This is a genomic window from uncultured Lacinutrix sp., assembly GCF_947500325.1.
Lineage (GTDB): Bacteria > Bacteroidota > Bacteroidia > Flavobacteriales > Flavobacteriaceae > Lacinutrix.
Window position 1 is genome coordinate 115,344 of record NZ_CANMRQ010000001.1, and the last position, 57,671, is coordinate 173,014.

Annotated in this window: 45 protein-coding genes, 1 tRNA gene and 2 pseudogenes (2 of these 48 cut by a window edge); 31 read left to right on the plus strand and 17 right to left on the minus strand. The window is 30.3% G+C overall.

Annotated features, from left to right (window positions below):
• From rpmF to pdxA, 3 genes are all read right to left on the minus strand, one after another.
• Positions 1-73, minus strand: partial view of a 50S ribosomal protein L32 gene (rpmF, locus tag Q0997_RS00625; RefSeq protein WP_013869593.1) — the 5' portion only. Its footprint begins 131 nt before the window's first position; 73 of the gene's 204 nt are visible here — the first part of the coding sequence; the start codon lies at positions 71-73; its stop codon lies beyond the left edge, outside the window.
• A gap of 9 nt (positions 74-82) precedes the next feature.
• Positions 83-622: a DUF177 domain-containing protein gene (locus tag Q0997_RS00630; RefSeq protein WP_299883422.1), complete on the minus strand. Its 540-nt coding sequence runs from the start codon at positions 620-622 to the stop codon at positions 83-85.
• Positions 623-711: 89 nt separating this feature from the next.
• Positions 712-1,773 carry a 4-hydroxythreonine-4-phosphate dehydrogenase PdxA gene (pdxA, locus tag Q0997_RS00635; protein WP_299883423.1) on the minus strand — a complete coding sequence of 354 codons (1,062 nt, stop codon included), beginning with the start codon at positions 1,771-1,773 and terminating at the stop codon, positions 712-714.
• 66 nt (positions 1,774-1,839) lie between these two features.
• On the opposite strand from pdxA, the gene Q0997_RS00640 reads away from it, so the two are divergent.
• Positions 1,840-2,430, plus strand: a complete 591-nt coding sequence (locus tag Q0997_RS00640) for a riboflavin synthase (protein ID WP_299883424.1) — start codon at positions 1,840-1,842, stop codon at positions 2,428-2,430.
• Here Q0997_RS00640 and Q0997_RS00645 read toward each other — a convergent pair.
• Positions 2,427-2,627 carry a PID-CTERM protein-sorting domain-containing protein gene (locus Q0997_RS00645; RefSeq protein WP_299883425.1) on the minus strand — a complete coding sequence of 67 codons (201 nt, stop codon included), beginning with the start codon at positions 2,625-2,627 and terminating at the stop codon, positions 2,427-2,429. The genes Q0997_RS00640 and Q0997_RS00645 overlap by 4 nt on opposite strands.
• Before the next feature lie 341 nt (positions 2,628-2,968).
• Here Q0997_RS00645 and glpK point away from each other — a divergent pair, with 341 nt between their 5' ends.
• The 20 genes from glpK (at position 2,969) to Q0997_RS00745 (ending at position 36,848) form a co-directional block, all read left to right on the plus strand.
• A complete protein-coding gene (gene glpK, locus Q0997_RS00650) occupies positions 2,969-6,139 on the plus strand; it encodes a glycerol kinase GlpK (protein ID WP_299883426.1) in 3,171 nt (1,056 codons plus the stop codon).
• A 270-nt stretch (positions 6,140-6,409) separates the two neighbouring features.
• Positions 6,410-7,525, plus strand: coding sequence for a hypothetical protein (locus Q0997_RS00655; protein WP_299883427.1), 1,116 nt, complete (start codon positions 6,410-6,412; stop codon positions 7,523-7,525).
• Positions 7,503-7,859, plus strand: a complete 357-nt coding sequence (locus Q0997_RS00660) for a hypothetical protein (RefSeq protein ID WP_299883428.1) — start codon at positions 7,503-7,505, stop codon at positions 7,857-7,859. Before Q0997_RS00655 ends, Q0997_RS00660 begins: the two co-directional genes overlap by 23 nt.
• Positions 7,846-8,322, plus strand: a complete 477-nt coding sequence (locus tag Q0997_RS00665; RefSeq protein WP_299883429.1) for a hypothetical protein — start codon at positions 7,846-7,848, stop codon at positions 8,320-8,322. Before Q0997_RS00660 ends, Q0997_RS00665 begins: the two co-directional genes overlap by 14 nt.
• On the plus strand, positions 8,312-9,439 hold the full coding sequence (locus Q0997_RS00670; RefSeq protein WP_299883430.1) for a type II secretion system F family protein: 1,128 nt from the start codon (positions 8,312-8,314) through the stop codon (positions 9,437-9,439). Before Q0997_RS00665 ends, Q0997_RS00670 begins: the two co-directional genes overlap by 11 nt.
• Positions 9,440-9,501: 62 nt before the next feature.
• Positions 9,502-9,918, plus strand: coding sequence for a type II secretion system protein (locus Q0997_RS00675; RefSeq protein ID WP_299883431.1), 417 nt, complete (start codon positions 9,502-9,504; stop codon positions 9,916-9,918).
• Between the two features lie 34 nt (positions 9,919-9,952).
• Positions 9,953-10,420 carry a hypothetical protein gene (locus tag Q0997_RS00680; protein WP_299883432.1) on the plus strand — a complete coding sequence of 156 codons (468 nt, stop codon included), beginning with the start codon at positions 9,953-9,955 and terminating at the stop codon, positions 10,418-10,420.
• Positions 10,413-11,822, plus strand: a complete 1,410-nt coding sequence (locus tag Q0997_RS00685) for a GspE/PulE family protein (protein WP_299883433.1) — start codon at positions 10,413-10,415, stop codon at positions 11,820-11,822. The genes Q0997_RS00680 and Q0997_RS00685 overlap by 8 nt, the downstream gene beginning before the upstream one ends.
• Before the next feature lie 6 nt (positions 11,823-11,828).
• The gene (locus Q0997_RS00690; RefSeq protein WP_299883434.1) at positions 11,829-13,757 is read left to right on the plus strand and encodes a type II secretion system protein GspD; all 1,929 of its coding nucleotides are present in this window, start codon (positions 11,829-11,831) and stop codon (positions 13,755-13,757) included.
• Positions 13,757-14,938, plus strand: coding sequence for a hypothetical protein (locus Q0997_RS00695; RefSeq protein ID WP_299883435.1), 1,182 nt, complete (start codon positions 13,757-13,759; stop codon positions 14,936-14,938). Before Q0997_RS00690 ends, Q0997_RS00695 begins: the two co-directional genes overlap by 1 nt.
• Positions 14,938-15,459 carry a hypothetical protein gene (locus tag Q0997_RS00700; protein WP_299883436.1) on the plus strand — a complete coding sequence of 174 codons (522 nt, stop codon included), beginning with the start codon at positions 14,938-14,940 and terminating at the stop codon, positions 15,457-15,459. Before Q0997_RS00695 ends, Q0997_RS00700 begins: the two co-directional genes overlap by 1 nt.
• A complete protein-coding gene (locus Q0997_RS00705) occupies positions 15,443-16,402 on the plus strand; it encodes a hypothetical protein (protein ID WP_299883437.1) in 960 nt (319 codons plus the stop codon). Before Q0997_RS00700 ends, Q0997_RS00705 begins: the two co-directional genes overlap by 17 nt.
• A gap of 2 nt (positions 16,403-16,404) precedes the next feature.
• A complete protein-coding gene (locus tag Q0997_RS00710) occupies positions 16,405-16,887 on the plus strand; it encodes a hypothetical protein (protein WP_299883438.1) in 483 nt (160 codons plus the stop codon).
• On the plus strand, positions 16,887-17,396 hold the full coding sequence (locus Q0997_RS00715; protein ID WP_299883439.1) for an OmpH family outer membrane protein: 510 nt from the start codon (positions 16,887-16,889) through the stop codon (positions 17,394-17,396). The genes Q0997_RS00710 and Q0997_RS00715 overlap by 1 nt, the downstream gene beginning before the upstream one ends.
• A gap of 203 nt (positions 17,397-17,599) precedes the next feature.
• Entirely contained in the window at positions 17,600-18,178 is a 579-nt protein-coding gene (locus Q0997_RS00720) for a hypothetical protein (RefSeq protein ID WP_299883441.1), read from the plus strand.
• Positions 18,179-18,185: 7 nt separating this feature from the next.
• Positions 18,186-19,946: a hypothetical protein gene (locus Q0997_RS00725; protein WP_299883443.1), complete on the plus strand. Its 1,761-nt coding sequence runs from the start codon at positions 18,186-18,188 to the stop codon at positions 19,944-19,946.
• 43 nt (positions 19,947-19,989) lie between these two features.
• On the plus strand, positions 19,990-26,193 hold the full coding sequence (locus tag Q0997_RS00730; RefSeq protein ID WP_299883445.1) for a hypothetical protein: 6,204 nt from the start codon (positions 19,990-19,992) through the stop codon (positions 26,191-26,193).
• 4 nt (positions 26,194-26,197) lie between these two features.
• Positions 26,198-26,896, plus strand: a complete 699-nt coding sequence (locus Q0997_RS00735; protein ID WP_299883447.1) for a hypothetical protein — start codon at positions 26,198-26,200, stop codon at positions 26,894-26,896.
• Between the two features lie 24 nt (positions 26,897-26,920).
• Positions 26,921-36,475 carry an RHS repeat-associated core domain-containing protein gene (locus Q0997_RS00740; protein WP_299883450.1) on the plus strand — a complete coding sequence of 3,185 codons (9,555 nt, stop codon included), beginning with the start codon at positions 26,921-26,923 and terminating at the stop codon, positions 36,473-36,475.
• Complete coding sequence (locus Q0997_RS00745; RefSeq protein WP_299883452.1) at positions 36,450-36,848, plus strand: hypothetical protein; 399 nt, start codon at positions 36,450-36,452, stop codon at positions 36,846-36,848. Before Q0997_RS00740 ends, Q0997_RS00745 begins: the two co-directional genes overlap by 26 nt.
• A gap of 358 nt (positions 36,849-37,206) precedes the next feature.
• On the opposite strand, the pseudogene Q0997_RS00750 reads toward Q0997_RS00745, so the two are convergent.
• A pseudogene (locus Q0997_RS00750) lies at positions 37,207-37,461 on the minus strand (transposase); the annotation flags it as partial.
• Positions 37,462-37,665: 204 nt separating this feature from the next.
• Here Q0997_RS00750 and Q0997_RS00755 point away from each other — a divergent pair.
• Positions 37,666-37,908, plus strand: a complete 243-nt coding sequence (locus tag Q0997_RS00755) for a hypothetical protein (RefSeq protein ID WP_299883455.1) — start codon at positions 37,666-37,668, stop codon at positions 37,906-37,908.
• Positions 37,909-37,990: 82 nt separating this feature from the next.
• Here Q0997_RS00755 and Q0997_RS00760 read toward each other — a convergent pair whose 3' ends face one another.
• From Q0997_RS00760 to Q0997_RS00770, 3 genes and pseudogenes are all read right to left on the minus strand, one after another.
• On the minus strand, positions 37,991-38,548 hold the full coding sequence (locus Q0997_RS00760; RefSeq protein WP_299884215.1) for a transposase: 558 nt from the start codon (positions 38,546-38,548) through the stop codon (positions 37,991-37,993).
• A gap of 117 nt (positions 38,549-38,665) precedes the next feature.
• On the minus strand, positions 38,666-38,935 hold the full coding sequence (locus tag Q0997_RS00765; RefSeq protein WP_299883457.1) for a hypothetical protein: 270 nt from the start codon (positions 38,933-38,935) through the stop codon (positions 38,666-38,668).
• A 68-nt stretch (positions 38,936-39,003) separates the two neighbouring features.
• Positions 39,004-40,047 (minus strand): annotated as a pseudogene (locus Q0997_RS00770) (RHS repeat domain-containing protein); the annotation flags it as partial.
• Positions 40,048-40,187: 140 nt separating this feature from the next.
• Here Q0997_RS00770 and Q0997_RS00775 point away from each other — a divergent pair.
• Positions 40,188-41,222 (plus strand): tyrosine-type recombinase/integrase, encoded by a 1,035-nt coding sequence (locus Q0997_RS00775; protein ID WP_299883458.1) that lies wholly within the window; start codon positions 40,188-40,190, stop codon positions 41,220-41,222.
• Here Q0997_RS00775 and Q0997_RS00780 read toward each other — a convergent pair.
• From Q0997_RS00780 to mce, 3 genes are all read right to left on the minus strand, one after another.
• A complete protein-coding gene (locus Q0997_RS00780; RefSeq protein WP_299883460.1) occupies positions 41,219-41,926 on the minus strand; it encodes a hypothetical protein in 708 nt (235 codons plus the stop codon). The two genes, Q0997_RS00775 and Q0997_RS00780, sit on opposite strands and share 4 nt — an antisense overlap.
• Positions 41,927-42,066: 140 nt before the next feature.
• A tRNA-Ile gene (locus tag Q0997_RS00785) sits at positions 42,067-42,140 on the minus strand.
• A 47-nt stretch (positions 42,141-42,187) separates the two neighbouring features.
• On the minus strand, positions 42,188-42,604 hold the full coding sequence (gene mce / locus Q0997_RS00790) for a methylmalonyl-CoA epimerase (protein ID WP_299883462.1): 417 nt from the start codon (positions 42,602-42,604) through the stop codon (positions 42,188-42,190).
• Between the two features lie 163 nt (positions 42,605-42,767).
• Here mce and rbfA point away from each other — a divergent pair, with 163 nt between their 5' ends.
• Both rbfA and Q0997_RS00800 read left to right on the plus strand, forming a co-directional pair.
• On the plus strand, positions 42,768-43,169 hold the full coding sequence (gene rbfA, locus Q0997_RS00795) for a 30S ribosome-binding factor RbfA (RefSeq protein WP_299883464.1): 402 nt from the start codon (positions 42,768-42,770) through the stop codon (positions 43,167-43,169).
• 4 nt (positions 43,170-43,173) lie between these two features.
• Positions 43,174-44,388 carry an FtsX-like permease family protein gene (locus tag Q0997_RS00800; RefSeq protein WP_299883466.1) on the plus strand — a complete coding sequence of 405 codons (1,215 nt, stop codon included), beginning with the start codon at positions 43,174-43,176 and terminating at the stop codon, positions 44,386-44,388.
• Positions 44,389-44,390: 2 nt separating this feature from the next.
• Here the strand turns inward: Q0997_RS00800 and dusB are convergent, their stop codons facing one another.
• Positions 44,391-45,386, minus strand: coding sequence for a tRNA dihydrouridine synthase DusB (dusB, locus tag Q0997_RS00805; protein ID WP_299883468.1), 996 nt, complete (start codon positions 45,384-45,386; stop codon positions 44,391-44,393).
• Positions 45,387-45,537: 151 nt separating this feature from the next.
• On the opposite strand from dusB, the gene Q0997_RS00810 reads away from it, so the two are divergent.
• Genes Q0997_RS00810 through Q0997_RS00820 form a run of 3 tightly spaced genes read left to right on the plus strand, consistent with a single transcriptional unit; the run spans position 45,538 to position 48,146 of the window.
• Complete coding sequence (locus tag Q0997_RS00810) at positions 45,538-46,011, plus strand: hypothetical protein (RefSeq protein ID WP_299883470.1); 474 nt, start codon at positions 45,538-45,540, stop codon at positions 46,009-46,011.
• 7 nt (positions 46,012-46,018) lie between these two features.
• Complete coding sequence (locus tag Q0997_RS00815; protein ID WP_299883472.1) at positions 46,019-46,762, plus strand: prolipoprotein diacylglyceryl transferase; 744 nt, start codon at positions 46,019-46,021, stop codon at positions 46,760-46,762.
• Entirely contained in the window at positions 46,752-48,146 is a 1,395-nt protein-coding gene (locus tag Q0997_RS00820; protein ID WP_299883474.1) for a radical SAM protein, read from the plus strand. Before Q0997_RS00815 ends, Q0997_RS00820 begins: the two co-directional genes overlap by 11 nt.
• A gap of 372 nt (positions 48,147-48,518) precedes the next feature.
• Here Q0997_RS00820 and Q0997_RS00825 read toward each other — a convergent pair whose 3' ends face one another.
• Together Q0997_RS00825 and Q0997_RS00830 are read right to left on the minus strand one after the other, a co-directional pair.
• Positions 48,519-48,941 carry a DUF4345 domain-containing protein gene (locus tag Q0997_RS00825; RefSeq protein WP_299883475.1) on the minus strand — a complete coding sequence of 141 codons (423 nt, stop codon included), beginning with the start codon at positions 48,939-48,941 and terminating at the stop codon, positions 48,519-48,521.
• 8 nt (positions 48,942-48,949) lie between these two features.
• Positions 48,950-50,173: a M28 family peptidase gene (locus Q0997_RS00830; RefSeq protein WP_299883477.1), complete on the minus strand. Its 1,224-nt coding sequence runs from the start codon at positions 50,171-50,173 to the stop codon at positions 48,950-48,952.
• A 45-nt stretch (positions 50,174-50,218) separates the two neighbouring features.
• Between Q0997_RS00830 and Q0997_RS00835 the strand changes: the two genes are divergently transcribed.
• Both Q0997_RS00835 and Q0997_RS00840 read left to right on the plus strand, forming a co-directional pair.
• The gene (locus Q0997_RS00835; RefSeq protein WP_299883479.1) at positions 50,219-51,331 is read left to right on the plus strand and encodes a hypothetical protein; all 1,113 of its coding nucleotides are present in this window, start codon (positions 50,219-50,221) and stop codon (positions 51,329-51,331) included.
• A gap of 12 nt (positions 51,332-51,343) precedes the next feature.
• Positions 51,344-51,880, plus strand: a complete 537-nt coding sequence (locus Q0997_RS00840; RefSeq protein WP_299883481.1) for a GNAT family protein — start codon at positions 51,344-51,346, stop codon at positions 51,878-51,880.
• Here the strand turns inward: Q0997_RS00840 and Q0997_RS00845 are convergent.
• On the minus strand, positions 51,869-54,268 hold the full coding sequence (locus Q0997_RS00845) for a TonB-dependent receptor (RefSeq protein ID WP_299883483.1): 2,400 nt from the start codon (positions 54,266-54,268) through the stop codon (positions 51,869-51,871). The two genes, Q0997_RS00840 and Q0997_RS00845, sit on opposite strands and share 12 nt — an antisense overlap.
• Positions 54,269-54,428: 160 nt before the next feature.
• Here Q0997_RS00845 and lepA point away from each other — a divergent pair, with 160 nt between their 5' ends.
• Positions 54,429-56,225 carry a translation elongation factor 4 gene (gene lepA, locus Q0997_RS00850; protein ID WP_299883485.1) on the plus strand — a complete coding sequence of 599 codons (1,797 nt, stop codon included), beginning with the start codon at positions 54,429-54,431 and terminating at the stop codon, positions 56,223-56,225.
• 50 nt (positions 56,226-56,275) lie between these two features.
• Here the strand turns inward: lepA and Q0997_RS00855 are convergent, their stop codons facing one another.
• Complete coding sequence (locus tag Q0997_RS00855; protein ID WP_299883487.1) at positions 56,276-57,055, minus strand: LytTR family DNA-binding domain-containing protein; 780 nt, start codon at positions 57,053-57,055, stop codon at positions 56,276-56,278.
• A protein-coding gene (locus tag Q0997_RS00860) for a sensor histidine kinase (RefSeq protein ID WP_299883489.1) crosses the window boundary here: on the minus strand, positions 57,045-57,671 show its 3' portion. The gene runs 387 nt beyond the window's last position; the window shows 627 of its 1,014 coding nt (coding positions 388-1,014); its start codon lies beyond the right edge, outside the window; its stop codon occupies positions 57,045-57,047. The genes Q0997_RS00855 and Q0997_RS00860 overlap by 11 nt, the downstream gene beginning before the upstream one ends.

The window sequence follows — 57,671 nt, forward strand, 5'->3', positions numbered from 1 at the left end:
GCGCAGTTGCTTTATAATGAGTTCTTCTCTTATCTCTTCTTGTTTTAGAGATTTTTCTTTTAGGATGTGCCATTTTATTTTTTTATTTATCCGTTAATAGTTTCTTTAATGTATTCCATCGAGGATCTATTTCCTCTTGGTCTTCCTTTATATCCTTAATTTTAGGACTTAATTCTTCTAATTTTTTAAGTATTTCTGAATCTAATGTTCCGTCTTCAACACCTGGATGAATGCGTTTAGTTGGCATTGCTAATACAATTAATTCATAAACATATTGTTGTATATTAATCTCGTACTCACCATGAGGTATAATTAATATATCTATGTTTTCATCATTAAATTCTTCGCCAAATTTCACGACCAAATCAAATTCGTTTTCAATTGGTTGATTATATGGCTCATTAGTAACATCACAGTTAACATTAACTGTTCCAGAGACTTCAAAATGTAGTTCTAAAAGTGTTGCTTTTTTTTCTAATTCTACATCAACTTTTAAATTACTACTATTAAAGTCTTCATACTCAAAATATTCAAAGAACTTATTATCAATTTCGTAATCAAAATGATGTTTTCCTACTTTTAAACCTACAAATGGAATTGTAAACTCTTTCAATGGCTTCATTATCACATCTATTTTGAGCCTGCAAATATACAAATTTTTATTAATCTGGCAGACTTATCAACATTTTTTTGTTTACTTCTTTTTTAAATTTACTTTCTATCGTCAAAACGTTTTCTTTTACTAATAGCTAAAGGGTTTTTATTTAACTCTTCATACTCTTCTCTATTTCTAAAAATAGTAACAGCCGTAAATAACGCTTCTTTAAAAGAGCCAAGATCTGCAATTCCTTTACCAGCTATTTCGTATGCAGTACCATGATCTGGAGACGTTCTAATTCTATCTAAGCCAGCCGTATAATTAACACCTTGACCAAAAGACAATGTTTTAAATGGTATTAAACCTTGATCATGGTAAGAGGCAATAATTGCATCAAAGCTTTTATAATTGTTAGATCCAAAAAAACTGTCTGCTGCGTAAGGCCCAAAAACGAGTTTACCACTTTCCTTAATTTTTTTAAGGGTTGGTCTCATAACGGTATCGTCTTCTGTACCAATAACTCCATTATCTCCAGTATGTGGATTAATACCTAAGACTGCTATTTTTGGTTTATTAATTCTAAAATCCTTTTTTAATGAATTATATACTGTTTCAATTTTCTTATTTATTAAATCTGAAGAAATATGACTAGAAACGTCTTTCACAGGAACATGATCTGTTAACAAACCTACTCTTAAAGTATTTGTTACCATAAACATCAAACTTTCACCTTCCAACTCTTGAGCCAAATAATCTGTATGGCCAGGAAATTTAAATGCTTCAGATTGAATATTACTCTTATTAATTGGAGCTGTTAACAATACGTCTATTTGTTTTTCTTTTAATGCTTTTGTAGCTCTTGTTAAAGATTTTATTGCGTACTCTCCTATTTTAGAGTCTTCTTTTCCAAAATTGATAAATACATCTTCCTTCCAACAATTTAATATATTTACCTTCTTATCTGTAGCTTGATTTATATTTTGTATACCATTTAAACTCATGTTTAGTTTAAAATGGTTTTTAACAAAAGTCATTGTTTTCATTGAAGCAAATATTACTGGAGTACAAAACTCTAGCATTCTTTGGTCTTCAAAAATTTTTAATACGACTTCTGATCCTATTCCGTTTAAATCTCCTATAGAAATTCCAACTTTTATATTTTCTACTCTACTCATTAAAAATGATAACTATTGTTCGTAATTTTACGTCCACAAATTTAACGAAATAATACACTTTAAAGTATGTTTACTGGAATTATTGAAACAATAGGTATAGTTAAAGATTTAAAAAAAGAGTCAGAAAACATCCATATAACGATTGAAAGTTCAATTACTCACGAATTAAAAATTGATCAAAGTATCGCACATAATGGTGTTTGTTTAACTGTTGTAAAAATTGAAGACTCTCAATATGTAGTTACTGCAATAAAAGAGACCTTGAATAAAACCAATATAGGTAATCTTAAAATAAATGATTCTGTTAATTTAGAACGTGCAATGAAACTTGGAGACAGGCTTGATGGACATTTAGTTCAAGGTCATATAGATGAAACCGCTATTTGCCTTAAGGTTGAAGAAACTGCTGGTAGTTGGCTATACACCTTTGCATACAATAGTGATTCAAATAATATTACTATTGAAAAAGGATCTATTACTGTTAATGGTGTAAGCTTAACCGTTGTTAATTCTAAAAGAAATGAGTTTAGTGTCGCAATTATTCCTTACACTTTTGAGCATACAAACTTTAATAGTTTTGCAAAAAACACAATTGTAAATTTAGAATTTGATGTAATAGGTAAATATGTTAGCAAACTTAATCAAGTAAATACTTAAGCTACTCTTTTTCTTTTTTGATACATTTTATAAGCCCCATATAAAACTCCCAAAATAATAAGCATGACAATTCCGCCATCAATTGGTGTTCCCGGTGGTGTAGGAGGACCTGAAGGCGTAGGTGGATCTTGTGCTGAGCATACAAAACTTATTAATACAAATAAGATTGAGGCAAATGTTTTATTATTTTGTATCATAATCAGGGCGTAAATGTATAAAAAAAACTTTCTCCGCAAAACTTTTCAACACTTTTTTCTTTAAAAAAAACCCATGAACGGTAAATTTTATTCGACAAAATACCAAAAATCATTAAAAACTGACTCTTTTTAGTATTCGAATTATTCATAGAAAAAGCTCTCTTTTTTACATAGTTAGAACATAAATTATACCACAAACAAATAATATTCAATATTTTAAATAATTTAGATTAAAGCAAGAAAGACCATATATCATTAATTAAGTCATTTTTAAATTTTATTGCCTCATTTAGTTTTATGTCTCTACTTATTATTTAAATTACATATCCATTTAAAATAAAATGAAAGATATATATATAGTAGCATTTGATCAAGGTACAACCAGTACAAGAACCATTATTTTTAATCAAAAAGGCCAAATAAAAGCCCTTGCACAAAAAGAATTAACTCAACATTATCCTCAATCTGGTTGGGTAGAGCATAATCCTTTAGATATTTATAATGATCAATTAGAAACTTTTAATCAAGCTGTTTTAAAATCTGCAATAAATATTAAAGATATTACAGCTATAGGGATAACTAATCAACGAGAAACTACTGTTGTTTGGGATAGAGAAACTGGAGAACCTATATACAACGCTATTGTATGGCTAGATAAACGAACCACACCAATTTGTGATGATTTAAAAGAAAAAGGGCTTACAAATTATATTCGCGAACATACAGGACTAATTGTTGACTCTTACTTTTCGGCAACAAAATTAAAATGGATTTTAGATAACATAGAAGGTGCTCGAGCAAAAGCTGAAGCTGGTAAGTTATGCTTTGGAACTATTGATAGTTGGTTAATTTATAAATTTACTAATGGAAAAAAACACGTTACCGATCACACCAACGCTTCTAGAACAATGCTGTACGACATTAAAAATTTGTGTTGGGATAAAACGTTGTTAGAAGCTTTAGATATTCCTCTATCTATATTACCAAAAGTTCAACAATCGTCTTCAGATTTTGGAACTATTACTTTTAAACAAACTCACATTCCTATCTATGGTGTTGCGGGCGATCAACAAGCCTCTCTTTTTGGCCAAGGAGGCTTTAAGTCTGGAATTGCTAAAAACACTTATGGTACTGGCTGTTTTATGCTACTTAATATTGGGAAAAAACAAATCACCTCAAAAAACGGATTACTAACAACTTTAACATGTAGTTTAGACTCAGAACCCATAAAATATGCTTTAGAAGGTAGTGTTTTTGCTGCAGGTGCTTCAATACAATGGTTACGAGATAAAATGCAACTTATTAAAAAAGCTTCTGAAACTGAAGCTATTTGTAAAAGCATTCCTGCGTTAGAAGATATCTATGTTGTTCCTGCATTTGCTGGTTTAGGCGCACCATATTGGGATGAAAAAGCAAAAGGTAGCATCTATGGTATGACTTTAGATACAGACAAAAATCAAATTATTAAAGCAACTGTTGAATCATTAGCATACCAAACCAAAGATCTTATTAATGCCATGATTAAAGATAGTGGTAAAGAAATAAAAACTTTAAAAGTTGATGGTGGCGCTAGCTCAAATAATTACTTGATGCAATTTCAAAGCGACATTTTAAATATTACTGTAGACAGACCTAAAATGATTGAAGTCACTGCTTTTGGAGTTGCTCTTTTAGCAGGAATTAAAGCAGGAATTTGGAATAAAAACAATTTTGAAACCATTAGAGAAGTAGATACTATTTTTACTTCTAAAATGAAACCCAAAACTAGAAAGAAAAAATATAAAGGTTGGCTACAAGCAGTAGAAAGAACAAAAAGTTTTAGTAGAAAGAAAACAAAAACGACTTCTATACGGTTTTCTGTTTTAGATCGTGAAAAACAACTTAAAAGACTCATCTCCAAAACTTTTGATTTAATTATAATTGGCGGAGGTATTACTGGAGCTGGTATTGCTTTAGATGCATCTTCTCGTGGATTAAGTGTTTGTTTAGTTGAAAAAAACGACTTTGCCTCTGGCACTAGTAATAAATCTACAAAACTAATTCATGGTGGATTACGTTATTTAAAACAACTAGAAATTGGATTAGTAAGAGAATCAGGTACAGAACGCGCTATAGTGCATAAATTGGCACCGCATTTGGTTGTGCCAGAAAAAATGTTATTACCTCTTATAGAAGGAGGAACTTATGGTAAAATGATGACCTCTATTGGCTTAAAAGTATACGATATGCTCGCAAATGTTGGAGGAGATGACAGCCGAAAAATGCTTAACAAACAAGAGACTTTAGATAAAGAACCTCTTTTAGATAATACTATGGTTTTAGGTAGCGGTTATTATGCTGAATATAGAACTGATGACGCTAGATTAACAGTTGAAATATTAAAAAAAGCAACAGAATTTGGCGCTACAATTATAAATTACTGCGAAATGGAATCTTTTGTCTATAATAGCAATTCTAAAATTGAAAGTTTAAATTGTATCGATCACAATACTGGTAAAAGACTAAATATTACAGCTCGCAATTATGTCTCTGCCGCTGGCCCATGGGTAGATTTATTACGTAAAAAAGACCATTCGATTAATAATAAATATTTACACTTAACCAAAGGTGTTCACATTGTATTTCCACACAAAAAACTACCTATTAAACAATCTGTTTATTTTGATGTAGAAGATGGCAGAATGATTTTTGCCATTCCACGAGGTCGCTCTACTTATGTAGGTACTACAGATACAAATTATTCAGGAGATTTAGAACGCGTAATTGCAACAAAAGCTGATGCTAATTATTTATTAAAAGCAATAAATCATACGTTTCCAGATGTTAAGTTATCAATAAAAGATATAGAGTCTAATTGGGCAGGATTACGACCATTAATTCATGAAGAAGAAAAAGACCCTTCAGAACTATCTAGAAAAGATGAAATTTTTATTTCAGAAAGTGGCCTTATTTCAATTGCTGGTGGAAAATTAACTGGGTATCGTAAAATGGCGCATCGTGTTATTGATGCTGTATTAAAAACTGTTCCCGAAAAAAGAAAAAAACAACTTAAAAAATCATCTACCGAAAGTATCCTATTAGTTAATCCTTCATTGCAATCCTCAAAAGAAGTTAAAATTTATCAAAAAAAAATAGAAAAACAACTATCTAAAATGGGAGCTAATGAGCCTTATTATGCTTGGCATTTATGTAGCACTTTCGGAAAAAAGGCAGATAATATTATTAAAAAAGCTAGCTTCTTTATTGATGGCTCAATTCAAGAACGCTTAATTAGAGCCGAATTATGGTATTGCATCCATCATGAAATGACTAATAGTCTAGCAGATTTCTTTGTAAGACGAACTGGGCGCTTGTATTTTAATATTGAAAGTATTCGCAACCACCAAAATATCATTTTAAAAGATTGTATTAATTATCTAGATTGGGACAGTATTCGTGTTTTAAAAGAAAAAGAAACTATGCAACAATTATTAGATGATGCGATGACTTATTATGATTTAGAGTTTGAGTAAAATTAGGTATTAGTAAAATTGTTATAGACTTTATATAAATTTCTTTAGCTTTTTTTACATACAAACATTCGTTATAAAAGTCATAAAATAAATTACTAAACGCACTATTTTTGTACTTTACGTTTTTATTTCTCCTAAATGTTTAACCTTGATTTTTTTTTAAAAACAAAATATATAAAAGCCTCGTCTTTAACTAATGCTATTTTTGTTTGCCTTATAATTTCAATTTTTTGTGGTTGTCTGGTTTTAATTAGTCATTATCAAATTTTAGTGAAATCACGTTTCGAAATTCAAAACGAACTTATTTCTAGAAACGAATCTGCCTTTACTCATTTTTTAAATAACATTGAAACTATTAAAGATGATAGCGAAACAGTATTAGATATTTTTGATGATAATATCTTTTCTTTTGCAAAAAAAAAGAATTGGGGATTCTACTCTATTTTAAGCTGTAAAAGTGTTTTTAAAAATGATACAGTTTACAAAACGGCTTTAATAGGAAAGAAAAGTGAAAAAAATATAGCTTTATATGTAACAGACTATGATAAGCCTTTAAAATTATCTGGAGATATTACATTTTTAGGAGATATTAAAGTCCCTAATTCCCGTATAGAACAAGCCTATATTAATGGCGTTTCTGGCAACAAAGTCAAGATTAAAGGTAAACAATTAAAATCTCAAGATAAATTACCGAAAATTGATAAAGAGATTTTGATTAATCTTAATAATTATTCTACAGAAACTATAAAAAACGAAACTACAGTTTTTGTAAATAGCTTTAGTAACAAAACCATTGTAATTAATTTTGAAGAGCTTAAAAAATTAGATAAGGCAACTTTAAAAGGAAACATAATTTTAACGTCAAACAAAAGCATAACTATAGACAATTCATTAGCTATAAACGATATTTTAATAGTAGCTCCAAAAGTATATGTAAAAAAAGGGTTTAATGGAAATGCACAGATTATTGCAAAAACAGAAGTGGATATAGAAGAAGACGTTTCACTAACCTACCCTTCTAGTATTTATGTAAAAAATGATATAGATTCGGTTAATGTTTCTATAAAAAAAAACACGATCATTGCTGGTGGCATTGTTATTAATGGAAATACTTATAAAGGCTCCTTAAAAAGAAGTTTAACTATTGCCGAAGGTTCTAAAATAATAGGTAATGTATATTGCTATGGAAAAACACAATTAAAAGGAACTATAATAGGTTCTATATATAGTGATCGTTTTTTTTTAAAAACGGCATCTTCAAATTATGAGAACACTATTTTAAACGCTAGCATAAATAGGGATAGTTTACCTAAAAGCTTTGTAGAATTACCATTGTTTAAAACTAATATTGATAAAGCTAATTATGAAGTCCTTAAAACGTTTTAAAACTCTTAAAGCATCTTCAATTATGGAGTCTGTAATTGCAATTGCAATTATTTCTATTTGCGCATTGGTAGCTTTAATGATATACGTAAACGTTGTTAAACAAAATAGCTCTGCATCTTATTATGAAGCCATACACAAAGTCAACTATTTAAAAAATGAAGCATTCCTTAATAAAGATTATCAAGACAATAGTTATATTTTTAAAGGCTATAAAATAGAAAAGACAGTAATATTAAATAAGGACGAAAAGACTGCCCAATTAAAATGGAAAGTGGTTGTTGGCAGTAAAACTAAGATTTTTAATAGTTTAATTTCATATAATGAAGACTTATAAATTACAAGCGTATACTCTTATAGAAGCTTTAATTACTATTGTGTTGTCTAGTATTATTGTTGTAGTTAGCTATACTCTTGTTTCAACAATCTCTAAACAATTGCATATTTTAAAACAAGAAAATGAAGAAGAGCTAGAGTATAACTTAATGAATTCTGCACTATTAAATGATTTTAATACTGCCGAAAATGCTACTTTTGAAAACACTTTTTTAGAATTACATTATTATAACAATAATATTATAAAATATAATTTTAAGAATGATAATATTATTAGAACTACTAAAGTAAAGACAGATACATTTAAAATAAAAACAATTAGTTATTCGTTTGAAGAAACAAAGTCTAACTCAAGCGTTTTAAAATTAAAACTAAAGTTGTTTAATGTTAGTTTAGATGCCAACTATTATGCAAACATCTCTCTTTCTAATTTAATTAATAAGAAGTATTTTAATGAAGATTGATACTAGTTTATATAAAGAGCCTTCTGGTAAGAAAAAACAATCTATTGATTTAGATGGATTCTTACCTAAACGTTTTTTTAATCGATTTTCAGACAAGCAAAAGGAAGAGTTTTATAGAGAGTTTTCTACTTTAATAAAATCTGGTGTAGACTTCAATCAAGCATTACACATCTTAACTAGTCAACAAAAATCTAAGTTTTTAAGTGACTTATATGGCAGTATTAATAAATCTGTAGTAAAAGGAAAAACACTTTTCGAAACATTAAAAACAAGCTCCTATTTTTCACCTTACGAATATTACAGCATAAAGATTGGAGAAGAAACAAGACGTTTACCAGAAATATTTGATCAACTGCAACTCTTTTTTTCAAGAAAAAAAAGAATGAAACGACAAATTGTTTCTGTTTTAGCATACCCCATTTTTGTTTTGTGCTTTACTTTTGCAGTGCTTTATTTTATGCTAAATTTTGTAGTCCCAATGTTCTCTTCTGTATTTCAACAATTTGGAAAAGAACTTCCTAAAATAACACAATTTGTAGTTAAATTATCCAACCATTTTAATAGTGTTTTTTTAATTGTCTTAGGCCTAATATTTAGTTTTATTATTATGCATAAAACATTAAACAATAATGATAGATATAAAAGTATTATTTCAACTATAATACTTAAAATACCTTTTTTTGGTGCTTTAATGAAAAAAATCTATTTAGCTCGTTTTTGCCAATCATTAAGTTTATTACTCTCCGCTAGAACACCTTTAATAACTGCTTTAGAGTTAACAGAGAAAATGATTTCTTTTTACCCATTAAAAAAAGCTATTTCAGAATCTAGAAAAGATGTGTTAAAAGGCGAAACTTTTGCTAATAGCTTAAGTAAACACTCTTTTTTTAATTCTAAAATAATATCATTAACATCTATAGGAGAAGACATTAATGAACTTGACAAGATGTATGATGGGCTGTCTAATCAATATAATGATGATATTGAGCACTCTACAAAAATGATAGGCACTATTTTAGAACCTGTAATGGTCATTTTAATTGGCGCAATTGTTGGGTTTATTATGGTTGCTATGTATTCTCCAATTTTTGATTTAAGTAAAGTTATTCAAAACTAAAAATGTTCAACCAAAAGTAATATATTTGCCTGTTATTGCTATAATTAACTAATTCTAATGCTATGAAAATCTCAAATAAAAAAAGATACCGACTAAAGGCATATTCTCTTCAAGAAATATTAGTTGTGCTGTGTATTATTGGAATTTTAATTTATTTGGTATTGCCAAATCAAACCTCTGTTGTTACTAGTGCAAAAGCTATTGAAGCTCAAAATATGTTGAGTATGATTCATAGTTTAGAAAAAAACCATTTTTATAGACACTCTAAATACTCTACAAGCTTTGAAGATATTGGTTTTGAACATGATATAACAATAGACAACGGTGGTCCTGCTGTTTATAAGATTCAAATAATAGAAGCGTCATTAAATACTTATAAAGCCACAGCCACTTCACTTCAAGATTTTGATGGCGATGGTATTTATAATACTTGGCAAATAGATCAAAATAGGTCGCTTAAAGAAATTATAAAAGACTAATTTGACTCCTATTTTATTATCTATATTGTTAACCTTGATACTACTAATTACTACATATCAAGATTTTGTTTCGCGTTCCATCCATGTAGCGCTTCCTGTTATTGTATTTATAATAGCACTAGTATTAAATTACTTGTCTTTAAATCTAACTATTTATGACACCTTGTATAATGTGTTATTTATAACAATAAATATAATAAGTCTAGTGCTTTATTTTTCAATAAAATCTAAACAGTTAACTAACCCAATAGACAATGCCATAGGTATAGGAGATATTGTCTTGTTTTTCGCAATTACACCATTATTTAAAACAACGTCATTTATTTTATTCTTTATTATTAGTTTACTATTAACTCTAATTATACACAATGTTATTAATCTATTTAAAGATGTAAAAACTATCCCGTTAGCTGGATATTTAGCTGGTTTTTTAGCTGGTTTTTTAGCTATTAATATTATTATTAAAAACGTTTTTAAAATTAATATACTTTTTAATGGATAATATTAACACAAAACATATCGAGTTAACTGTAAGTCAACAACAATCTATTAGTAGTGATATAGCAAATCACTTTAATATAATTCCAAAGACAATAAGTGATTCTCAATTGAGTTTTTACATTGATAACACAAAAGAGAAAGACTTTAACTCTATAAAAGAAGAACTTAAACTGCTATTTAATAAGACTATAGATTTAGAACCTATAGAAGTGGCTGTTATAAAAAAAGCACTCTCTGTTTACTATAGAAAACATAACGACAAGCCACGAACTGTCTCTTATGAAAATGATTTTTTAGAAACTTTAATTTTTGAAGCTAAAGCTATTAACGCGAGTGACATACATATAGAAATTTATGAAGAAGACGTTAGAGTAAGATTGAGAATTGATGGGCAATTAATTGAAAAAAACCATATAAAAAAAGATTCTTATTTAGAATTAATTAATCAAATAAAAATTAAATCCAACCTAGATATTACAGAAAAAAGACTTCCTCAAGATGGTAGAATAGAATATGATGATTTTGATATAAGAGTTTCTATTTTACCAACTCATCATGGAGAAAAAGTAGTTATGAGAATTTTAGGTCGAGATGCATCGCACTTAGACATTAATCAACTTGGTTTAGAAAAAGAAGATGCTATATTGTATCTAGAAGCAGTAAAAAAAACAAATGGTATTGTTTTAATTAGTGGGCCTACTGGTTCTGGTAAAACAACAACTTTATACGGTACTTTAAAATATCTAAACGATATTAAACGAAATATTGTTACTGTAGAAGATCCAATAGAATATACGTTAAAAGGGATAAATCAAGTACAATTAAAAGAAGGTATTGGCTTAACCTTTTCTGCCGCATTACGCTCTTTCTTAAGGCAAGATCCAGATATTATTATGTTAGGTGAAATTAGAGATGCAGAAACAGCCCAAATGGCTATAAGAGCATCGTTAACTGGCCATTTAGTATTATCTACAATACACACCAATTCTGCAATAGGAACAATCTCAAGATTAGTAGACATGGGTGTCCCTCCTTTTTTAATTGCTGAAACAATAAATGTATCTGTAGCACAACGATTAGTAAGAACTCTTTGTAAATCTTGTAAAACAGAAGCTAATTTTAATTATGAAGATTTACCACAATCTTTTACGACATCTCATAACATAAAAACACATCAAGTTGCAGCAGGTTGTGAAGAGTGCTATTATACAGGTTATAAAGGAAGAAGAGCTATTTATGAAGTACTTCCTGTAAATAAAAGTGTTATAGAATCAATTAAAAACAACACTATAGAACAATCTAATTTTATTGAAGGTAAAAAATTATCTGACAAAGCATTTAATTTATTAATTAAAGGTGAAACGTCTTTAGATGAAATTTACCCAATACTTATTAATTCTTAACAGACTATGAATAAAAAAATAATACTACTACTCCTTTTTACACTAGTATTTAGTTTTGGGTATTCCCAAACATCTAACACTAGTGCTTTTGAGAGTAAGTTAGAAGCTTTAGCTAAAACTAAAACAGGTTTAAATGATGTTGTAAGAATTGATTTGTCTGGATTAACACTTTACGATTTTTTAATTACAATTGCAGAAGAACACAAACTAAATGTAAGTGCAGATGCGACATTAAATCAACAAGTTAGCAGTAATTTTTTCGATATAAATGTTAAAGATGTTTTTCTGTTTTTAGTGAAGAAATATAATTTAGAAGCAGATGTTACAAATAGTATTATTGTTTTTAATCAAAAAAAGGAAATAGAAAAGGTAGAAAAACCTAAACCTCTTAAAAAAATAGATGTTAGCTATAATAATAAAAACAATTTTTTATCTATTAAATTAAAAAACGATTCTCTTCCAAGAGTTGCGCAAGCAATTACAGATGCTTCACAAAAAAACATAATATTATCGCCAGAAGTTAAAGGAGAAAAGGTGTCTTCTTATATCTTAAACAGGCCATTTAAACAAGTAATAGAAATGATGGCTAAATCTAATGGTTTAGTATTAACCGAAGATGAAAATGACAATTATTATTTAGAAAAAGATACTGCTCCCAAACCAGATAAAACATCTAGACCAAAAACGGGATCTAGTAGAAAAAATAGAGGGCAAACATCAAAATATTCTAAAGGAACTACTGGAAGTTTTTCTATTGAAACAGATGATCAAGGCTTTTTAAATATTAAAGCATACGAAGCAGATGCTTCAGATATGATTAATGCTGCTTCAGAAAAATTGAATACAAATTATTTCATGTATAATACTCCAGAAGGCATTAAAACAACATTAGTTGCTAATGGTATTGCGTTTGACGATTTATTGAATCACCTTTTTAAAGGAGAAAAATATACTTATAAAAAAGAAGAAGGTTTATATCTTATTGGAGAACATACAACCGAAGGCTTAAGAACTACTGAGTTAGTACAATTAGAAAATAGATCTATAGAATCTGTTCAGGCTTCATTACCAAAATCGGTAATTGAAAACTTAGAAGTTAAAGAGTTTATTGAGTTAAATGGTTTTGTTGTTGCAGGATCTAAAAATCATATTCTAGAATTTAAAGAATACCTTAGAGAAATAGATCGCGTTGTTCCTGTTATTCAAATTGAGGTTATTATAGTTCAATACCAAAAAGCCTATGAGGTACAAACGGGCTTAAAAGCAGGAATCGACAATCAACAAAGAACCACTTCTGGAGTACTATTTCCTACAACAGAAGCAGAGCTTAATGCAACTTCTGTTAATGGTTTAATTGATGCCTTTAATGGTTTAGGAATTGTAAATTTAGGTAAAGTCGCAGAAAGCTTTTATCTAAACTTAAAACTACTAGAAAACAATTCTTTAATTAAATTATCTTCTACACCAAGATTAGTAACGTTAAACGGGCATGAAGCAAATTCTTCTATTGGAGAAACCAGCTATTATTTTGAACAAAATAATAGCTTACAACCTATAGGTAATAATAATCAAATTTTACAAAGTGGTACTTGGAAAAGTACCGAAGCAAATTTAAGTGTTAACATTACACCTTTCGTTTCTAAAGACGAAAATGTAACATTAAATATTTCTGTAGAAAAAAGCGCCTTTTTAGGAAGAGCTGGAGAAAATGCGCCTCCTGGAAAATCAACTCAAAAATTTGAATCTATTGTAAGAGTTAAAAATAATGAAATGGTCTTATTAGGAGGACTAGATGAATTAGAGAATGAAAACTCAGGTACTGGAACACCTTTTTTCTCAAGAATACCAGTTATTAAATGGTTTTTTAGTAGTAGAACTAAGCGAAAAGAAAAATCCAAACTACATATTTTTATTAAACCTACAGTAACTTACTAATGCTAAATAATGTAAATAACATATTTAAAAGTAAAAACAAGTATTATTTACTTGGTATTTGTGTGGACCAAAATGTAAGTCTATTTCAACTTTTAATAGTTACATACAATAATGGTGTTTTAGATATTGAAGACCGTTATTTATCAAACAGCTTAGAGTCCCTTTTTAAAGAGAAGTATAAAAAAAAGTACCCTGTAATATTATATACTGAAAGCGCAGATGTTGTTAATAAGAAAGTTGTTTATGAAACTGGTTATAGATCTAACATTCTATTCAAAGCTAATTTAGAAGACTTTTATTTTTATGAGTACACACAGCATAAAGACATCTTTGTTTCTGTTGTAAGAAAAGATTATATCAATCAATTAATAACAGATTTAGAACATTTTAACCTAACAGTAATACACTTATCTTTTGGCCCATTTGTTTTAGCAAATGTATTTCCAATTCTAACAGAGGAGAAGTCTCTTGCATCTTTTAAACATGTTTTAAATATATCAAATAAAAGTATTTTAGATTTTTCTAAAACTGAAAATGAAGTTTCATATAAAATAAACGAAGATGCTTTTAATCAAAAAGAACTGCCTTTAATAGCCTCTTTTTTCGATTTTAAATTCCCTATAGAATCTATTAATTTTGAAAATGATTTTCTGTCTAAAAATAAAGAAGATTACAAATACAAAGTATGGCTTAAAAACTTTGGGACAGCAGCTATAGTACTTTTATTGCTATCTATTGTTGTTAGTCATAATTTATTAGACACTTACTTAACCAAATTAGGCGAAAAGCAATCGTTGTATGTGTTTTCTAACCAAAAAATAGAACAGTTAAATAACCAAAAAGAAGAGCTTAAATTAAAAGAGTCCATATTACAATCTAGTAGCCTTTTTAATAAAAGTTACGTTACAAAATACTATGCAGATATAGGAAATTCTACACCTTTGGAAGTAACCTTAAAGACTATAGATTTTTTACCAATAGACAAGAAAATTAGAACCAATGAAAAGGTTATCTATTCAAACAAAACAATTGTTATAAATGGAGAAACCAATAATGATAATGCCTTTAATAATTGGATAGAGAAGTTACGAAAAATTAAATGGGTTAAGAAAATAGAAATTATAGATTACAAACAAGAGAAAAAAAATAATAACACATTTATATTAAATATTAAATTTTAATGTTTAACAATTTAACATACAAACAAAAGTTTATTGCTGCATTAGCCTTGTTCTTGCTTTTGGTAATGGCATCCTATAAAAAAACATTTAAACATGTAATAGAGGCCAAAAAAGAACTAGCAAATGTAGAATCTAAGTTGTTAAATTCTGAAAATATACATAGTGAGTTATATGCTATAAAAAACGACATTCGTGTATTAGACAACATTATTGGCGGTCATACAGATAATCCAGAAGATGTTCAGCGAAAGTTATTAAATTTCATAGCTAACATAGATATTAATATTGTTGAAATAGGAGATGTTCACGAATTTCAAGACGACAAATATTTAATCTATACAAACCAAATAGAATTAGAAGGCAGTTACAACGATTTAATTAATGCACTTTATACCATTGAAAAAGATTTTAAAGATTCAAGAGTAGCCAGTGTAAAAATATATTCTAAAAAAGATTATAGAACCAATACAAATAAATTGTATTTAAAATTAATACTACAAAATTATGCAGGAAAGAAATAAAATAACAGCAATACTATTACTTGTCATTTTTGCAATATTTTCATGCGATGATGTCTTAGAAGAAGACATTACAGATGATGTAATACAAATAACAAATCCATTAAACGGAAGTGTAATTGTTGGTAATACTGTTGGTTTTTCATGGCAAGCTGTTGATGGCGCAGATAATTATAGAATTCAAATACTTGAAAATTCTCAAACCACAATCTTAGACTCTTTAATTTCATCAACAACATTTAACTATGTACTTAATGAAGGAAGCTACCAATGGAGAGTTAAAGGAGAGAACTTTGCTTATCAAACAGCTTATTCTTTTCCAGCAAGTTTTGATGTAGAAGTTTCTGAAGATTTAACGACCCAAACAGTAGTCTTACAAACACCATCTGCTAATTTATATACAAATACTAATACATTTATTTTTACATGGGACAATTTACCATCGGCCAATAGTTATACTATAGAAATTCTTAAAAACATCAGTGGATTACAAACTGTATTCCAAGAATCTGGAATAACCAATAACACGATTACTGTAGATGCTACAGTTTTTAGTGATGATGCAGAATATGTATGGCGCGTAAAAGCCGTAAACGCTACTTCGCAAACAAATACTGTAGAACGCGCTTTCTTTATAGATCGAGTAACTCCTAACCAACCAACATTAGTAACGCCTTTAGATTTTGAAACAGCAACTATAGGTACTGTAACTTTTAACTGGCTTAATGGTACAGACTCAGGTAACGTTCAATCACAAATAACCAACACTTTTGAAATCGCTTCAGATTTAAATTTTAACACTACCATATATTCTACTAGCACAACAAACAACTCATCACAATTTGAGTTTACTGCAATAGGAACTTATTATTGGCGTGTAAAAGCTACAGATTTAGCAACTAATAGCAGTGAATATAGCATTGTTAGAACTATTGAAATTCAATAAAAGTGAATAAAAAAACTATAAATAGCATATTAATTATTCTTCTACTCTTAATTTGGGGTAGTGTTATTTATAAATACTTTGGTAAGACTAGTACTCTTGTTACAGAACAAGTAGTTAATAGTAACCATTTAAAACCAAACTTAAATTATAATATAGATAAAGATACATTTAAACTAAGTTTAGAACCTAGAGATCCTTTTAAAGCTTCAAAAAATAAAAAAACTATTGTAAATGCCTCTAATTCTAAGAAAAGACAGCCTATTAATAAAACAAAAAAGGCAAATGTTCCATGGCCTATAATAGAATATTACGGCTTTGTAAAAGGAAAACAGAACAGCACAAAAAAAGTATTGCTAAAAATTAATAGTAAACTATATAGAAAGCGAGAGAAAGAAACTATAGAAGCATTAACGATAAGAAAAGCGTATAGTGACTCAATACTAATAAGTTATAATAAAGAACACAAAACCTTTAAAAGAAAATAATGAATACGTTTAAAGTACTAACAATTATAAACTCGCTAATAACACTTAGCTTATTAGTTGTTGCAATACTCTATTATTTAAACTCTAAGGAAGAAAAAACAGAAACATTTGTTTATGTAGATAACACTATCCTTTTTAATGAGTTTAATATGACTAAAGATATTAGGACTATTGAAGACAATAAAATAAAGGCTATAAAAATTACTATGGATAGTATTTATAACTTATATAAAGACTTAAATAAAACAACAAAAAAAGCTAAGGCACTAGAATTAGAGTTAAATTCTAAAAATCAAACTTTAAAGCTAATACAAGACAACTATACTAATAATCTTAGTCAAAAAGTTTGGAGTAGACTAAATACTTATGTTAGCCAATATGCTAAAGAAAATAATTTCAAAATTCTTTTTGGCACAAGTGGTAATGGTAATATAATGTATGCAAGAGAAGAAATAAATATAACCTCAAGTATTTTAACTTTTTGCAACAAAAAATACGAAGGAAATTAATTTTTTCACTCTCAAATTAAAAAACATAAATAAATAACTAATAAACAGAGTATTACGAATTTAAAAAAAGTTAAACTACATGTCTATATTTATAAATATAGACATGTTTTAATAGTTAAGTTTAGTTAATTTATCTACTTTTGACTTAGAAAATATTAAATACAATTTTCATTCGCTATTATTAATATACAGTCTCAAAATTTGTGAACAAAACCGTCAAAAATCTATTTCTATTATTCTTAGCGTCTCTTTTATTCTCGTGTAATAATACTAACACTGTTGAAGATTATAAAGCTTTTAATATACAACAACAGGGTTGGAAATCTAAACGTATTAATCAATTTATTGGAGACATAAATTATACTGCAACAGAAGTTCCTTTAAAATACTATTTATATAAAAATTTAGGTAAGAATTCTCAAAAAATAGATTCTATTTATACAGCAAATCAAAAAGAGCGCGTTATAGAAATAGAGTTTCAACATGTAGATAAAAAAGATCTTTTATTGCAAGATTTTACTAATAAAAATTATGAAGAATCTGTAAAATATATGGCTTTTACCATAGTAAAAGATTTTACGGTAGTAACATCTTCTAATGATACCATAAAATGCTCAGGTATAAATTTTGAACGTAATTTTAAAATAGCCCCATTTAAAAGAGCATTATTATATTTTAATAACATTAACCCAGACGATACCATAAAATTAATATACCAAGATCAATTGTTTGGTAATGGTATTATAAAATTCAACTTTAAAGAAATACCATTAAAATTATAAATTAATTATGAAAAATTGCATTCTACTTATCTTCTTATTCTTTGTTAGTGTACAACTTTATGCACAAAATCTTTTTCCTGATAATGGAAATGTTTTAATAAAAGGAAGTTATATTCAAATTGAAAGACCAAATACTTCGGGAGGCTGGGCACGAGGCACATTCTTTTACCAATATAATAATCTAACTACTCGCCTTGGCGGCTACGGTTTAAATGGGATGGGAGCTAACCCGTCTTTTTTGTATTTAGCGCATGGTCATTCTCCATGGTCATCAGGTTTAGGTTTATATATAAAACCAGATGGTAAAACAGGTATTGGTACAAATGTACCTGATGCGAAATTAGCAGTCAATGGCATAGTTTCTATAGGAGAACCAACTATTGGTAGTCGCTTTAAGATCTGGGCAGGTGGATCTGGTAATACTAACCATATGAGAATAGGTACCGATTATGCTCATACTGGAGATGCTGTTGTAGAGTTATATCAATATTATACTGGAGGCAGTGAACAAAAACCTGGTAAACTTATTGTAAATGGTAATCTTGGGGTAGGTACTGCTACACCTGTTGCGAAACTAGACGTTAATGGTAATATTAGAGCTCAGGAAAGTATTGGTTTTGGTCAAACTGGAATGAGAATGAATGGGACAGACACTATAGAAATAGGTAATTTAGAAGAGGAAGATATTTATACCGCTATTAAAGGTTATGGAGAAACAGAAATATTATTACATGATGAAATAATATCTTTTAATGCAAATGCATCAAACGAAGTAATGAGGATGATTTATGGCAACGTTGGTATAGGTATTACAGATCCTGTAGCTACAAGTGAAAGTGTTTCTCAAAAAACACGTTTACACGTAAAAGCAGATAACGCTACTGGAGATGTAGAAGTTGCAAGGTTTCAAGGTGGAAATGATGCAGATAATACAGCAGCTGTAGTTAGAATTAATCATTCTAATGATAGAGGGTTATACTTAAAAGGAGGTAGGCGAATAGGAGATCAATCATATGCAGAATTAGGAATAATAGGAACTTCTGGTAATCTAGAATCTTCTTCAATTGCTTTTAACGATATTGGTAATGTTGGTATAGGTACTACAACACCTTCGGAAAAATTAGAAGTTAATGGAAATGTAATGGCAAATGAGTACTTCAAGTTTTCAGGTAATGAATCTGGAATAAAAACTGGAAATGATCAATCTGTTTTTGTTGGTGACATTGGCGATAATGATGTAACAACATATATTGTTGGATTTGGATCTGGTACCAATGCTTCATCAGTAATAGAAGTTGGAGATTCTGAAATTTCCTTTAAAAATGGTCAAAACCAGATTATGCATATAAATGACATAAACGTTGGTATAGGAACTACAGCACCAGACGAAAAATTAACTGTTAAAGGTAAAATACACACAGAAGAAGTAAGAGTAGATTTAAATGTTCCTGGACCAGATTATGTTTTCGAGAAATATTTTAATGGGGCTTCTTCATTAAACCCAAGCTATAATATGCCAACACTTAAAGAGGTTGAGGCTTTTACTAAAGCAAACAACCACTTACCAGAAGTACCTTCTTCTCAAGAAATGCAAGAAAACGGTGTAGAGTTAAAAGCAATGAATTTAAAATTACTTCAAAAAATAGAAGAGCTTACATTATATACCATAGAGCAACAAAAAGAGTTAGACGCTCAAAAAGAAAAAAATACTGCTTTAGAAAGTAGATTAGAAAAAATAGAAGCTTTTATAAAAAGCGCTAAAAACTAAAACGGTTAATCTTTCTGTATTCTCCATCACAAATTCCTTCTAAATGAAAAATATTAGAACTAGTAAAGTTTCAAAAGTGATTGCATGCTATTTAGCTTTGCAATTAATATTAACTACCATACAACCCTTTAGTTTACATGCCTTAACTAGTGGGCCATCGCAGCCAGAGTTTAACTCTTTTACACCTATTGGTACTAGTGATATGGTTAATTTATCGTCTGGAGACTTTAACTATAACATCCCTATTATGGATGTTGGTGGTTACCCATTAAACTTAGCCTACGATTCAGGTATTACTATGGATCAAGAAGCCTCATGGGTTGGTTTAGGGTGGAATTTAAACGTAGGGCAAATTAATAGACAAGTTCGTGGTATTCCAGATGATTTTAATGGAGATAAAATGTCTTACGAAAATAATATTAAGGACAATAAAACAGTAGGGGCAACTGTACAATTTCATCCAGCTGCTATAGGTTTTGATTTTGGAAGTGCTCTAAGTCTTAGTTCTGGTTTTGGTGTAGATTATAATAACTATACTGGTTGGTCATACTCTTCAACCAATGGTGCTAGCTTTAAAATTTCAGACAATATCACCGTTGGTATGAACATGAGTAACTCAAGTACTAATGGCGCTACCATATCTCCTAGTTTAAGCTTAGCTTCTAATAAATTTGGAGACGATAAATATAGCCTAGGAGGATCAATAGGAACTAGCTTTAATTCTAGACAAGGTTTAACATCTCTTACTATTTCACCGTCTTTAAACAAATCTTTTGAAAAAGGTGGTACTAAAAAAGATAAAACAAAAGTAACAGGAGAGGTTAATCAATCTTATGGAGGATTAGGAACAGGAACAAAATCATTTGGAACCACATCTTTCACACCAACAAAAAGAAGTGCTTATGTAAACAGAAACTCTGCCGCTAATGCTGCAATAGGATTTGAAATTTTTGGAGGAGAAGGACAAGGAGAAGTTTATATATATGGTTCAGAGCAAGCCATGGCAAACGAAGAAAGATATAAACAGGAAAAAGCTTTTGGTTTTAATTTTACTGATAATGCATCAAAACACGATATTTTAGATTTTAATAGAGAGAATGATAGGATTATTAGCAAACATATTAATGCGCTTCCAGTAACTAATTATACCTATGATTTATATTCTATAAATGGTCAAGGCATATCTGGTATGTACCAACCTTATAGAAGCCAAGTAGGTTATGTATACGATAAACATGTAAAAGACATTAGTAAAGACAATCACTTAGGTATCGAAATTGGTCCAGGTGGCTATGTACATATAGGTATTGAGTTTAAATCTTCGCCATCTAATTCTTCTACAGGTTTATGGGAAGATGGAAATAATGCAAGAACAAATTTTATTCAAAGTAATAATAACAATGTAGATTATGAGAAAGTTTACTACAAATCAATTGGAGAACTTAATGTAGATAATGAAATTAATTTATTATCTAATGTTCTAGGAGGAGAAGAACCTATAAAATTAGGGCTTACAGGTAGTAATCTTAATAAAAAGACTATTGCAGACAAATACTACTTTGGTACTAATGAGGCTTTAAACACAGGGCAAAACTTCCCTTCTAATAATAAAATTAATAGAACAAAACGATTACTTAGAAATCAAACTATAAAAACAGTTTCTAAAAAAGAGTCTGATATTTTCTATAAAAATTATGATAATGCTCCTAAAGTTTATAATGATGCAAAAGACCACCATAATGTAGAAACTAGAATTCTTCAACCAGATGGTAGTACTTATGTTTTTGGACAGCCCGTTTATAACACTAAAAAGCAAGAAGTTACTTTTAATGCTTCAGGAAGAAATTATATAAATAATGGCAATATTGATAGCTCAAGCGAATTAATAAATTACTATGGCTCAGATAATTCGTCTAATAATGGCAGAGGTCAAGATAATTATTTTAATAGAGTAACAACGCCTGCTTACGTACATACTTATCTAATTTCAGAAGTTTTATCTTCAGATTATCAAGACCTTACCGGCAATGGACCATCAGACGATGACCTTGGTGCTTATACTAAATTTCATTATGATGACGCTGTAAATTATAATTGGAGAGTACCATTTCAAGCTAACTCTGCAACATCTAATAAAGGATTAAATTCTTTAGAGAATGACGATATGGGTAATTACATCTATGGAGAAAAAGAACAAATCTATATTAATAAAATAGAAACAAAAACACATGTAGCTGTTTTTAATTTAACTGATAGAAATGATGGTTACGGTGTTATTGGCCATAATGGAGGATTATCTCAAGACTCTAAAATGAAAAAAATAAATACGATTTCATTATATAGTAAACCAGAGTATGAAAAATACCAAACAGAATTAGAAGATAACGATCCAGATAATGACCCAACCATAAATCAACTATCTCCTATTAAAGTCGCTCATTTTGAATACGATTATTCATTATGTAAAAATGTCCCTAATAATGATCCAAATGATGATGACTTAGATTTTAACGAAGATGATTTTGATGGCGATTTGGGAGGAAAACTAACACTCAAAAGTATTTATTTTACCTATAGAAATTCTAATATGGGTAAGTATACACCGTATATCTTTAACTATTCAGATCACAACCCAAACTATCATATAAAAGGATACGATATGTGGGGTAATTATAAAGATCCATCACAAACAGGTTTAAACTTTGGTGACGAACCTACAACATCAGAGTTTCCTTATGTAGACCAAAGCGATAGAGTTGCACAAGACATTAACGCTTCTGCTTGGACTATGAATTCTATAAACTTACCCTCTGGAGGGAAAATACAATTAGATTACGAAGCAGACGATTATGCATGGGTTCAAAATAAGCAAACCATGCAAATGTTTAAAGTAAGAGGTGTTGGATACCATGGCAATCCATTAGACCCTAACGATAGTATATTAACTAACGATTTGCTTTATAATGGAGACATAGCTGCAAATTATCTTTATGTAGAGTTACCTGGAAAGTTTGAAGAGTACACCAATGGTACTTTTACTACTGGAGAACAGTTCCAAGAAAAATACCTCTCGAATATTAAAAACAAACCTATCTTTTTTAAGTTTCTATTAAATATGGTAGTCAGTGATATTCAAAAATCTGATTTTGTCTCTGGGTATTGCAAAATAGACACAGAATTACTGTCTAATAGTAAAGTATTTTCAAATAACAGTAAGGTGTATGCTTCAATTCCTATAAAAAAAGTACATCTAAACAAAAGCGAGTATGATTCAAGTGGTGAAAACCCAATGTCTAAAGCAGGTTGGTATTATGGAAGGCAACACATAAATAGAATTGTTTATGGTCAAGAAGAAGAAGAAAATTTTGATGTCTTAGAACTTGCCGAAATAATTGTTAATCAAATTGGTGCTATGTTCTCTTTATTTCAAGGACCAAATAGAGAATTAAGGAATAACTATTGTGCTCAAAAATTTAGTAACTCTAAGTCATGGGTAAGACTACAATGCCCAGATAGTTTAAAAATTGGTGGAGGCGCTAGAGTTTCTAAAATACAAATGTTTGATAAATGGGACGAAATGACGGGTAATACAGGTAGTGACAGCAATCTATATGCCATGTCTTACGGTCAAGAATACGATTACACATTAGATGGAGAAAATACCACAAGTGGTGTCGCTGCATATGAGCCTTTTGGTGGTAATGAAAATCCTTTTATAGAGCCTTTTTACGACGATGTTAATAGCGATAAAATATTAGCGCCAGAAGAACAAAACTATATAGAAAAACCTTTTGGAGCTTCATTTTTTCCTTCTCCAACGGTAACTTATAGTAAAGTGACTGTTTCTAACTTAAAAAGAGGTGCTTATAATAATTTAGAAATAGGCAAAAACGGAACAGGAAAAGTTGTTAACGAATTTTATACCACAAAAAACTTCCCTACCATTACTAAACACACCGTTTTAGGAGACCCAAATGAGGTTAATTATCCTTCTACAGGAGTATCTATAATACAGTCTATGTTTGGTTTAAATTTTGTGACTAAAAAGCGTTTATCTATGTCGCAAGGGTTTACAGTAATAACCAATGATATGAATGGTAAACCTAAATCTCAAAAAGTATATAGCGAATCTGCAACGAGTTCAGACCCTGCTATTTCTGGAGTAGATTATATCTATAACGAGAATGGTAATGGAGAACTTATAAATGAGGTTAATACCATAAACGAAAATGGAGAAGTAGAAACAAATACTATTGGCGTGGACTACAGTGTTGTCAATGATTTTAGGCAATCTAAAAGCACCTCTACAACCTATGGTGGCGATATTAATTTAGCTGTGGTTCCCGTTCTAGGTTTCCCAGTTCCTCTTGCAAGCGGCACGCCTCAATTTGCGTTGCATGATAATGAGTTACGTACGGCTAGTACCACAAAAGTAATACACAAAACAAGCTTTTTAGTAGAGAAAAAAGCATTCGATTTAGGTGCAGAAGTATCAACAGTAAATAAAGCTTGGGATGCCGAAACTGGTCAAGTAATATTAACAGAAACCTCTAATGAGTATAATGATAAATATTATAACCTAAGTTATCCAGCCTATTGGGGATACAAAGGTATGGGTAGTGCCTCAAAGAATATTAACCTAAGATCTCTGGTCTCTCAAAGTGGTTCTAATCCAAATAAATACATACTTGATAATGGCATAAATGCTTCACTGTTTTTACATGATGGAGATGAAGTTGTAATTAATGATGATTATAGCGATACAAATAATGATGGTAACAATAAAGGCTGGGTTACAGAAGTAGATAATAATACCTTTAGTATTATTAATAAATCTGGAATTTATATTACAGGAGTTAATGAAATTAAAGTGATACGTTCTGGTTATAAAAATTTACAATCGGGTACTATGGCTAGCATTACATTAATGAACAATCCTATTGAAAGCACTGCAGGTAATTTACAAGATATTACAGCAACATCTTTACAAGCTTCAACATGGGATGCCCAACGAATTGTAAATGCTTCTGCCGTTAAATATGACGATTTGTGGGCTGCAGAATGTGACTGCGATTTACCAAAAATCGAACAATACGATGGTAATGGTAATCCTATTTTTGATTATTTATCTGGAAAAGGGTTTAATCCTTACCTCTATAATATTAAAGGTAATTGGAGAGCTAAAGAATCTTATGCGTATTTAACAGGCAGGTATAATGGTGATAATGAATATAACCCAAGAAACTCAGGGTTCTTTAAAAATTTTGATGCCTTTTACAAACCAGATGGTACAGGTAATTGGCCTATAAGTTCTACTAAATGGACTTCTGCTTCTCAAGTAACTAAATATAGTGCCTATGGTGCAGAATTAGAAAATAAAGATGCACTTAATAGATACTCGGCTGCACAATACGATTATAACAATAAATTTCCTGTAGCAGTAGCTTCAAATTCTCAATATAAAGAAATGGGGTATAATGGTTTTGAAGGAGATATAAATTTAAACAGATCTTGTTTAATAAGTATTTTTTCTGGCCCACCAACTAACCCATATGGTTCAGTATATAATGATTCTCATTTTCAGTTTAATGGTAGCTTACCAAGTGGGTTTAACTCTTCAGTAGGAACACATGTCTCTAATGATGAAGCGCATACAGGTAATTTTAGTTTAAAACTAACTCCAAAAAACAATAACCCAGATGATGGGAGTCATGATAGCTATCTACATAAAATAATCTCTTATAATAATTATGAAACTTCGTTTAGCCCAGAATTTGGTGAAAAATATTTCTTCAGTGCTTGGGTAAAAGTTAATGATACCCAAAACTCACAACCTTTAACTTATGAAGATGTATATGCGAAAGTTCAGCTTGTTAATAGCTCGGGAGTTGTTATTATTTCTTCATCATTTTTACCTAAAGGAGATATTATTGGTGGTTGGCAACGTATTACTGGCGTTATAGATATCCCTAATAATTCTTCAACTATATCTATTGGTTTAATTAACGATAATATAGATAAAACAGCTTATGTAGACGATGTAAGAATGCATCCATATAATAGTAGTATGAAGTCTTTTGTTTACGATCAAGAAAATTATAGGCTAATGGCAGAGTTAGATGATAATAACTATGCTACATTCTACGAATACGATAACGAAGGCGGTTTGGTTAGAGTTAAAAAAGAAACCGAAAAAGGGATTATGACTATTCAAGAAACGAGGTCTGGTAATAAAATAAGCAACTAGATTTATGAGATATATTATAATACTATTAGTCTTTCTCTGCAACATAAACACTATAGTTGCGCAAGACTTTCAAGATATAATAGATAAGGTGACTAATAAATATGAAAACACCAAATCGTACGAATCTAAAGTAAAATATACATTATACGAAGACAGTATTTCTAAAGTTGTTAAAGATCAATTATATGGTAAATTGTATAAAGACGAAGATAATTACCATTTAAAAATAAAAACGTCTGAAATAGTGAAGGCTAAAGATTTTTATCTAAAAATAAGCCATTCAGAAAAAATGCTTCAGTATTCTAAAACAAATAAAGGGGTAGAAAACAATACTGACCAAACACCTTTTATAACATTAATTGATCAATTTGAAGATAAACAAATAAAGGATAAAGGTGAATTATGGGAATTAGTTTTCACTAAAAAGAAGAAAGCTTCACCATACAATAAAATCATTATTCATATTTCTAAAAAAGGATATAACGTAGTAAAACAAGTCTATTATTTAAGTGCTTCTTATGAGAAGAAATACGACTCTAATGCTACAAATACTAAAAAAGAAAGATTAGAAATAATAGAAGTCTCTTTTAAAGAAAACCCTAAAAGAGATAATAGCGTTTTCAACCTAAGTAAATACCTCATAAATAAAGATAATAAATACACTTTATCAAGCTATTTAGAAGGTTATAAAATAATATTTTAATATATCATTATTAAAAGTAAAACTATGATTAAGCAAACCATAAAACTTTTTATTGCAACATGTTGCTGTTTCTTTTTAAGTCTAAAAATTAGCGCCCAAACAGAAGTAGCAAATGCGTCTTTAACACCATCAGAAATGATTATTGGTGCTACTAGCGAAATAATGAGCCCAAATGCTACATTACCAAACAGTATTGTAGAAAATCCTACTATAAATATTTCTTTAGAAATTTTAGACGATGTCGTAATAACTCCTTCTATATGGTTTACATATGAAACCAAAATTAGAATAGATCTAATAAATGTAACATCTGGGCAAATTGATGATACTTTATATAGAAATTTTAAAATTGAATATAGCCCATTTGGTGATATAGGTAATTATGTAGATTTAGATTTAAAACAAATTAAAGGCCATCAAAAAGTAGCAATCCGTATAGATGAAATTTTAGTAACTAATAAGGAGAATGGCAACAGTTTAGGAGTTACAAATCCTGGGAATGTTATATTAAAATTAGAATATACAGCTAATAGATATAAAGCATTATCAAACACGCTTCCTGTACTTAATCATGAATATATTAAGTTTAATGGAGTCAATGAAGTAGTAACTAATGCTCAAGAAGCAGAACAATTAAATATTTCTTGGCTACCTATTGATGGCGCTATTAAATACCAATTAGAATGGTCATGGATTGACAGTTTTTCAGGATCAGGAAGTACTATACTATTACAACCGCAAAATGTTCCATTAAAACCTAAAACTTTCGAGAGAAATAGTGCCAGAGTTACTATTAAAAATAATGCTTTTAAAATTCCTTTAGTATATGCCAATGGTTTTTTAGTATACAGGGTAAGAGCTATAGGTAATAGATACAATGATTATAATAACGACAATGATTTTTCTAAAGTATCAAAATACTTTTATGGTCAGTGGACAGATGGCTATAATGAAACAACAGTATCACAATGGAACTACGCCGTAACATCTCAACATCAAGGTAATAAAAACTGGCAATTTCAAGCTTCTTTCGCCGAAGAAGGAAAGAAAAAAGAAGTGGTTAGTTATTTTGATGGTACGTTAAGAAATAGGCAAACTGTTACTAAAATAAATACAGATGGTTACTCTATAGTTGGAGAAGTAATCTATGATAACCAAGGTAGACCTGCTATAGAAGTTTTACCAACTCCAGATATTAATAGTGCTTTAGATTATAAAAAGGATTTTAATTTAAATACTCAAAACAAAACCTATTCGCATTACGATTTCGATTGGTCAGATCCTAATGCTTTAGTTTGCGAAACTGGAGTAACGCTATCTGGTATGTCTAAAACTAAAGGCGCTAGTTTGTATTATTCTGGGGAAAACACGCCTTTTGTAACGACAGAAAAAGATAAATACATCCCAGATGCTAATAATTATCCTTTTTCTCAAATACAATACACAGATGATAATACAGGAAGAATAAAAAGAAAATCTGGTGTAGGATTAACGCATCAAATTGGTAGTGGTCATGAAATGAAATATTATTATGGAACACCAAATCAAAACGAACTTAATAGACTTTTTGGTTACAAAGTAGGTTATAATAAATTTTATAAAAAAAATACTGTAATAGATCCAAATAAACAAGTAAGTGTAAGTTATCTCGATCCGCAAGGTAGAACAATTGCTACTGCATTATCTGGTAATAAACCTGCTAATATTGATCCTTTAGAAGAACATAATACAGGAAATCACAATCCAATTACTGTAGATTTATTAAACAAAAGTAACCTTGATGACCCAGATACCAATAATGATAACAACTTAAAATTCTCTACAGGCCACTTTGGTAGTTTTCAAGATGGTTTACAATACTCTGGTAATCGATTTGTAAATAAAAGTGATGCTGTTTTTAGTTTTAATTATAAAGCAGAGTTAGACATATTAGAAAAAGAATGCGGTACTATAGAGTCAACAGAATCTTTAGTTTATCCTTTTGTTTACGATTTAAATATAAACTTAACTAATGAGTGTGGTGATCCTGTAGCAATATCAGAATTAGAAACAACAACACAATTACCATTAATAGATGGACAGCCAGCAACTACAGATAATCAATTAACAAGTTTTACTACACAATTAGGAACAATTACTAATACAGCAGGCAGTATTCAAACTTTAGAGTTTACTACAAATTCTGGAGCTTTAAGTATTGGTAATTATACTATAAACAAAACTATTACAATTAATGAAGAGGCTCTAAATACATATGTAGAAAGCTATATGAATAGCGCTTGTATTTTACCTCTTGACTATTTTAATTTAAACTTAATTGATAATGATTGTGTTTTAAGTCCTGAAGATTGTGAAAGCTTTTTAAATAATACTAATTATTATGATGTAAGCGATAATGATAATGACACCAATACAGAATTTGATGATCAAGAAAGTTATGCTGCATACAAAATAGGTCTAATTCAAACAGATTTAGCGACTAATGGATACCCTGCATTAACTCCAGCAGAAATTGAAGCTTATACTGGAGCCTATATAGAGTTGTATATTGCTAAAAGAGAAACCTGTGCAGACTTAAATGCCTTAGATGAGAATCCAGATGCACCAGGAGAATATACCTTTACAATAGACTGTTACATCACGAACTTGAGATTACTCCAAGATTTTGCTCCAGGAGAGCAATATGCTGTTTTTCAAGATGAAGATGAAAACATTGGTTTAGACCCGTTTAGTATTTATGTAGAAGATGTTAATAATTCTTTTTTAACCAATGCTTCTGGTTTAACAACACCTATCTGGAAAAACCCAAAAAGTTTATACGATAATGGTATCGACTTTTATTTAACAGATGCAGGCGAAGAAATCGATTTTATAGAAGTGACACCTTTATATGATGATAATGGTGATTTTGCTCTTGACGATGCTGGCGAATTTACGTTTAACATTCCTATTGATGACCTTAGCTTTAATCAAAATATAACTTACAATGGTATTACCTATAACATAAAGTATTTAGATGGTAATGGAAACCCTAATGTAAACGAAAATGGTGTTCTAAAAGTATTACCTAATCACGTTACTAATGCTAAAGATTTTAAAGACAATTGGAATCCTAGTTGGGCACAATCTCTTTTATATTATCACCCAGAAATTGGGTATTCTACTTTCTTTTCAGAAATATGTTCGCAACTAAAGTCAACAGGACTTAACTACCCTGGAGCAGAAAACCTAAGTTCTTCTGCTTACGACGATTTTTTAAACCAATTAAATTATACTGTTCAAGCTGGACAAGATGCTATTCAAATTCAAGGCAATATCGCATTAGAAAATTTATTAACCAATACAGATTGGTTAGTGGAACACGATCCATTCTTTAAAAATCTTTATCAAAACATAACTGGTACTAACTTATTAGGTGCTAATGCTAGTTATAGTATTTTTAATGCTAACCCAAATATTGATAATTCTCATACTGCCCAAACTATAAGTGTCCCAAACCCTAATGGAGGCACAATGCCAATAACTATAGCTAACGAGCAAGAAGCGCGTTATGAAATAATGAAATATGCTTTAGAGTATAATGCAGATGGACAAGGCATACCTATATGGCAAATAGCCTATAGAATGGTTATGTGTGGAGACGCTTTATTATTTGATTGTACAGTAGATAGTTACCCAAATACTTTAAACGATGTTATAGCAGCTTTATCTCCAGAAGACCTAGAAGAATTTGTTAATAATTATATAGCAATATACCTTAGTACAAAAAGTAAATTACAATTTGTATTCTCTAATATTTATGCACAACAGTTAAATTTTTATAATGGTTGTATTGAAGATTTAAACAACAACCCATTAACTGTTTTAAGCTCATATCCTCAAGGGTTTGTAAATATTTTATCTAATTATTATAACTTTAATCAACCCAATCCTGTTGTTCCTGCTGGTGTATGTTATACAGGAGCAGCTAACCAATTTGAAGGCAAAAAAAGAAGGTTTTTACCTTTCGATGTTGTTTCAGAAGATGATAATACAGATGAAGATGCTTCAGATATTGTAGAAGACACAGATTTATTATACTGGGAAGCAACTGGTAATTGTCCAAATGCTTTAGATTTAAATCTTTTCATAAATGGGTTGTTTACAGACCAACTTGGTAATCTTCCAGATGCTTCAAATCCATATACCAACGCGCAATACCTATTTGCAGATTTATATACTGCTTTAGGAGGTGAAATTATTGAAAATAATGCTACAGAACCAATTATGGGTGCTAATGGCATACAAATTTATACAGATAGTAGTACTAATACAGAGTTAATAATTAATGTTGGAGATCAAAACGATTTAGATAGTAATACTAATAATGGTGCTACTTGCCCAATTACAATCTACGCAGACCCTAGTAGCACACTTAATTGGAGTAACTACGGCGCTAACTTATGGTATATCACTAATGTGCAAAACTTAGTTTTTACAGGAGACGATGCTGCTACTGGAGATCAAAAGTTTTCATTTTTAGCAACAGTTAATAATAATGGAGAGACAATAGAGGTCGTCTTTAATGGTCAATCTTGTGCAAATATTGGTTACTGTGGTACAGATACTACACAAGCGGGAAGTTCAGATTACGACTATATAGATCCTAATGTTGATATTAATTTACCAGATGGTGGCGATTGTCTTAATAAAGGTAAAGTAGAAACAGGTATTAAAAATGTTTTTAATGAGTTACATGAAAATAATCTATTATTTTCTAGTACACCTACAACTTTAAGCACTTATAATTCATACACATCTAGTTATTTACCAGAGTTTTTTCAAGAAATAAATGCGCCTATTTTATATAAATACGATAATCAATCTTTTACGTTTTATTACGATCAAGGTGGTTTTGATACAAATATTATTAAAATCCCAACAGGGTTGCTTCCTGCTCTATCTCTTAATTATATACATAGTGTTTCTATAAATCCAGTAATGGACTCTCTTTTAGGTAATGAAGCTACAGTTGGCTATGCTTATAATAATGGTACTATAACCTATAACCAAAGTAGTTTTACTGTTAGTGCTCCAATAAACGTTACTGAAACTAAATCTATTGATTTTAACTGTTGTACAGATTCTGCAGATAGTACAACTGGTTTTATTGCACTATTAAATCATTTAATAAGTATAGAACCAAATGTACCTAATGGATATCAACCTCAAGAATTACTAGATTTATTCCCTTTTATAGCTTTAGAAGCTAACAATATAGGTATTTACGATTTTGAAATTACACAATATGTAACAGGGTTTAATACTTCTGCTCCTGTTTTAAAATTCTCATTTAATGATGATGGTGAATTTGATGTCATGTTACTTTCTTATCCGGAGTTTACTCAAGAACCAATAAGCATATCGGGTTTAAATTTTGATTCTTCAGCTCAAGATTCTTATCCTATTTGGAATTTAGACTTACCAGGGTATAATTTTGCTGGAGTAGAATCAGATTATATAAGACTATCTAAAATATTTTACAAGAATATAGATTTTAATGGTTGCGAAGACTGTATTCCAGTTCCAATTCCTAGTGTAAGTGGTACACAAGCATGGCAAACTTATATAACAACTGTTGGTTTAGATCAAGATAGTAATGGTATTAGTGATACCATTCCTGGATATGCATTACCAGAATGGTTAACAGAAGCCTATTTTACAGACTTAGGTTTTAAGTATTCTATAGAAGCCTACAATCAATACATTACAGATTTACAAATAATTGCTAATGGAGGCATAGACAGTGATTATTTTATTTCTTTAGAGCAATTTGGGACTAATGCATTAGGATTGGGTCACCCGCAAACGTCTGATGCTGTTACACAGTATGCTAATTATATAAGTATTGTTACCCAAAACAATGTAGAACCGTTAGGATGGTTAGCTTATGTAAGTCAAATATACATGAAAGAAACAGGTGTTTGTCCTGGAGCACAAATACAAATAGACTCACCAACTATAGATGATATAGATCCTTGTAACGCGTTTTTGGAAAATATTCAATTATCGTATGCAAACGATTTACACCAACAATACTTAGAAAATGTAAGACAAGATTTTATTAATGAGTATTTAAATAAAGCAATGACTACTCTAGTCGAGAATTTAGATTTAAATTACGACGATAAAGAGTATCAATACACCTTATACTACTACGACCAAGCAGGTAATTTAATGCAAACGGTTTCTCCAGAAGGTATAGATAGACTTAATACTACAGCAGATGCTTCTATTAATCCTGCAATTAATCTTGCTAGAGACGAAAATATAGTTTCTGTAGCACCAGTACATAGATTAGAAACACGTTATAAATATAACTCTCTTAATCAATTAGTATTTCAAAATACGCCAGATGGAGGAGAAACACGATTTGCTTACGATGTTCTTGGTAGAATTGTAGCCTCACAAAATGCAAAACAGTTAGTAAATAAAAGTTTTAGTTATACAAAATACGATGCCTTAGGTAGAATAATAGAAGCCGGAGAAATGGCCGAAGCTGCTGGTTATTTTATTACAGATGAAGGGATATTAATGAAAACAGCTACTATGGCTGCAGAGGTAAATGCAAATAACTACCCAGAAAATATTAGTACTGCCAGAAGTGAAGTTACTAAAACACTGTATGACGATATGTTAACAGGTAAAGAAGCTTTATTTGAAAACTATACTTATAACCATAGAAATAGAGTAACAGCAGTATTATATTTTAATAAATACTCAGATCAAGTAGACCTTTTAAAATACGATAATGCACTCTTCTATAATTACGATGTACATGGTAATGTAAAAGAGTTAGTTACAGATATAGCAAACGAAGACTTAATAGATTTAAATCAACGTGTTAAAAAAGTACAGTATGAGTACGATCTAATAAGTGGTAATGTTAACCAAGTTACCTATCAAAAAAATAATAACGATCAATTTATACACCGTTATAATTATGATGCAGATAATAGAATTACAACCGTTACAACATCTACAGATGGTGTAATTTGGGAACAAGAAGCAGCGTACGATTATTATAAACATGGCCCTTTAGCTAGAAGTGTTATTGGAGATAAAAAAGTTCAAGGTTTAGATTATGTATACTCGCTTCAAGGTTGGTTAAAAGGAGTTAATGGAGACGTTTTAGACCCAACTAAAGATGTAGGTAAAGATGCTTTTAGTAATACAGTAGCAAGAGATGCTTTTGCCTATACGCTTTCGTATTTTGATAATGATTATAATGCATTAGCTCAAGATCCATTTAACGCTAGTACTAATCATTATACAGGTATTAGTGGTTCTCAATTATTTAATGGTAACATAAGAGGTATGACTACTGCCCTTTTAGGTAAAGACGAAGTAGCACTAACTATAGCCTATAATAATTATAAGTACGACCAGCTAAACAGAATAAAGGCCATGCAAAGCATGGAAGGCCCAGCTTCTGGATCTGGTATATCTAAAAGTATAGACCCAATACAATCTAGCTATACTTACGATAAAAACGGAAACTTAGAAAGTTTAAATAGATCGGCTAGAGGTGAACGTGGTGGCGTCTTGGATATGGATAAATTCACTTACGATTATCAATTAGATGCTAATAATAATAAAGTATCTAACAAACTATTCGCTGTACAAGATGATCGCTCTTTAGATCCTAATTTTGCTACAGATATAGATAGTGGGCAATCGTTTGGAAATTATAAATACGACCAAATAGGACAGTTAACAAGCGACGAACAAGAAGGCATAGAAAATATAGAATGGCGTGTAGATGGTAAAGTAAAACAAATTACAAAAAGTAATGGTTTAACTATAGCTTTCGAGTATGATGGTTTAGGTAACCGTATTGCAAAACAAACCACTAGTACAAGTAATACAGATTTAAATAAAACCACCTATTATATTAGAGACGCACAGGGTAATGTATTAAGTGTGTATACTCTAAACGATGCTAGAGATGGAGATAGTACAGCCTCTGTTTTTGAGGTAGACATTGTATTAGAAAGCGATATTATAGATACCATAGAAGGTACTACTGCTGCACAAAACAGTATTACAGTTGCTGGCGGTATAAACAGTTATGTTGTAGAAACTAATGGACAACAAGAATTAGTAGCAAGTAACGTTATAGTTTTAAAACCTGGTTTTACTGCAAAAGCAGGTAATAACGGTTCTACGCTTAGTAATTTTGTTGCTAAAATAGAAGCTGTAGATGCACCATCAGATCTTACATATAAATTATCTGAGCAGCATATATATGGTAGTTCTAGATTAGGTTTACAACAACCAGAAAAAAACCTAATAGCAAATGTAGCAGGTAGACAAGCAGGAGAAGCTAATACTGTGTCTTACGAGAGAAATGTAGGAGACAAAAGGTACGAGCTTAGTAACCATTTAGGTAATGTTCTAGAAGTTATTACAGATAGAAAACTATTATCGCGATCTAGCCTGTTTACTCCAGACGTAGTGGCTTATAATGATTACTATCCGTTTGGTATGCTGCTGCCTAATCGTAATGGTAGCAGTGATTCTTACCGTTATGGCTTCCAAGGGCAGGAGAAAGATGATGAAGTTAAGGGTGAAGGAAATTCTATTAACTTTAAATTTAGAATGCATGATCCGCGAGTGGGAAGGTTTTTTGCTACCGATCCATTATCTCCTCAATATCCTTGGTATACACCTTATCAATTTGCTGGTAATAAAGTAATAGCTTGGAGAGAATTAGAAGGGCTTGAAGAAGACAACGTAAATGACGAAATTGAAGAAAAGGATTCTAATTGGTTTACAAGAGGAATGGCTATTCTTTTTGTTAAGGCATCTCATGCTGGTAATGAATTTGAAAAAACTGAACTAGGAGCTACACTTAATTATATTAGAAATGATGGAGAATATGTAAACCCAGATGATTTGTCTGGAGAAGAAAAGCTTATTAATGGGTTGACTGGGTTTGGAAATATGGTTGAAGCTACAACACTTCCATTAGCACCATTAGCAGCTACCCGCAATGGTGCAGGATTTTTAAAATCAAAATATAAAAAAGAGAAACCTTCTTTAAGACCTGTTAATAATAAGGTGGTTGATAATCTAGCAACATCTAAAGTAAAAGTAAAAGTAAAATTGCCTAAAATTGAGGTTCCAGAAAAACCTTTAACTCCTCCAGTAAAATTGGTGCCTTCTACAAAAAGAGAAGTAGTTGAAGCGTTTCTAAAAAATGATTTAGGAAAAACTGGAATTGAAGCACTAGGTGTTTTAAATACAATTAACTTTAAAAAAGGTGTAAAAAAGGTTATTTTAAATACTGGAGATAGAATATGGAGATTTGTTACTCCTGGAAGAGAGAACGCTCCAGACCAGCATTTTTTCACTGATGCTTACGGAGCTGACTCTGGTCCTGCAGGTGTTGGACTAACAAGTGGAAATAAAATCTTAATTGAATACAAAGTCACCTCTCCAACTACAGTACTACAAACAAAGATTAAAGGAACAAATCAAACTCAATTCATTTCAAAAAACCTAATAGAAAATGCAGAAGAAGTTGCCAGAGAATAATATGAAACTCATAAAAACTATAGATTATATTAAAATCTTACTTTCTAAAAAAATGGAAAATAAAATAGAAGGGATAGATTTGCTATTATCTCTTCTATTAAATGTAATTGTATTTGAAACCAAAAAGAACGGAGTAATGTCTAATAAAACTGGTGAAGCGCTTATACAAATAACTTCTTTTCAATCAATTGAATATTATTATCATGGTGGTTATTTAGAATTAGATTCAGAATTAAAAAAACTTGCATATATTCTAAGTGATTACAATGAGAAGCTTAGAAAAAACGAATTGGATGTAGTTGGAAGTAAACCTGAAAATTGGGCAAATTATTTTGAAGAGCGTATAAGGGTTTTGTTGAATAATTGGGAATAGAGCCCCCTTAGCTAGCGCTCGTCTGTGACGAGTGACCCCAGCTAGCGCTCGTCTATGACGAGTGACTTATAGGAAACCTAAATCAAATTGAGTATGATTCTGGCAAAAAGAATTTTGGTATTAAGCATAGTTTTATTAGGTTTTAATTGTAACAATCAAAGTGGTTTTTCTTTTAAAAAACTTAATTTTAATACTAATTTATCAAAATTAGACTTCTCAAATAATGATTTGAGGTATGGGTTAGTTAATAATTGTGAGTTAGATTTCCCAGCTAGCGCTCGTCTGTGACGAGTGACGGCATGAGTAAACCCGATAGCGCGGATTTGCAATCCGTGCTCATTATCCTTTATAACAATAACTAGAATACATTCAATACTAAAACAGCTAACTCATTATCTAAACTTGCATAATTTCTTGCAGAGCTAAAGATATAATCTTCAGGGTTAGCTACTATTTTATCTTTTACAGGGTTATTATGTATATAGTTTAATTTTTGCTGTATAAATTTATTAGAACTACATATTTCTGCATGATAACCATCTTGCCAAACTTTATAGTTTTGTTCTCGTTTTAAATGACTACAAGCCTCTTTAAAATAACCCAACATCCATTCTCCCCAGCTAGCGCTCGTCTGTGACGAGTGCCGTATCGAGTAAACAGGGAAATAATAATGAATAAATAGAAAAGCTTTTACAGAGATGTAAAGGCTTTTTTTTTGCTTTAAGAAACGTGCCTTTTTGGTTTTAAAATCCCAGCTAGCGCTCGTCTGTGACGAGTGACTTAATACTATTTACAAACTATTATTTTATAAATTAAAATGAGAAGGATAATTTTAGGATATATATTTTACTTGCTTGGAATACTTTTTGGGTTTAGTGTAGTTGGAAATATTTTTAGATTCCTAACAGGAAGCTTTTCTAAGACTACAATAGGAATAATAGAAGATTTACTTGCAATATTAATAGCAGGGTTTTTAGCCTATATATTTATTAAATATGGAAATAAGTTTCTTAAGAAAAAACCAGAAGATAACATTAACCAAATAGGAAATAATTCTTAGCTAGCGCTCGTCTGTGACGAGTGAACACAACAGTAGGTAAACAAATTATAAATAAAGTCTTTACAGGAATGTAAAGACTTTATTATGCCAAAAAGCCTGTATTATCTATTTCTAAAACGGTATTATCATCTTGGTAATTTCTTGCACTTGAATATTTCCAATCTATAACATTGGTTACAAAACCACTTTCTACAGGGTTATTATGAATATAATCTATCTTTTGTTTGATTACTTTTTCGCTCCATAATTCTATGGGCTTGTTATGATGTTGCCAAAATTGATAAGTAGATATATTACCTTGCTTTTTTCCAGCACGTTTAAACATCCATAATAGCCATTCTTTTCTACTTTCCTGTGGATTGTTTTCTATAGCCTCTATTACTTTTTTTGAAGTATGCTTTTTAAAATCTCGCAACAACTCCATAGGTTTTTCATTACTAGACCTAAATATAAAATGAATATGGCTTGGCATAAAACAATAACAATACAGCTCCATACTTTTCTCTTTTCTGCAATAATTTACACTTTCTGCCAGCACATCAAGGTACACTTGCCTTGTAAATACATCTATCCAATTAACTGTGGCAAAACTTACAAAGTATAAACCTCTCTTATTATGAAACTTATATTTCCTACTCATATAACTAAAATACAAAAAGCTTCTACATTGCTGTAAAAGCTTTCTTTTATTTGTTGTTTGTTTACTCATGCCGTCACTCGTCACAGACGAGCGCTAGCTGGGGGCTTTGTTTTTATTTTACTTGATACTATTCATTTCAACCCAAACATCGTTAACTTTTTTATGGCTATTCCTGCAAATTTTAGCCTCAGGAGTTCTAGCCAAAGCACCACAAATACTGCATCTATTTATAAATATATCCTGTTGATGTTCTTTTAAAAGTCTATTTATAGTGTCTTGATAAAACTTAATTTTATCCTTTTTCCTCCATTTAACTTTTTTGAAAAAAGATTTTTTTTTAGAATCTTCGATAATTGAATTCCAAATATCAACTTCATCTTCTGTCAATAAATTTCCATAATAATTGAATAAGTACCTTTTTAGTTCTAAATCATATTCATTACACATAATTATACCTAATCTTTTTTATTGTTCTTATTATGTTGAGAAATACTTATTTCCTCAGTTCTTATTGTTTTGCCAGTTTCAACGTCAATTTCCATTATCATAGCTCGCTCTCTTTTTGTAGATCCTTCTCCTGTACGCATGAACTCTAAAACTAAAGTTTTTACACCTTTTTCTTTGGCTTTTTGAATCATTTCAGATTTAAATAATACAACTTCTCTTCCCATTTTTCCAACTAACCCTTTATCTGACCAAGTGAGAGAACCTTTTCTAAACATATATATATCTTTAATTAGCATTGTTGTCTTACTTACAGCCATTTTTGCATTAAACATAACTGACTGCCCAAAAAAGGACTTACTTTTTATTTCATGACTTATTCTTGAGAAATTTTTCATTCCTCGAACAAATTTCAATAAGTGGGACTTTGGTTGAGCTTTAGAATCAAGATTTCTACTTCTAGGTGTCCTACGCATATTTCTAGTATTGCCTCTAAAAGCAGCTCCATTTGCAATACCTTGTAAAATTTCACCCTTAACAAAATCATCTTCAAAATCATCATAGGTTGTATTTAATGCATCAGCCTTATTATCATAAGTTTCTGTGTAGTCTTGTTTAGACATCACACCTTGAAACTCAACTACAACTAAAATTTCTGGTCTGTAATGTACTATATGCTTCTCATATTCATTGACTTCAGTGTCAAATGAAAAAGTTTTCCAGTTCCATGTCTTTTCGATGATATCGTTAACTGTTTCGAGTTCTATTTTACAATCACCATTCTCATCTAAAGTAAATACATAGTGGTATTCCTCTAACCCGTCTAAATCAATTGCCCAAATAGGCTTATTTCCTGCGAATTGATAGGGTGTGTAGTAAGGGAAACCTTTAAACAATGGGTCTGTACTCAAGAATTTGCCAACTCTTGGGTCATAAATTCTAAATCCATAATCTACTTGTAACCCACGACCTTTTACTTCATTATCATTCTCCTTACCATTAAAGCCGTATCTATAAGTATCAGAGCTTCCATTACGGTAAGGTAATAGCATACCAAACGGATAGTAATCAAATACACCGTAATCTCAATACAGTAAGAACGTTCAATACCTAAAGATAAAACAAAAAAAAACAAAAATTAGTCTTTTTAGCCTTATTTTTACATTCTAATATTTACTATTTTTAGGAACCTATCATGAAAGTAAAAGACCCTATTATTCCCCTTTTTATTCAGTTTATAAAAGATAGTACTACAGGAAAGCGCTTAAAAAAAAATGGTGAGCGTATTTCTCCTCAATCTATTAAAAATTACCAGTATGCTTTAAATAATTTGGTTAAGTTTGAAGCAGACACCGGTTTTGAGTTACGTATTTGTAATGCTTCGAAATTAAATTCTAGAGAACTCGCTTCAGAAAAAAACTATTGGAAAAAATTCTATAAAAAATTTACAGAGTATTTATATAAAAATGGCTGTTACGATAATTATGTAGGTGCTAATATTAAGTATATAAGAACCTTTTTTAACTATTTAAAAAATGAAAAAGACTACCCTACAGGCGATTTTCAGCGTTTATTTTATGTAAGAAAAGAAGAGGTAGATATATTAGTCTTATCACCAGAGCAATTAAAATATTTAATTCACGACCAAGCGTTTTCTAAAAGTTTAACACCTGCCATGCGCCGTATTAAAGATGTGTTTGTTTTTGGCTGTACTACTGGCTTACGTTTTAGTGATATTTTTAGTTTAACCAACAAGAATTTTGAAAAGCAAAATAACGACTGGTACTTAAAAATTAAATCTCAAAAAACAAAAACATATAGTTTTATAAAACTGCCAAATTATGCGGTAGATATCTACAAGCAATACAAACCTAAGTCTTCTAGAGTGTCTATATTTGGTACTATTAGCCTTTTTATTTTTAATAGAAGCTTAAAACATATTGGTGAAAAAGCGGGTTTTACTAATGCTATTCACATGACGCGTGAACGCCAAGGTAAAACCAAAGCCACAACAAAAAGTACACTGCGTTTTTGCGATAAAATGAGCTCTCACATGATGCGTAGAACAGCCATTACTACATTGCTAATTCTTGGTATGCCAGAACATTTAGTACGTAAAATTAGTGGCCACAGTAGTTCTAGTAGCTCGTTTAACCGTTATGTGCATTATGCGCAAGTGTATGTTGATAAGGAAATAGATAAGGTGCATAGTAAACTAGAAAACTACTAGTTTTTTGCCTTTGTAGCCTTTTTGTCTTTCTTCTTAAATAAGCGTTTAAAAAAACCGTCTTTTTTAGGATCCTTCTTTTTAGTGGTTTTAGCCTTTGTGGTTTTGCCTTTTTTAGAGGTTTTTGCTTTAGAGTTCTCTTTTTTCTTAAACAAGCGCTTAAAAAATCCTTCTTTTTTATCGTTTGTTTCTGGTACTAATACTGCTCCTTTTTTATAAAAAACAGTGTCTTTAGTTTTAGTATTTACCCAAGAACCAGCTTTTTTGTTGTGCTTAAAATTACCTTTTTCTAAGATATTACCTAAAGAATCGCGAGAGATAAAATCGCCATGCTTTTGGCCATTTTTCCATTCTTGTCTTTCTTTTAATTGCCCATTTTCGTACCAAGTTTGCCAAACGCCATTTTTAAGACCAAGGTTAAAGTTACCTTGCTCTGCTAATTGGTTAGATTTATAAAATTTAGTAAAACTAGAATGTAATACATAACCACCAGCACTAGACATAGAATGGTGTACCGCAGCAGATTTGTACCAATAATACATTTTATCGCTATCAAAAGACTTTATCTTTTTTAAACTAACATAACATTCTATATCATGATCGCCATCTCTAATTACTTTTTTTTGCAAATCGTTATTTACAGAAAAAAGCGTACTTAATAGTACAGTTAAAAAGCTAAAAGATAATAGACTAAACGATTTAAGCATCTTGATTTTAATTTTCACCAAAGATAATTAAATTACTAATCTTGATTTTAAAAGCGTGAAAAACTTTAAAGAAAGTAGTTTATATACAAGTGGTTGTATTATAAAACAAAAAACCCTTCAAAAAAGAAGGGTTTTAAGTGTGGTCCCACTTGGGCTCGAACCAAGGACCACCTGATTATGAGTCAGGTGCTCTAACCAACTGAGCTATGGGACCAAAATTGGTGTGCAAATCTAATATTATTTTTAAAACTCTACAAGATTTTATTTCTTTAAATTACTCTTTATTTCTTGACATAGTTCAATTAAAACACCATTTGATGATTTTGGGTGTAAAAAAGCAACTAATTTATTGTCTGCTCCTTGTTTTGGTGTTTCGTTTAAAACGATAAAACCTTCTTGTTTTAATCTCTTAATTTCGGCTTCAATATCGTCTACATCAAAAGCAATATGATGTATGCCTTCTCCCTTTTTTGCTATAAACTTAGCTATTGGGCTATCGTCTTTTGTAGCTTCTAATAACTCTATTTTATTCTCACCAACTTGAAAAAAAGAAGTATTAACACCTTCACTAGCAACTTCTTCAATTTTATAATGTGGTTCGCCAAAAAGTTTTGCAAACAAATCGTTAGAGTCTTTTAAACTTTTTACTGCTATGCCTATGTGTTCTATTTTATTCATAGTTTATGTTCCGAGAAAGCGGAATTCTTTTTTATTATCACGTTTTATTTATAAAAACCTTTAAATAAGGTATGTATTTTGCTTTCAAAAATACTACAATAGTATTTATTATTTAAATAAGCGTATTTTTGCAATCTATTCTTGCGAAAACGCAACAAACAAAATGAAAACAGAAGAAAGTCAAAGACAAAAAAAAATAGGATCGGTTTTACAACGTGATCTGGTAGATATATTACAAACTGCTGCTACGCAAGGCGGTATGCGCGGTGTTATTATTTCGGTAAGTAAAGTATCGGTTACGGTAGATTTATCTGTCGCAAAAGTGTATTTAAGTATTTTTCCTAACGATAAAGCAAAGGAATTAGTAGAAGGCATAAAGTCTAATCAACCTTTTATTCGCCATGAACTGGCAAAACGTACCAAAAACCAATTGCGCCGTATGCCACAATTGTACTTTTTTGTTGACGATTCTTTAGAGCATATTGATAAAATTGAACAGTCTTTAAAAGGAAAAGATAACCCATTAACAGATCCAGACCTTTTAGGGAAACGTAAAAAATCTTAACCGCTTGAGTTTTCCTCTATACATTGCAAAACGTTATATACGTTCTAAAAGTAGTAATAATGCTATTAATTTTATTACTTATATAGCAATGGTAGGTATTATTTTAGGTTCTGCTTCCCTATTTATTGTACTCTCTGGTTTTTCTGGTTTAAAAGATTTTACTTTAGAATTCACTACTGTTATAGATCCCGATTTAAGAGCAGAAACTACCGTTGGTAAATCTTTTCTTTTTTCGCCTACTATTGAACAGGAATTAAACGCTATTAATGGTATTGCTTTTTATTCTAAAATTATAGAAGAACGCGTTATAGGTTCTTTTGATGGTGCTAAACAAGCCTTTTATATTAAAGGTGTTGATGAAAATTATACCAAAGTAAATACTGTAGATTCTATTGTTAAATATGGTAGTTGGCTAACCCCAAAAACGAGTCAAGTTGTTGTTGGTTTCGATGTGTCTAGTAATTTAAGTTTAGGCGTTTTAGATTATGGTAAGCGTTTATATTTAGGCGTACCAAAACCTGGAACAGGACAAGTAAGCAGTGTAGATCAAGCATTTAATCAAGTAGAAGCTGTAAACGTTGGTATTTTTGCTGTAAATGAAAAACTAGATGCTAGCCATATTTTTTCTTCTATAGAACTAGCGCAAGACTTATTGGCTTATGAGCCCAACCAAATATCTCATATTGAATTTAAACTTAAAGAGGATGCCGATGAAGCTACTGTAAAAGCTCAAATTCAAAATGTTTTAGGTAACACTATTACTGTTAAAAATAAAGCGCAACTTAATGATGCTTTATATAAAATGCTAAATACAGAGCATCTTGCTGTATACCTTATTTTTACATTGGTATTAATTATTGCCTTTTTTAATGTGGTTGGTTCTCTAATTATGATGATGCTTGACAAAAAGAAAAGCTTAAACACATTATTTAATATTGGTGCTACCATAAAAGATATTAGAAAAATATTCTTTCTTCAAGGTGCATTAATGAGTATAGTTGGTGGTGTTATTGGCTTATTAGTAAGTACACTCTTAGTGTTATTTCAACTATATGGGCCAGAAAACATGAAGGTGATGATTACTTCTACTTTAGCCTATCCTGTGACTTTTCAAATAAAAAATATTTTTATAGTATTTGTTACTATTACCGTATTAGGTATTGTAGCGTCTAAAATAGCCTCTGTTCGTATTACAAAAAGTATGGTAAAAACGAGTTAATACTACTCTGTAAATTGGTAATCTCCAAATTTCTCTAACACCTCATCGAAAGCAGCAAATACATCTTGAGAATGATCACTTGTTACCATTTTCATTCTGTACTCTTTAAAATGAGGAATGCCTTTAAAATAGTTAGTATAATGCCTTCTGGTTTCGAAAACACCAAGAATTTCTCCTTTCCAGTCTATAGCCATTTGCAAATGTCTACGTGCAGCTTCTACTCTTTCTGCCAAAGTAATTGGTGCTAAATGCTCCCCTGTTTCAAAAAAGTGTTTTACTTGTTTAAAAAACCAAGGGTTTCCAATAGTAGCACGGCCAATCATACAACCATCTAACCCATAATCGTCACGCATTTCCATAGCGCGTTCTGGTGATGTTACATCGCCATTTCCAAATATTGGAATATGCATTCTTGGGTTGTTTTTAACTTGAGCAATAGGTTTCCAATCGGCATCACCTTTATACATTTGCGCTCTGGTTCTCCCGTGAATAGCAATGGCTTTACAACCTACATCTTGTAATCGCTCTGCAACCTCAACAATTTTTATAGAATCGTGATCCCAACCTAAACGGGTTTTAACAGTTACAGGAATATCTGTGCGCTTTACCATTTCGGCAGTGAGTTTCTCCATTAAACAGATATCTTTTAAAATACCTGCTCCAGCTCCTTTACTTACTACTTTCTTTACTGGGCAACCAAAATTAATATCTATAATATCTGGCTTAGAGGCAGATACTATATCTATAGTTTCTAGCATACTATCCATATTAGCTCCAAAAATTTGAATCCCAACTGGACGTTCTTTCTCGTAGATATCTAATTTCATAACACTTTTAGCAGCATTACGAATTAAACCTTCACTAGATACAAACTCGGTATACACAACATCTGCTCCTTGTTCTTTGCATAAAGCTCTAAATGGTGGATCGCTCACATCTTCCATTGGTGCTAAAAGCAATGGGAAATCTGGAAGTTCTATGTTGTCTATTTTTACCAAAATGTTCGATTTTGCTGCAAAATTAATGCTTTTTAAACAAACGTACTATTCTCTTAATAATTATTGTATTTTTAACTCATATATAATTTTTATGGGTATTAAAAGTCACTTCCTTTTATATTTTCTCTTTCTTTTATTTCTACCATTAAACATGGCAAGTCAAAATGAAAAAATTAAATTAAAAACATACAAAACAAAGAACTATTCTATAAAGTACCCTAAAAGTTGGTACAAGTATAATTGGCATGGTTCTATAAATTTTTCACCTAAAGAAATTAGAAAAAAAGATATTAATCCATATAATAATCATATTTATATTATTAAGCTTGACCGTGAATTATCAAACTCTAAAACACTTGAAGAAATAGTAGAATACACTAAAGGGGTTATTGTTTCTCATACAGATAAGGTTAATCATGTTTTAAAAAAATATAAAACAAAAAATGGAATTATGTACTCTTTAGAATTAGCTTCAGTTTATAGAAACTATAATAAAACAGAAATACATCATTTTTATAAAATAAAAGGTATAGCTTACGATATAATCTTTTCTTTCGATGTTAATTATTATAAGCAATATCTAGATGAAGGTATGTCTATTCTCAATTCAATCGAATTTAAATAATTATATTTTGCAAATCCCTTTTGAACCAACTCTATTTGGTTACAACATAAACATACATCTTGTTTTAGAGTACTTAGCCTTTTTTCTTGCCTTTAGGTATTATGTGTTTTTAAGAAAGCGCTCTAACGATGTCATTTCTGGTAGCAATAGATTATCTATTATTTTAGGAGCAGCCATTGGTGCTCTACTTGGTTCTCGTATTATTGGCTTATTAGAAAACCCCTTTGTAGAGTGGTCTCAAGCAAACCTTATTAACTTGTTAAACACTAAAACCATAATGGGCGGATTATTTGGAGGATTACTTGGTGTTGAATTAGCAAAAAAACAAATTGGAGAAAAACAATCGTCTGGCGACTTGTTCGTATTTCCTATTATCTTAGGCATTTTTATTGGCCGTATTGGTTGCTTTTTATTAGGTGTTAAAGAATTTACTTATGGCAGTGAAACGACTTCTATTTTTGGAATGAATTTAGGAGATGATGTATTACGACACCCAACTTCTTTGTATGAACTAGTTTTCTTGGTTATTTTGTTTATTAGTCTAAAACACATTCAGAAAAACTCTACTTTAAAAAACGGAGCTCTTTTTAAATGGTTTATGATTCTCTATTTTGGTTTTCGCTTTTTTATAGAATTTATAAAACCTAATGTATTTTACATTTTAGGATTAAGTAGCATTCAAATATTATGTGTAATTTGTTGGCTATACTATTACAAATTCATCTTTCAAAAACTCAATAATGCCAGTTAGAAAATATACTTATTACGATTTTACTTTAAGTCTTTGCCCAGAATGCTTAAAACGTGTAGATGCTAAAATTGTTTTTGAAAACGATAAGGTATATATGCTAAAACGTTGTAACGAACATGGTAATAGTAAAGTCTTAATTGCTGATGATATTGACTATTATAAAAACATTAGAAACTACAATAAACCTAGTGAGACACCATATACGTTTAATACCAAAACCCATTATGGTTGTCCTTACGATTGTGGTTTGTGTCCCGATCATGAGCAGCATTCTTGTTTAACAGTTGTAGAAGTAACAGACCGTTGTAATTTAACATGTCCTACTTGTTATGCTGGTTCGTCGCCAACCTATGGAAGGCATCGAACATTAGAAGAGGTTAAGGCCATGTTAGATACCATTGTTGCCAATGAAAAAGAACCAGATGTTGTTCAAATTTCTGGTGGTGAACCCACTATTCACCCTCAGTTTTGGGACATTATGGACTATGCAAAAACGTTACCTATTCGCCATTTAATGCTAAACACTAATGGGATTAAAATTGCTAAGGATATCGCTTTCGCGGAAAGACTAAAAACTTACGCTCCAGATTTTGAAGTGTATTTACAATTCGACTCGTTTGAAAACAGTGTATTACGTGAACTACGTGGTGCAGATTTAAACGATATAAGAGTACAGGCAATTGCTAATTTAAATGCTGTAAACCTCTCAACAACACTAGTTGTAACACTTCAAAAAGGTTTAAACGATCATGAAATAGGAAAAATTATAGATTACGCTTTACAACAAAAATGTGTTCGTGGTGTAACGCTACAACCAACACAAATTGCTGGGAGATTAGATAATTTTAACCCAGAAACAGACCGTATGACTTTAACCGAAGTACGGCGAAAAATAATGGAACAAACTACTGTCTTTAATAGTGATGATCTTATTCCTGTACCTTGTAATCCAGATGCCTTAGTAATGGGTTATGCGCTAAAACTAGATGATGCTGTTTTTCCATTAACACGTTATATTAACCCAACCGATTTGTTAGACAATAGTAAAAACACGATTATTTACGAGCAAGATGAGCAATTACATGGAAAAATGATTGAACTCTTTAGCACTGGAAACTCAGTTGAAGTAGCAGAAGAAAATTTAAAATCTATTATGTGTTGCTTACCCAATATTGATGCTCCTAATTTAGGTTACGATAATCTTTTTCGTGTTATTATCATGCAGTTTATAGATGCCTATAATTTTGATGTACGAGCAATTAAAAAATCATGTGTACATATAGTAGATAAAGACAATAAAATTATCCCTTTTGAAACTATGAATTTGTTTTATCGTGATGATAAAAAAGAACAGTTAGAAAAACTTAGAAACGAAGTAATATGACACTATTATTTTTAGAGGGTGGAAATTACATGGGATTGTTTATACTTATCCTTGTCGTTATGCTTTTACCTGCTATTATTATGACTCTCATAGGTTTTGGACTTAAAAAATCTAAACCCAAAACTGCTAAAATATTATTTATAATTTCTGTAACTTACATTATAATTTGCTTAGGTATTTGTGGTAGTATGATGACTTAAATATTAGAATATGGTTTTTTTAGAGGGACATATGAATCTTGATGGGTTATTTGCCATGATTGCACTTATTATGGTTGGGCCAGCTATTTTACTATTTATTATTGCAGTTGTTTTAAGATTAAAAGATAAAAATAAAGCGTCGAAAATATCTTGGATACTTGGTGTTGTTTACTTACTTATTAGTTTTGGAATTTGCGGAGCATTGATCGCTGGCAATTAATCGTTTTAAAACCCATAAACCATAGCAGCCTAAAAATAATTCTGCTACAGTTCCAAAAACATAACCAAATGTAGGGATACCATCTATTAGAATACTAACTATTCTACCAAAGCCTAAACCTAGCATAAAAATAATATTTGTTAGTATTGCTATTTTAAAATATTGAGCTTTTATAATACCCAAAAGCCATAAAAAAGAAAAACCTAAATACAGTCCCATAATAGCTTTATAAAAATTCTTTTCATCTGTAGTTTCTAAAAACATATCGAAACTTAAATCCGGCCTAAAGCCATAAATAAAAGCTACAAGAACGACAATTATTATTGAAATAATTAGGTGTATTTTATTTATAAAGTCGTTTTGAGATTGTATCATGATTTCAATTAGAAAGCAACCTTAATCTCAACGACTTCTTCTCCTCTCTTTACAATAACATTAGTAGTATCTCCTTTTTTATAAGATGATAAAGCCTTCATATAAGTCGTCATGTCTATAACATCAATATTACCCATTTTAACTACAATATCTCCTTTTTGTATACCTGCATTGGTAGCTGGAGTGCCTTCTCGTGTACCATCAATTCTCATGCCTTTTCCATCAAACAAATAATCTGGAGTAACGCCCAGACCTACCTCAAACTTTGGTACAGAATCACTTTCGTTTTTAGTAGCTCTAAAAGGTAATTTTCCATTATTATCAAGGTCTGTTATAATTTCAAAAATATAATTAGAAATGGTTTGCATGCCTTCATAATTTAACTTTTCTATGTCATCGCTTGGCTTATGATAGTCTTCATGCTGTCCTGTAAAAAAATGCAACACTGGAATATCTGCATTATAAAAACTGGTATGATCACTTGGACCAACGCCCGATTCTTTTTGCACTAATTTAAACTTAGAATTATTAGAGGTTACAGTTTGTTTTAAAATTGGTGAAGTTCCTACTCCGTATACAGCTAAAGTACTATCTGCTTTTAGTCTTCCTACCATATCCATATTAATCATATAATTGGCTTTCTTAGTATCTATAGTTGGGTGTTTTACAAAATAATTAGACCCTAATAATCCCATTTCTTCTCCAGAGAAAGCCATAAATAAATAGTTATTATTTATATTCTTAGTTTTTAATTGCTTTGCTAAATTTAATAGTACAGCTACGCCGCTAGCGTTATCATCTGCACCATTATGTATTGCTGTATTTCCTCTATGTAATGATCCTTCGGCTCCTAAACCTAAGTGGTCGTAATGCGCACCAATAATAATGGTATGCTCTGCTTTATTATCTATAAAACCAATAACGTTTGTTCCCGTAATAGTACTATCTCCATCTTTTACAGTGTAGTTAACTTCTTGATGCGGGTCTGTTTTTGGTTTAAAAGAAAAGGTTTGTAAATAACCTTGAGTTCCTTTTTCTTGCAACCCTAAATTTTTAAAACGTTCTGCTATATATTTTGCTGCTTTCTGCTCTCCATTACTTCCCGTTTGTCTACCTTCTAAAGCATCAGACGCTAAAAAAGAAACATCTTCTTTAATAGAAATAGGTTCTTTTTCTTCTAATTTACAAGCTGTTAAAAGCAGCAAAAAAAGAAAAGCAATTGTGTATTTCATTATAAGAGTATTAATTTTGATAAAATTAGGCATTAAATAGCAGTTATGAAAACACGTATATTAAACATAGTACTTATAGTATTCGTTTGTTTTTCTTGTAAAAACAATGAGAAAGAAAACGCAAGAAAACCAATATCTATTTCAAAAAAACAAGAGGCAAAAAACTCATTAATTTTTCCTGAAGAAACCCACTTTAAAAATCTACGTCAAGTAACATTTGGCGGCGATAATGCAGAAGCATATTGGAGTTTTGATGATAAGCAAATTGTTTTTCAGTCTAACAATGCAAAATGGAATGTAAGCTGTGACCAAATGTTTTTAATGAATGTTAATGACACATTCGATAGTATAGCGCCGCCAATGATAAGTACTGGTAAAGGAAGAACAACTTGTTCTTATTTCTTACCAGATAACAAACATATAATTTATGCTTCTACCCATTTAGGAGATGAGAAATGCCCAGACACACCTTTACGTAAAAACGGTAAATACATTTGGCCTGTTTATGATACTTTCGACATTTTTGTTGCAGATTTACAAGGTAATATTGTAAAACAACTAACTCACGAAAAAGGTTATGATGCCGAACCAACGGTATCTCCTAAAGGCGACAAAATAGTATTTACTTCTACAAGAAGTGGCGATTTAGAATTGTATACTATGAATTTAGATGGCAGTGATGTAAAGCAAATTACAGATGAACTAGGTTATGATGGTGGTGCTTTTTTCTCTCCAGACGGCACAAAAATTATCTTTCGTTCGTCTCGACCAAAAACAGAACAGGAAATTAAAGACTATAAAGATTTATTAGCTGAAGGATTAGTAGAACCTACAGATATGGAACTTTATATTTGTAATGCAGATGGAAGCGATTTACGCCAATTAACAGATTTAGGCAATGCAAATTGGAGTCCGTTTTTTCATCCTAGTGGTAAAAAAATATTGTTCTCATCTAACTTTGAAGCAGAACGTGGTTTTCCATTTAACTTATACTTAATTGATATTGATGGTAAAAATTTAGAGCGTGTAACACATAGTAAAACCTTTGATGCCTTTCCTGTATTTTCTAACGATGGTAAAAAGTTAGCTTTTTCTTCTAATAGAAATAATGGTGGTGGCCGTGATACTAATTTGTTTATTGCAGAATGGCAAGATTAAACTACATCTAAAATGAATCTAAATGTTAGAGAAATACAAGAAAAGGATATTGACTTATTGGCCGATTATTGGCTAAAGTCTAGTGATGATTTTTTAATAGGCATGGGAGTTGATTTAAGTAAGCTCCCAAAAAGAGAAGACTTAATAAACATGTTTAGCAGTCAAATAAAGACAAATATAAAAGATAAAAAATCTTATGCTTTAATTTGGGAGCTTGATAGCATACAAATAGGCCATTCTAATGTCAATAATATAATATATGGGAAAGAGGCAAATATGCATTTACACTTATGGAAAACTAATACTAGGCAAAAAGGTATTGGTACAGAATTAGTTAAAAAATCACTTCCTTTTTACTTTGACAAATTAGAAATCGAAAAATTGATTTGTCAACCATATGCTTTAAATCCTGCTCCTAACAAAACTTTAAAAAAATTAGGCTTTAAGTTTATCAAAAAGTATAGAACCATTCCTGGTTCTTTAAATTTTGAGCAAGATGTGAATCGTTGGGAACTAACAAAAGAAAATTATAAGACTTTATTTTTCTAAACGTTCTCTTTCATTTAATTGTTTAACACGTTCATTAGTCTTTAAAGTAGTATTACCAAACTTATAGTTAAAGCCAAGTTTTATGTAGCGATTGTCCAAGTTTATTTGATTTCTATTATTTTGATTTTCTAACTTAAAAGCAACATCAAAATCTTGTGTGTTAAACAAATCAGAAAACGTCAAAAACAATGAACCTTTTTTCTTAAATATAGATTTTTTAATAGATAAATTAGTATTTAACAAGCTTTCAGAAGTCCTAAATCCTTGTTGGTTTTTACTAATATATGTCATCGCAAAATTTAACTTAAGACTTTTATCTTTTAAAAAAGATAAATTATTACTTAGTACAGAATAATTAGACCATCGATTGTTTCTAAAAAAATTGTTATCAAAAAAAGAAGCATCTTCTATATTATAAAAAGAGGTTAAAAAATAAATAGACCAATCATCAAAAACATTAAAATACGTAATAAAATCTAATCCATATTCTTTACTCTTTTCAATATTTACTGGTGAATAGACTAAAATATTATTCTCATTATCTTGAATTGGTAATTCAAAGAATTTATTTTTTGTGTCTCTATAATAAGCTTCAATAGTATATATTTCAGATATAGTGGTTCCTAATACAAAATGATTTGAAAATGCTGGCTGTAAAGTAGGATTTCCTTTATTAACAATATTATCGTTAAAAAAGAAATTAAACGGATTTAAGCTTTGATAGCTTGGTCTATCAATACTTCTTTTATAATTAGCATATAAATTTAATTTTTTAGATGCTTGAAAAGTAATATTTACTGTTGGAAATAATTCAAAATAACTTTGAGTACTAATTAGATTGGAGCTAATAGATTCTCCGTCTACATCTGTTTGCTCAAAACGTAAACCTCCAGAAAGACTTAATTTACCTATGCTATTTTCATAATTAATATAACCAGCAAAAATAGATTCGTCATAATTATACTCATCTGTATTTTCATTATTTAAAGTTTGTTCATTAGTTGTAGTATTTATATCAAATTGAGTAATATCACTTTCAGTTTTAACATTAGAAAATTTTAATCCTGTGGAAAAAGAGGCTTTATCACTAAATGATGTATTATAATCTAACTGAGATGTTAGTATATCTGTATTCTGGTTGTTATTTATATTAAAGGCTGTACTAAAATCATCTGCATTTTCGAATACATTATATATACTATTCACATTTTGATTTCTCATATAATCATAGTTAGTGAAATGAGCATTTATAGATAGTTTATCATTATTTTTAAAACGATGCACAAAATCTAGATCATAAGCTAAATTATACTTTTCATCCTTAGAGCTATTTCGAGAATCTATAGTAAAAGGCAAAAAGAAGGCGTCAAATGTAACATTAGATTTTCCTTTAATCTGATAATCAAAAAAAGGAAGCAAGAATAAATTACTAGATAAACTTAAAGTACTATTATCATCTATTAAATAATCAAAATTTAATTTAATAGCATGTGTTTTTGATCTTGTATTTCTATTAAATTCTGAATACCAATGCGGATTAAAATCATCTGTATTAAAATACTGTATAGTCTCTTTATTCACCCTATTAACCTTACTTTTAGTAAAACTATAATTTAGGTTTATATTAATCTTTTTTGTTTTGTAGAATTGATTCAACCCTATATTATATCTAGGGAATACACCTTGAGTATAATTGGTAAAAATATTACCGCGATAACCAGTAATTAAATTCCTGCTCATAACAATATTTATAACGGCACCGCTTTCTGCATCATATTTGGCTGGCGGATTAGTAATTACTTCTACTTTTTTAATTGTATTAGCAGGTGAATTCTCTAAAAGCTGAGTGACTTCGCTTGCAGATAAATTAACTTTTCTATCATTTATATAAACCGTTGGGGTACTATTCTTTACCGTTATATTATTGTCTAAAATTAAAACGCCTGGGGTACTACGTAATACCTCTAGTAAATTACCTTCACTTAAAGCAGTATTAGCAACGTTAAAAATTAAACGATCAGCTTCTTTTTTTAAGGTTGGCTTTGTGGATGTAATAGTTACTTCTTTTAAAGATTCAGTATTTTCTTCTAAAACAACATTTACTGTATTAAGATCTCCAGATAGTTTAATTGTTTTAGCAAAATCTTTATAGCCAACAAAAGTCACTTTTAAAGTATAGGTTTGGGGTTTTAATTTAAAGAGGTTAAAAGAGCCGTTTTCTAATGAGCTAGTTCCGGTAATAATGCTATTATCTTCAGCTAAAAGTAAAACATTTGCATAAGCAACAGGTATATTTTGAAGATCAACTACTGTCCCCGAAATATTAAATTCTTGAGCAAGAATCTCAGAAGGTAATAGAAATAATAGTATGTAAAGAATGTACTTCAAATGAGCTATTAATTTCATTGCAAGATACCAATAGTTTTTTACTTTTTCTTACGGCTAAAACCGTAAAATTTAAGGTGTTTCTATTGTAAAGAAAAAAGAAAAAAAGCCCAATAAATGCATTATATTTGCACTCTCTTTCTTTTTAAGAGGTTTTTGGATTATGAAGCATATTAGAAATTTTTGCATTATTGCACATATTGATCATGGTAAAAGCACATTAGCCGATCGTTTACTCGATTATACTGGAGCTGTAACAGAACGCGAACAACAAGCGCAACTTTTAGATAGTATGGATTTAGAACGCGAACGTGGTATTACCATTAAGTCGCACGCCATACAAATGGAATACACCTACGAAGGTCAAGAATATATTTTAAACTTAATTGATACGCCTGGTCACGTAGATTTCTCTTACGAAGTTTCAAGGTCTATTGCTGCCTGTGAAGGCGCTTTATTAATTGTAGATGCCGCTCAAAGTATTCAAGCACAAACTATTTCTAACTTATACTTAGCGTTAGAGAATGATTTAGAAATTATTCCTGTTTTAAATAAAGTAGATTTACCTAGTGCTAACCCTGAAGAAGTAACCGATGATATTGTTGATCTTTTAGGTTGTGATGCAGAAGAAGTTATTCATGCTAGTGGAAAAACAGGTTTTGGTGTTGATAATATATTAAAAGCTATTATAGAACGTATTCCTGCTCCAAAAGGAGATCCAGAAGCGCCTTTACAAGCCTTAATTTTCGATTCGGTTTACAATACTTTTAGAGGTATTGAAACCTATTTTAGAGTCTTTAACGGTGAAATTAAAAAAGGGCAAAAAATTAAATTTGTCGCTACAGATAAAGACTATTTTGCAGATGAAGTTGGCACTTTAAAACTAGAGCAAGTCGCAAAAAAAAGTGTAAAAACTGGTGATGTTGGTTACTTAATTACTGGTATTAAAACGGCTAAAGAGGTAAAAGTTGGAGATACTATTACTGATTTTGAAAACCCAACAACAAATATTGTTGAAGGTTTTGAAGATGTAAAACCTATGGTATTTGCTGGTATTTATCCAGTAGATACAGAAGATTACGAAGAACTTAGAAATTCTATGGAGAAGCTACAATTAAATGATGCTTCTTTAGTTTTTGCCCCAGAAAGTTCTGCTGCATTAGGTTTTGGTTTCCGTTGTGGTTTTCTTGGAATGCTTCATATGGAAATTATACAAGAACGTTTAGAGCGAGAGTTTGATATGACTGTGATTACTACAGTACCTAACGTGTCTTACTTTGCTTATACAAATAAAGAGCCAGATACTCCTTTTGTGGTAAATAACCCAAGTGATTTACCAGAAACAACAACTGTTAATCGTGTTGAAGAACCGTTTATTAAAGCAACAATAATTACTAAAGCCGATTTTGTTGGTAACGTAATGAGTTTGTGTATAGAAAAACGAGGGATGATTACTAATCAAACCTATTTAACACCTGAACGTGTTGAGTTAACTTTTGATATGCCTTTAGCTGAAATTGTTTTCGATTTTTACGATAGATTAAAAACGGTTTCTAAAGGTTATGCTTCTTTCGATTATTCACCTATTGGTATGCGCGTGTCTAAATTAGTTCGATTAGATGTTTTGTTAAATGCACAACCAGTAGATGCGCTTTCGGCATTAATTCATGCAGATAACGCACAGCATATTGGTAAAAAAATGTGTGAGAAATTAAAAGAGTTAATACCACGCCAACAGTTTGATATTCCTATTCAAGCTGCTATTGGTGCAAAAATTATTTCTCGTGAAACGGTGAAAGCATTACGTAAAGATGTTACGGCAAAATGTTACGGTGGAGATATTTCTCGTAAAAGAAAATTATTAGAAAAGCAGAAAAAAGGAAAAAAACGTATGCGTCAAGTTGGTAATGTAGAAATACCTCAACAAGCATTTATGGCTGTATTGAAATTGAATGATTAATACACATATTTAATAATAATAAAAAGGGCTTTATATATAGAAGCCCTTTTTTATTGCTCCAACCACTTTCTAAACTCAGCAGTTGTTGATGAACTTGTCATAACTGTATCTTTTAAACCTTTCATTGTAATCAATAATCGGTTTTTAAAATGACTTTCTATATTTTCTATACAATCGATGTGTACGACTTCACTTCTATTTATTTTAAAATAACGTTTAGGGTTTAATTGATTATATATAGAACTTATATTTTGAGAAATTGTATGCCTTTTGCCTTGGTTATCTGTTGCTATACAAAAATCACCAGAAGCTTCAACAACGCTAATATCTGAAGCATTTAATAATTGAATACCTTTTGATTTCTTTATAACAAAACGCTTTTTATAACTAGTATTCTCTTCTTTTAAAGCAGATTTTAAGGCATCTATTGTTGTATGGTTTAATGTATTATAGTCGCCCTGCTGAAACAAGGTTTGGTATTTTTCTATGGCTTTATTAAAATCGGTTTGCGTATACGGTTTTAATATATATGCAATACCATTTGTATTAAATGCTTGAAACAAATAATCATCATGTGCAGAGCAAAAAATAATAGGTGTATCTATAGAAACACTATTAAATAAATCGAAAGAAATACCATCTAATAGTTGAATGTCTGACAATATAAAACTATATGTTTTATCATTTAGCAACTGTCTCCCATCTACTATAGAACGTGCCCAATCATGCGTAATTCCTTCTGCAAAAAACGCTTGTAAACAACCCATTAGTTTTTGATATGCTGGTATTTCGTCTTCTAAAATTAAAATTTTCACGGTATTAGTTTTCATTACTCAATTTAATAATTGGGATTGATATTTTATACTCGGTATTAGTGTTTATAACTTGAACATTCTTATCTATTAGCAATTCATAGCGCGCTTTTAAGTTATTTAATCCTGTTCCTAAAGATTCAGAATTAGTACCTAAGTTTGATTTAGAGTTTGTTACTGTTAACCAATCATCCTCAATTAAAATGGTTGTTTTTATTGTAGTATTATCTAACACTTTATTGTGCTTCACTACATTTTCAAGTAATGTTTGTAGTGCTCCAGTAGGTATAAACTTATCGCTAAGAGTATTATTAGTTATAATATTAAAATTATAATCGTTTGTAAAACGTGTTTGTATTAAAAAGATGTAATTTTCTGCAAAATCAACTTCATAAGACAATTCCATTACCTCAGCATCTTTAGTTTTAATTAAATAACGATAGATTAAAGACAAGCGATTAATATATTCTTTAGCAGTACTAGGATTACTATCAATTAATGCGTCTAAAGTATTTAAGTTATTAAACAAAAAATGCGGGTCTATTTGAGAACGCAATAGTTTGAGTTCGTTTTCTTTTTGTTGTTTTTCAATATTAGAATACTGTATTTGCCCTTCATAATATTTTTTTGCTAA

Excerpts from the sequence above, each read along its gene's own strand:
- Q0997_RS00820 (WP_299883474.1), top strand. The coding sequence starts at position 46,752 with ATGCCAGTTAGAAAATATACTTATTACGATTTTACTTTAAGTCTTTGC.
- Q0997_RS00685 (WP_299883433.1), top strand. The coding sequence starts at position 10,413 with ATGGATAATATTAACACAAAACATATCGAGTTAACTGTAAGTCAACAA.
- Q0997_RS00725 (WP_299883443.1), top strand. The coding sequence starts at position 18,186 with ATGAAAAATTGCATTCTACTTATCTTCTTATTCTTTGTTAGTGTACAA.
- lepA (WP_299883485.1), top strand. The coding sequence starts at position 54,429 with ATGAAGCATATTAGAAATTTTTGCATTATTGCACATATTGATCATGGT.
- Q0997_RS00675 (WP_299883431.1), top strand. The coding sequence starts at position 9,502 with ATGAAAATCTCAAATAAAAAAAGATACCGACTAAAGGCATATTCTCTT.
- Q0997_RS00645 (WP_299883425.1), bottom strand. The coding sequence starts at position 2,627 with ATGATACAAAATAATAAAACATTTGCCTCAATCTTATTTGTATTAATA.
- Q0997_RS00630 (WP_299883422.1), bottom strand. The coding sequence starts at position 622 with ATGAAGCCATTGAAAGAGTTTACAATTCCATTTGTAGGTTTAAAAGTA.
- Q0997_RS00660 (WP_299883428.1), top strand. The coding sequence starts at position 7,503 with ATGAAGTCCTTAAAACGTTTTAAAACTCTTAAAGCATCTTCAATTATG.
- Q0997_RS00730 (WP_299883445.1), top strand. The coding sequence starts at position 19,990 with ATGAAAAATATTAGAACTAGTAAAGTTTCAAAAGTGATTGCATGCTAT.
- Q0997_RS00735 (WP_299883447.1), top strand. The coding sequence starts at position 26,198 with ATGAGATATATTATAATACTATTAGTCTTTCTCTGCAACATAAACACT.
- Q0997_RS00830 (WP_299883477.1), bottom strand. The coding sequence starts at position 50,173 with ATGAAATACACAATTGCTTTTCTTTTTTTGCTGCTTTTAACAGCTTGT.
- Q0997_RS00810 (WP_299883470.1), top strand. The coding sequence starts at position 45,538 with ATGGCAAGTCAAAATGAAAAAATTAAATTAAAAACATACAAAACAAAG.
- Q0997_RS00755 (WP_299883455.1), top strand. The coding sequence starts at position 37,666 with ATGAGAAGGATAATTTTAGGATATATATTTTACTTGCTTGGAATACTT.
- Q0997_RS00695 (WP_299883435.1), top strand. The coding sequence starts at position 13,757 with ATGCTAAATAATGTAAATAACATATTTAAAAGTAAAAACAAGTATTAT.
- Q0997_RS00670 (WP_299883430.1), top strand. The coding sequence starts at position 8,312 with ATGAAGATTGATACTAGTTTATATAAAGAGCCTTCTGGTAAGAAAAAA.
- Q0997_RS00825 (WP_299883475.1), bottom strand. The coding sequence starts at position 48,941 with ATGATACAATCTCAAAACGACTTTATAAATAAAATACACCTAATTATT.
- Q0997_RS00700 (WP_299883436.1), top strand. The coding sequence starts at position 14,938 with ATGTTTAACAATTTAACATACAAACAAAAGTTTATTGCTGCATTAGCC.
- pdxA (WP_299883423.1), bottom strand. The coding sequence starts at position 1,773 with ATGAGTAGAGTAGAAAATATAAAAGTTGGAATTTCTATAGGAGATTTA.
- Q0997_RS00745 (WP_299883452.1), top strand. The coding sequence starts at position 36,450 with ATGCAGAAGAAGTTGCCAGAGAATAATATGAAACTCATAAAAACTATA.
- Q0997_RS00835 (WP_299883479.1), top strand. The coding sequence starts at position 50,219 with ATGAAAACACGTATATTAAACATAGTACTTATAGTATTCGTTTGTTTT.
- Q0997_RS00715 (WP_299883439.1), top strand. The coding sequence starts at position 16,887 with ATGAATACGTTTAAAGTACTAACAATTATAAACTCGCTAATAACACTT.
- Q0997_RS00640 (WP_299883424.1), top strand. The coding sequence starts at position 1,840 with ATGTTTACTGGAATTATTGAAACAATAGGTATAGTTAAAGATTTAAAA.
- Q0997_RS00760 (WP_299884215.1), bottom strand. The coding sequence starts at position 38,548 with ATGAGTAGGAAATATAAGTTTCATAATAAGAGAGGTTTATACTTTGTA.
- rbfA (WP_299883464.1), top strand. The coding sequence starts at position 42,768 with ATGAAAACAGAAGAAAGTCAAAGACAAAAAAAAATAGGATCGGTTTTA.
- Q0997_RS00855 (WP_299883487.1), bottom strand. The coding sequence starts at position 57,055 with ATGAAAACTAATACCGTGAAAATTTTAATTTTAGAAGACGAAATACCA.
- Q0997_RS00665 (WP_299883429.1), top strand. The coding sequence starts at position 7,846 with ATGAAGACTTATAAATTACAAGCGTATACTCTTATAGAAGCTTTAATT.
- Q0997_RS00780 (WP_299883460.1), bottom strand. The coding sequence starts at position 41,926 with ATGCTTAAATCGTTTAGTCTATTATCTTTTAGCTTTTTAACTGTACTA.
- Q0997_RS00840 (WP_299883481.1), top strand. The coding sequence starts at position 51,344 with ATGAATCTAAATGTTAGAGAAATACAAGAAAAGGATATTGACTTATTG.
- Q0997_RS00775 (WP_299883458.1), top strand. The coding sequence starts at position 40,188 with ATGAAAGTAAAAGACCCTATTATTCCCCTTTTTATTCAGTTTATAAAA.
- Q0997_RS00705 (WP_299883437.1), top strand. The coding sequence starts at position 15,443 with ATGCAGGAAAGAAATAAAATAACAGCAATACTATTACTTGTCATTTTT.
- mce (WP_299883462.1), bottom strand. The coding sequence starts at position 42,604 with ATGAATAAAATAGAACACATAGGCATAGCAGTAAAAAGTTTAAAAGAC.
- Q0997_RS00690 (WP_299883434.1), top strand. The coding sequence starts at position 11,829 with ATGAATAAAAAAATAATACTACTACTCCTTTTTACACTAGTATTTAGT.
- glpK (WP_299883426.1), top strand. The coding sequence starts at position 2,969 with ATGAAAGATATATATATAGTAGCATTTGATCAAGGTACAACCAGTACA.
- Q0997_RS00740 (WP_299883450.1), top strand. The coding sequence starts at position 26,921 with ATGATTAAGCAAACCATAAAACTTTTTATTGCAACATGTTGCTGTTTC.